The sequence below is a fragment of the Chryseobacterium sp. HNCC26DJ240 genome (genome assembly GCF_057180485.1).
Genome location: NZ_JBXUGK010000007.1, coordinates 287,485 through 345,155 on the forward strand (window position 1 = coordinate 287,485; position 57,671 = coordinate 345,155).

The 57,671-nt window shown below is 35.4% G+C and carries 55 protein-coding genes and 1 pseudogene (2 of these 56 only partly in view); 21 read left to right on the plus strand and 35 right to left on the minus strand.

The window, feature by feature from the left end; genetic code table 11:
* The 14 genes and pseudogenes from nhaA to AC2A1G_RS15705 all read right to left on the minus strand — a co-directional run.
* Window positions 1-298, minus strand: partial view of a Na+/H+ antiporter NhaA gene (nhaA, locus tag AC2A1G_RS15640; RefSeq protein ID WP_484047839.1) — the 5' end (the start) only. It extends 881 nt beyond the left edge of the window; the window shows 298 of its 1,179 coding nt (coding positions 1-298); it begins with the start codon at window positions 296-298; its stop codon lies off the left edge, out of view.
* A gap of 3 nt (window positions 299-301) precedes the next feature.
* A complete protein-coding gene (locus tag AC2A1G_RS15645; RefSeq protein WP_484047840.1) occupies window positions 302-2,506 on the minus strand; it encodes a RelA/SpoT family protein in 2,205 nt (734 codons plus the stop codon).
* Window positions 2,507-2,627: 121 nt separating this feature from the next.
* On the minus strand, window positions 2,628-2,993 hold the full coding sequence (locus AC2A1G_RS15650) for a hypothetical protein (RefSeq protein WP_484047841.1): 366 nt from the start codon (window positions 2,991-2,993) through the stop codon (window positions 2,628-2,630).
* A gap of 126 nt (window positions 2,994-3,119) precedes the next feature.
* The gene (locus AC2A1G_RS15655) at window positions 3,120-4,049 is read right to left on the minus strand and encodes a hypothetical protein (RefSeq protein ID WP_484047842.1); all 930 of its coding nucleotides are present in this window, start codon (window positions 4,047-4,049) and stop codon (window positions 3,120-3,122) included.
* Window positions 4,050-4,116: 67 nt separating this feature from the next.
* Window positions 4,117-6,024 (minus strand): acetate--CoA ligase, encoded by a 1,908-nt coding sequence (acs, locus tag AC2A1G_RS15660; protein WP_484047843.1) that lies wholly within the window; start codon window positions 6,022-6,024, stop codon window positions 4,117-4,119.
* Between the two features lie 146 nt (window positions 6,025-6,170).
* Window positions 6,171-6,548 (minus strand): annotated as a pseudogene (locus tag AC2A1G_RS15665) (GNAT family N-acetyltransferase); the annotation flags it as partial.
* Between the two features lie 89 nt (window positions 6,549-6,637).
* Window positions 6,638-8,527 (minus strand): AMP-binding protein, encoded by a 1,890-nt coding sequence (locus AC2A1G_RS15670; RefSeq protein ID WP_484047844.1) that lies wholly within the window; start codon window positions 8,525-8,527, stop codon window positions 6,638-6,640.
* 84 nt (window positions 8,528-8,611) lie between these two features.
* On the minus strand, window positions 8,612-8,977 hold the full coding sequence (locus AC2A1G_RS15675; protein WP_484047845.1) for a response regulator transcription factor: 366 nt from the start codon (window positions 8,975-8,977) through the stop codon (window positions 8,612-8,614).
* Window positions 8,978-8,989: 12 nt separating this feature from the next.
* Window positions 8,990-11,683: an ATP-binding protein gene (locus AC2A1G_RS15680; RefSeq protein WP_484047846.1), complete on the minus strand. Its 2,694-nt coding sequence runs from the start codon at window positions 11,681-11,683 to the stop codon at window positions 8,990-8,992.
* On the minus strand, window positions 11,676-11,870 hold the full coding sequence (locus AC2A1G_RS15685) for a hypothetical protein (RefSeq protein WP_056029475.1): 195 nt from the start codon (window positions 11,868-11,870) through the stop codon (window positions 11,676-11,678). The genes AC2A1G_RS15680 and AC2A1G_RS15685 overlap by 8 nt, the downstream gene beginning before the upstream one ends.
* 255 nt (window positions 11,871-12,125) lie before the next feature.
* Window positions 12,126-12,353, minus strand: a complete 228-nt coding sequence (locus AC2A1G_RS15690; protein WP_484047847.1) for a DUF6814 family protein — start codon at window positions 12,351-12,353, stop codon at window positions 12,126-12,128.
* A 44-nt stretch (window positions 12,354-12,397) separates the two neighbouring features.
* Entirely contained in the window at window positions 12,398-13,978 is a 1,581-nt protein-coding gene (locus AC2A1G_RS15695) for an MFS transporter (RefSeq protein WP_484047848.1), read from the minus strand.
* A gap of 42 nt (window positions 13,979-14,020) precedes the next feature.
* The gene (locus AC2A1G_RS15700; RefSeq protein ID WP_484047849.1) at window positions 14,021-15,400 is read right to left on the minus strand and encodes a porin; all 1,380 of its coding nucleotides are present in this window, start codon (window positions 15,398-15,400) and stop codon (window positions 14,021-14,023) included.
* Between the two features lie 247 nt (window positions 15,401-15,647).
* A complete protein-coding gene (locus tag AC2A1G_RS15705) occupies window positions 15,648-16,064 on the minus strand; it encodes a transposase-like zinc-binding domain-containing protein (protein ID WP_484047850.1) in 417 nt (138 codons plus the stop codon).
* Between the two features lie 158 nt (window positions 16,065-16,222).
* On the opposite strand from AC2A1G_RS15705, the gene AC2A1G_RS15710 reads away from it, so the two are divergent.
* From AC2A1G_RS15710 to argH, 8 genes are all read left to right on the plus strand, one after another.
* Complete coding sequence (locus tag AC2A1G_RS15710; RefSeq protein WP_484047851.1) at window positions 16,223-16,819, plus strand: GNAT family N-acetyltransferase; 597 nt, start codon at window positions 16,223-16,225, stop codon at window positions 16,817-16,819.
* Window positions 16,791-17,987 (plus strand): argininosuccinate synthase, encoded by a 1,197-nt coding sequence (gene argG, locus AC2A1G_RS15715; protein ID WP_484047852.1) that lies wholly within the window; start codon window positions 16,791-16,793, stop codon window positions 17,985-17,987. The genes AC2A1G_RS15710 and argG overlap by 29 nt, the downstream gene beginning before the upstream one ends.
* Window positions 17,988-18,112: 125 nt before the next feature.
* Complete coding sequence (gene argC, locus AC2A1G_RS15720) at window positions 18,113-19,093, plus strand: N-acetyl-gamma-glutamyl-phosphate reductase (RefSeq protein WP_484047853.1); 981 nt, start codon at window positions 18,113-18,115, stop codon at window positions 19,091-19,093.
* A 353-nt stretch (window positions 19,094-19,446) separates the two neighbouring features.
* A complete protein-coding gene (locus tag AC2A1G_RS15725) occupies window positions 19,447-20,586 on the plus strand; it encodes an aspartate aminotransferase family protein (RefSeq protein WP_484047854.1) in 1,140 nt (379 codons plus the stop codon).
* Window positions 20,587-20,823: 237 nt separating this feature from the next.
* Window positions 20,824-21,780, plus strand: coding sequence for a Rossmann-fold NAD(P)-binding domain-containing protein (locus AC2A1G_RS15730; RefSeq protein WP_484047855.1), 957 nt, complete (start codon window positions 20,824-20,826; stop codon window positions 21,778-21,780).
* Between the two features lie 191 nt (window positions 21,781-21,971).
* Window positions 21,972-22,766 (plus strand): acetylglutamate kinase, encoded by a 795-nt coding sequence (gene argB, locus AC2A1G_RS15735; RefSeq protein WP_484047856.1) that lies wholly within the window; start codon window positions 21,972-21,974, stop codon window positions 22,764-22,766.
* Window positions 22,741-23,823 carry a M20 family metallo-hydrolase gene (locus AC2A1G_RS15740; protein ID WP_484047857.1) on the plus strand — a complete coding sequence of 361 codons (1,083 nt, stop codon included), beginning with the start codon at window positions 22,741-22,743 and terminating at the stop codon, window positions 23,821-23,823. Before argB ends, AC2A1G_RS15740 begins: the two co-directional genes overlap by 26 nt.
* Before the next feature lie 301 nt (window positions 23,824-24,124).
* Entirely contained in the window at window positions 24,125-25,429 is a 1,305-nt protein-coding gene (gene argH, locus AC2A1G_RS15745; RefSeq protein ID WP_484047858.1) for an argininosuccinate lyase, read from the plus strand.
* Window positions 25,430-25,579: 150 nt separating this feature from the next.
* On the opposite strand, the gene AC2A1G_RS15750 is transcribed toward argH, so the two are convergent.
* The gene (locus AC2A1G_RS15750; protein ID WP_047442942.1) at window positions 25,580-26,041 is read right to left on the minus strand and encodes an Lrp/AsnC family transcriptional regulator; all 462 of its coding nucleotides are present in this window, start codon (window positions 26,039-26,041) and stop codon (window positions 25,580-25,582) included.
* Window positions 26,042-26,282: 241 nt separating this feature from the next.
* Between AC2A1G_RS15750 and AC2A1G_RS15755 the strand changes: the two genes are divergently transcribed.
* The 6 genes from AC2A1G_RS15755 to AC2A1G_RS15780 all read left to right on the plus strand — a co-directional run bounded on the left by AC2A1G_RS15755 (window position 26,283) and on the right by AC2A1G_RS15780 (window position 32,780).
* On the plus strand, window positions 26,283-27,173 hold the full coding sequence (locus AC2A1G_RS15755; protein ID WP_484047859.1) for an aspartate carbamoyltransferase catalytic subunit: 891 nt from the start codon (window positions 26,283-26,285) through the stop codon (window positions 27,171-27,173).
* A gap of 203 nt (window positions 27,174-27,376) precedes the next feature.
* Window positions 27,377-28,450 (plus strand): carbamoyl phosphate synthase small subunit, encoded by a 1,074-nt coding sequence (locus tag AC2A1G_RS15760; protein ID WP_484047860.1) that lies wholly within the window; start codon window positions 27,377-27,379, stop codon window positions 28,448-28,450.
* 23 nt (window positions 28,451-28,473) lie between these two features.
* Window positions 28,474-28,974, plus strand: a complete 501-nt coding sequence (locus AC2A1G_RS15765; protein WP_484047861.1) for a hypothetical protein — start codon at window positions 28,474-28,476, stop codon at window positions 28,972-28,974.
* Between the two features lie 53 nt (window positions 28,975-29,027).
* Window positions 29,028-32,210, plus strand: a complete 3,183-nt coding sequence (gene carB / locus AC2A1G_RS15770) for a carbamoyl-phosphate synthase large subunit (RefSeq protein WP_484047862.1) — start codon at window positions 29,028-29,030, stop codon at window positions 32,208-32,210.
* A gap of 91 nt (window positions 32,211-32,301) precedes the next feature.
* A complete protein-coding gene (locus AC2A1G_RS15775; RefSeq protein ID WP_484047863.1) occupies window positions 32,302-32,514 on the plus strand; it encodes a DUF2683 family protein in 213 nt (70 codons plus the stop codon).
* Window positions 32,499-32,780: a Txe/YoeB family addiction module toxin gene (locus AC2A1G_RS15780; protein ID WP_484047864.1), complete on the plus strand. Its 282-nt coding sequence runs from the start codon at window positions 32,499-32,501 to the stop codon at window positions 32,778-32,780. The genes AC2A1G_RS15775 and AC2A1G_RS15780 overlap by 16 nt, the downstream gene beginning before the upstream one ends.
* A 171-nt stretch (window positions 32,781-32,951) precedes the next feature.
* Here AC2A1G_RS15780 and AC2A1G_RS15785 read toward each other — a convergent pair whose 3' ends face one another.
* The 18 genes from AC2A1G_RS15785 to AC2A1G_RS15870 form a co-directional block, all read right to left on the minus strand.
* Complete coding sequence (locus AC2A1G_RS15785; RefSeq protein WP_484047865.1) at window positions 32,952-33,734, minus strand: L-fucose dehydrogenase; 783 nt, start codon at window positions 33,732-33,734, stop codon at window positions 32,952-32,954.
* Window positions 33,735-34,083: 349 nt separating this feature from the next.
* Complete coding sequence (locus AC2A1G_RS15790) at window positions 34,084-34,908, minus strand: amidohydrolase family protein (protein WP_484047866.1); 825 nt, start codon at window positions 34,906-34,908, stop codon at window positions 34,084-34,086.
* A gap of 28 nt (window positions 34,909-34,936) precedes the next feature.
* Window positions 34,937-35,266, minus strand: a complete 330-nt coding sequence (locus tag AC2A1G_RS15795) for an L-rhamnose mutarotase (RefSeq protein WP_484047867.1) — start codon at window positions 35,264-35,266, stop codon at window positions 34,937-34,939.
* Window positions 35,263-36,114 carry a fumarylacetoacetate hydrolase family protein gene (locus AC2A1G_RS15800; RefSeq protein ID WP_484047868.1) on the minus strand — a complete coding sequence of 284 codons (852 nt, stop codon included), beginning with the start codon at window positions 36,112-36,114 and terminating at the stop codon, window positions 35,263-35,265. Before AC2A1G_RS15800 ends, AC2A1G_RS15795 begins: the two co-directional genes overlap by 4 nt.
* A 214-nt stretch (window positions 36,115-36,328) precedes the next feature.
* Entirely contained in the window at window positions 36,329-37,093 is a 765-nt protein-coding gene (locus AC2A1G_RS15805; RefSeq protein ID WP_484047869.1) for an SDR family NAD(P)-dependent oxidoreductase, read from the minus strand.
* A 154-nt stretch (window positions 37,094-37,247) separates the two neighbouring features.
* Window positions 37,248-38,888 (minus strand): UxaA family hydrolase, encoded by a 1,641-nt coding sequence (locus AC2A1G_RS15810; RefSeq protein WP_484047870.1) that lies wholly within the window; start codon window positions 38,886-38,888, stop codon window positions 37,248-37,250.
* 108 nt (window positions 38,889-38,996) lie between these two features.
* Complete coding sequence (fucP, locus tag AC2A1G_RS15815) at window positions 38,997-40,277, minus strand: L-fucose:H+ symporter permease (RefSeq protein ID WP_484047871.1); 1,281 nt, start codon at window positions 40,275-40,277, stop codon at window positions 38,997-38,999.
* A gap of 778 nt (window positions 40,278-41,055) precedes the next feature.
* Window positions 41,056-41,415: a prevent-host-death protein gene (locus tag AC2A1G_RS15820; protein ID WP_484047872.1), complete on the minus strand. Its 360-nt coding sequence runs from the start codon at window positions 41,413-41,415 to the stop codon at window positions 41,056-41,058.
* A gap of 538 nt (window positions 41,416-41,953) precedes the next feature.
* Window positions 41,954-42,262 (minus strand): hypothetical protein, encoded by a 309-nt coding sequence (locus tag AC2A1G_RS15825; RefSeq protein WP_484047873.1) that lies wholly within the window; start codon window positions 42,260-42,262, stop codon window positions 41,954-41,956.
* Between the two features lie 110 nt (window positions 42,263-42,372).
* Window positions 42,373-44,856: a hypothetical protein gene (locus tag AC2A1G_RS15830; RefSeq protein ID WP_484047874.1), complete on the minus strand. Its 2,484-nt coding sequence runs from the start codon at window positions 44,854-44,856 to the stop codon at window positions 42,373-42,375.
* A gap of 313 nt (window positions 44,857-45,169) precedes the next feature.
* On the minus strand, window positions 45,170-45,541 hold the full coding sequence (locus tag AC2A1G_RS15835) for a response regulator transcription factor (RefSeq protein WP_484047875.1): 372 nt from the start codon (window positions 45,539-45,541) through the stop codon (window positions 45,170-45,172).
* Between the two features lie 175 nt (window positions 45,542-45,716).
* Complete coding sequence (locus AC2A1G_RS15840; protein ID WP_484047876.1) at window positions 45,717-45,992, minus strand: hypothetical protein; 276 nt, start codon at window positions 45,990-45,992, stop codon at window positions 45,717-45,719.
* 82 nt (window positions 45,993-46,074) lie between these two features.
* Window positions 46,075-47,856, minus strand: coding sequence for a hypothetical protein (locus tag AC2A1G_RS15845; RefSeq protein WP_484047877.1), 1,782 nt, complete (start codon window positions 47,854-47,856; stop codon window positions 46,075-46,077).
* Between the two features lie 319 nt (window positions 47,857-48,175).
* Window positions 48,176-48,649, minus strand: coding sequence for a hypothetical protein (locus AC2A1G_RS15850; protein ID WP_484047878.1), 474 nt, complete (start codon window positions 48,647-48,649; stop codon window positions 48,176-48,178).
* Window positions 48,650-48,851: 202 nt separating this feature from the next.
* Window positions 48,852-49,463 (minus strand): alpha-ketoglutarate-dependent dioxygenase AlkB family protein, encoded by a 612-nt coding sequence (locus AC2A1G_RS15855; protein WP_484047879.1) that lies wholly within the window; start codon window positions 49,461-49,463, stop codon window positions 48,852-48,854.
* Window positions 49,464-49,540: 77 nt separating this feature from the next.
* Window positions 49,541-50,302, minus strand: a complete 762-nt coding sequence (locus AC2A1G_RS15860) for an XRE family transcriptional regulator (protein WP_484047880.1) — start codon at window positions 50,300-50,302, stop codon at window positions 49,541-49,543.
* Between the two features lie 194 nt (window positions 50,303-50,496).
* Entirely contained in the window at window positions 50,497-50,901 is a 405-nt protein-coding gene (locus AC2A1G_RS15865) for a membrane lipoprotein lipid attachment site-containing protein (protein ID WP_484047881.1), read from the minus strand.
* Between the two features lie 156 nt (window positions 50,902-51,057).
* The gene (locus tag AC2A1G_RS15870) at window positions 51,058-51,249 is read right to left on the minus strand and encodes a DUF4142 domain-containing protein (RefSeq protein ID WP_484047882.1); all 192 of its coding nucleotides are present in this window, start codon (window positions 51,247-51,249) and stop codon (window positions 51,058-51,060) included.
* A 457-nt stretch (window positions 51,250-51,706) separates the two neighbouring features.
* Between AC2A1G_RS15870 and AC2A1G_RS15875 the strand changes: the two genes are divergently transcribed.
* Window positions 51,707-52,897 (plus strand): GAF domain-containing sensor histidine kinase, encoded by a 1,191-nt coding sequence (locus AC2A1G_RS15875; protein ID WP_484047883.1) that lies wholly within the window; start codon window positions 51,707-51,709, stop codon window positions 52,895-52,897.
* A gap of 7 nt (window positions 52,898-52,904) precedes the next feature.
* Here AC2A1G_RS15875 and AC2A1G_RS15880 read toward each other — a convergent pair whose 3' ends face one another.
* Entirely contained in the window at window positions 52,905-54,233 is a 1,329-nt protein-coding gene (locus AC2A1G_RS15880; protein WP_484047884.1) for an alpha-amylase family glycosyl hydrolase, read from the minus strand.
* Between the two features lie 288 nt (window positions 54,234-54,521).
* Here AC2A1G_RS15880 and AC2A1G_RS15885 point away from each other — a divergent pair, with 288 nt between their 5' ends.
* On the plus strand, window positions 54,522-55,295 hold the full coding sequence (locus AC2A1G_RS15885) for a glycosyltransferase family 32 protein (protein ID WP_484047885.1): 774 nt from the start codon (window positions 54,522-54,524) through the stop codon (window positions 55,293-55,295).
* A gap of 251 nt (window positions 55,296-55,546) precedes the next feature.
* Here the strand turns inward: AC2A1G_RS15885 and AC2A1G_RS15890 are convergent, their stop codons facing one another.
* The gene (locus tag AC2A1G_RS15890; protein ID WP_484047886.1) at window positions 55,547-55,999 is read right to left on the minus strand and encodes a ferritin-like domain-containing protein; all 453 of its coding nucleotides are present in this window, start codon (window positions 55,997-55,999) and stop codon (window positions 55,547-55,549) included.
* A 150-nt stretch (window positions 56,000-56,149) separates the two neighbouring features.
* Here AC2A1G_RS15890 and AC2A1G_RS15895 point away from each other — a divergent pair, with 150 nt between their 5' ends.
* The 5 genes from AC2A1G_RS15895 to AC2A1G_RS15915 all read left to right on the plus strand — a co-directional run.
* Window positions 56,150-56,320, plus strand: coding sequence for a lmo0937 family membrane protein (locus AC2A1G_RS15895; protein WP_484047887.1), 171 nt, complete (start codon window positions 56,150-56,152; stop codon window positions 56,318-56,320).
* Between the two features lie 29 nt (window positions 56,321-56,349).
* Window positions 56,350-56,814: a PA2169 family four-helix-bundle protein gene (locus AC2A1G_RS15900; protein WP_484047888.1), complete on the plus strand. Its 465-nt coding sequence runs from the start codon at window positions 56,350-56,352 to the stop codon at window positions 56,812-56,814.
* Window positions 56,815-56,824: 10 nt separating this feature from the next.
* Window positions 56,825-57,058, plus strand: a complete 234-nt coding sequence (locus AC2A1G_RS15905; RefSeq protein WP_484047889.1) for a hypothetical protein — start codon at window positions 56,825-56,827, stop codon at window positions 57,056-57,058.
* Window positions 57,059-57,081: 23 nt separating this feature from the next.
* The gene (locus tag AC2A1G_RS15910; RefSeq protein WP_484047890.1) at window positions 57,082-57,378 is read left to right on the plus strand and encodes an RNA polymerase sigma factor; all 297 of its coding nucleotides are present in this window, start codon (window positions 57,082-57,084) and stop codon (window positions 57,376-57,378) included.
* Between the two features lie 270 nt (window positions 57,379-57,648).
* Window positions 57,649-57,671, plus strand: partial view of a hypothetical protein gene (locus tag AC2A1G_RS15915; protein WP_484047891.1) — the 5' end (the start) only. It continues 163 nt past the right edge of the window; 23 of the gene's 186 nt are visible here — the first part of the coding sequence; it begins with the start codon at window positions 57,649-57,651; the stop codon falls past the right edge of the window.

The following is a 57,671-nucleotide window of genomic DNA, read 5'->3' on the forward strand; positions in this document are numbered from 1 at the left end:
CGAAAATAGGAAGTGAAGCTTTTTTAAATGAGGCAAGTTCGCCTTCCAGAATTTCTCTCTTAATTTCCAAGCCTACCAAAAGAAAGAAGATGGCCATTAAACCATCATTAATCCATGTGCTGACAGAGAATTTTAAATGTAAATTATCAGCTCCGAGTTTATAATCCAGAATATTATTGAAACTGTCGTTCATTGATGAATTGGCAATCAATAAAGCTGTTGCAACACAAAATATCAATAGAATTCCTGACGAACGGCTGCTTTTCAGGAATTTAATAAAGTAAACGCTAAGGTTCATATTTTACATTCTTCTCACTCTTGAAACTCCGTTGATGTCTTTCAGTTTTTTAAAGGTTTCTTCCAGCTGTCCCGTATGTTTTACCTCGAGGTTGATGTTTCCTGTAAAAATCCCATCGTTGGATTCAATAGACATACTTTTCATATCCATGCCCATCGCACCGCTGATTACGGTGGTAATGTCATTGATCATTCCCATTCTGTCAAGACCTTCAATCTCGATTTTCACTCTGTTTTTAAAGCTTTCTTCATTGACCCATTTTGCAGGAATTACACGGTAATCGTATTGTGCTCTTAGATTAATTGCATTCGGACAAGTGTCCAGATGAACTTTTATTCCTTCTGAAATGGTAATAAATCCAAAAATTTTGTCTCCCGGTATTACGGTACAGCATTTAGCATAAGAATAATTCAGTTTTTCTTCATCTTTTCCAAAAACAATCATATCGAGATTCTGCTCTTTCGGCTCTTCGTAATGAACGTTTTTGGTTGGCGATTTTCTGAATCTTGAAAGTAAATTATTAAATACATTTTTACTTTCAATGTATTTTCTTAAACTACTGACATCTAACTCGTTGCTTTGGAATTTTAAAAATAACTCTTGGGAAGTTTTAAGATTGAAGAACTTCTGAAGTTTGTTGATTTCTTCATCATTAAAATTGATTTTCGCGTGACGAAGTTTTCTTTGAAGAATTTCTTTTCCTTCATCAACCAAAGTGTTTTTCTGTGAATTCAGAAAACCTTTGATTTTAGATTTAGCTTTTGAAGTAACTACAAACTCCAGCCAGTCAGATTTTGGCTTTTGATTTTGAGAAGATAATATATCAATCTGATCTCCGTTTTGAAGTTTGTAGGAAATCGGAACGAGCTTACCGTTAATTTTTGCTCCCAAACATTTCATTCCTAAATCTGAATGCACAGAAAACGCAAAATCCAAAGCAGAAGCGTTGGTTGGAAGGATTTTAATTTCGCCTTTGGGAGTGAAAACAAAAACTTCTTTTGAGTAAAGATTGAGTTTAATATTATCTAAAAGCTCTGATGTACTAAGGTTTTGCTGCTGTTCAAGAACATCTCTGATTTCCGTAACCCATTTTTCAAAATTACGGTCTTCGGTGCTTTGTTTGTAGCCTTCTTTGTATTTATAATGGGCTGCGACGCCTTTCTCAGCAATATCATCCATTCTTTCAGAACGGATCTGAACTTCAATCCACTTTCTGTCTGGTCCCAAAACGGTTAAGTGCAGACTTTCGTATCCTGTAGAACGGGGTTGGGTAATCCAGTCCCTCATTCTGGATGGGTTTGAATGGTAAACATCCGTTACAATAGAATAGATTTTCCAGGCGAGAAATTTCTCGTTTTTAGCATCAGATTTATAGGTAATTCTAATGGCATAATTATCATAAACTTCTTCAAAAGAAACGCCCTGTTTCAGCATTTTTCTATAAATCGAAGAGATGGCTTTTGCCCTGCCTTTGATGCTGAAATTCAAGCCCTCGTCTTTTAACCTTGCGGTAACTTCATTTTTAAATTCTTCGATATATTTTTCACGAGATTCTTTGGCAAGTTCAAGTTTTGAAGTAATCTCATTGTAAATCTCCGGATTATTATATTTAAGCGAGAGGTCTTCAAGCTCAGATTTAATGTTATATAAACCTAAACGGTGCGCCATCGGAGCGTAGATGTAGACGGTTTCGGAAGCAATCTTTTTCTGTTTGTCGGGCGCCATACTTTCCAGCGTACGCATGTTGTGAAGACGGTCTGCAATTTTAATAAGAATCACCCTGAAATCTTCGGAAAGCGTGAGAAGAAGTTTTCTGTAATTTTCAGACTGAACCGAAATATTCTGATGGTTCATGATCGAAATTTTGGTAAGACCATTCACAATCTCCGCAATTTTTGACCCGAATATTTTCTGTAAATCTTCAAACGTATAATCAGAATCTTCAATTACATCATGCAGCAATGCACAGGCAATCGATGTAGCTCCCAGACCGATTTCTGTAGCCACAATTTTTGCTACAGCGATGGGATGATAAATGTAGGGTTCTCCGGATTTTCTTCTTTGGTCTTTGTGAGCATCCAAAGCAATATCAAAAGCCTTTCTTATCAGTTTGTTGTGTTCTTCATCTAAAGTACGGTAGGTATTAGAAATCAGATCTTTATATCTCGCGAGAATTTCTTTATTCTCCTGTTCCAAATCATAACTCATTTTTCAAGGCTTTGTATAGACGAAAATACGAAAAATAAACACAGTTATCAATTTAAAACCAACAAAAAATCCGCAGTTTTTTGGCTGCGGATTATGGTTATTAGTTTATGAATTAGTTTTTTCAAAATTTCACTTCAGAGTCCATGCCTTCGGTGGCACCTTTGAATCTAAAATCCGGACTTGCGTGAATTTCGGTTTTGTTTTTAGCATCTATGTACTTTTTTACGGTAGCATATGATGCCTGACTGATGCTCATGTTTTCAATGTGGTAAGTCTTTAGCACAGAATTCTCCGCAAAAACCTTCTTTACCTCTGTTGCCTGTTCAGGATTTGTAATCTGAACGCTTGTCATGTAAGGCGAATCGTGATGACTTTCTGTGATATATACAATGTAGTCTGCATTATCGAAACCAGCCATTTCAAGCTCGATTTCGAGTCTCTTATAGTCGCTGTGTCTTTGGAAAACACCGGTAATAATTGTAGACATAATATTTTGTTTTATATTGGTTGTTTAAAGATAAGAATAATTTGGATATAATTATTTAAAATTTAAATAAAATTGATATTTATTATTTTATCTATAAAAATTTATTATTATTTAAGATAATGTCTATTATTTTTCTTTCTTCCAATTTTCGGTTTCAACTATTCTTTTAACCATCTCATAAAAATTCATTAACCCTAAATTTCCCTTCCCGTTGTAGTCATGAATTTTTTTTGATTTTCCATTGTCGAAAAAGATTTCGGTTTCTGCTGAAGATTCATTACAGCATGGAAATAGAGATCTTTCCCTTAGTTTTAAAAAATTAATTTCATTTAAATGGTTTGCTAACTTTTGAAAACTCGAATGATTATTTCCGAAAAAATCTCCGTGCAAATTTTGATAGCTGTCAGAATTGAGAGTTACAGAATCTTTCGTTAATGTTAATTGATAAACTCTTAAAGGAGAATAACCTTCGCTTTGTGTGAAAATTATTTTGTGAATTTTGTGTTTTTGATTGTTAGAATTGTATTCAGTCAATATATTATTTTTAATCATCAAAGTATCGATATCAAATATATGATAAGAATCATCGAAGCCTTGATTATAAGAAATCAGTTTAATTAAGGGTTGGTTTTTTAATTTGATTGTTTTTGATGCAACAATTTCATAAACTTTACCTTTTCCCGGATTTAAAACTTTGTAACCATCATTATCACTTATTAGTAATGCAGAATTATAATTATGTTCGCTTGTGTGAGGCTTAACAACATTATTAATATCTGAAACTATTGGATAAGCAAGATTTACCAAATAGTCTTTTTTACCGTCATTGTTAAAATCAGCTTCATAGATTGGTTTAAAATTTTCTTCATTAAGGATTCTTCTAAAATCTTTTAATGAATCTACGAATTCGTTACCTGTTAAAAAAACCTTCTTGAGATTCATATTTTCATAACCTTCATTTGAATGTATAATTTCTAAAATTTCATCTTCATTAAGTTCTTTTTTCTCACATGATTGCAGTGACAGTAGTACAATTAAAAGGTATATCAGTTTCATTATTAAAGTTTTAAATTAAAAAAGCCTATCTAAAAAATTAAACAGGCTCTAAATTATTTAAATAAAATTAAATTCTCTCATTTTTAATCTCCTCCACAATTTCAGGATTTAATAGAGTAGAAGTGTCTCCAAAATTAGAGAAATCTCCTTCGGCAATTTTTCGTAAAATTCTGCGCATAATCTTTCCAGAACGGGTTTTCGGAAGCCCTGAAACGAACTGAATTTTATCCAGTTTAGCAATCGGCCCAATCTGATCTGAAATCAACTGATTAATTTCTTTAACCAAATTTTCCTGCTTTCTATCTGATCCTGAATCCTTTAAAATCACAAAACCGTACAAAGCACTTCCTTTGATATCGTGTGGGAAACCAACAATCGCAGATTCTGCCACCGCCGGATGTTCGTTGATGCTGTCTTCAATTGGTGCAGTTCCCAAATTGTGTCCGGAAACAATCACAACATCATCCACACGACCTGTAATTCTGTAATAACCGACTTCATCTCTCAGAGCACCATCACCAGTAAAATATTTCCCCGGAAATGCTGAGAAATACGTTTCTTTATATCTTTGATGATCACCCCAAATTGTTCTTGCAATTCCCGGCCACGGAAAACGGATGCAGAGATTTCCTGTCACCTGATTCCCTGTGATTTCATTACGTTTATCATCCATCAAAACTGGCTGAATTCCTGGCAAAGGAAGCGTTGCGTACGTAGGTTTTGTCGGTGTCACAAATGGGATAGGAGAAATCATAATTCCACCGGTTTCTGTTTGCCACCACGTATCAACAATTGGGCATTTTTTTCTTCCCACGTGATCGTTAAACCAATGCCATGCTTCATCGTTAATAGGTTCTCCAACAGATCCGATGACTCTCAATGAACTTAAATCGTGTTTGTCAACCCATTCAGCACTTTCTTTTGCTAAAGACCGAATTGCAGTTGGTGCAGTATAGAATTGAGTAACTTTATGTTTTTCAATAACTTCCCAAAACCTGTCCGGTTCAGGATAAGTGGGAACTCCTTCGAAAATAACGGTGGTTGCACCATTCAATAAAGGCCCGTAAAGAATGTAAGAGTGTCCGGTAATCCAGCCGATATCTGCGGTACACCAATAAATATCATTTTCCTGATAGTTGAACACATTTTTAAATGTGTAAGCCGAATACACCATATAACCGGCGGAAGTGTGAAGCATTCCCTTTGGTTTTCCTGTAGAACCTGAAGTGTACAGAATAAACAGTGGATCTTCAGCATCCATGATGATCGTCACAAAATCTGCAGAAGCTTTTTCATACAGATCAGCCATCCAGAAATCTCTGCCTTCTTTCATTTTCACCTCGTTGTTGGTTCTTTTGACCACCAGAGTTTTTTCAACAGTCGGACATTTTTCTAAAGCTTCGTCAATGATTGATTTTAAATCTAAAACCTTATTGCCTCTGTAACTTCCGTCTGAAGTAATCAGCATTTTTGCACCGCAGTCATTTACTCTCGAAACTACCGCAGAAGCCGAAAATCCTGCAAAAATAACAGAGTGAACTGCTCCGATTTTCGCACATGCCAACATCGTAACTGCCAGTTCAGGAATCATCGGAAGATAGATGCAGACTCTATCGCCTTTTTCGATGCCCATATCTTTCAGAACATTCGCAGTTTTGTTGACTCTTTCGTACAATTCGTTGTAGGAAATATGTTGAGCATCTTCTTTCGGGTCGTTGGGTTCCCAGATGATGGCAGTTTTTTCGCCACGCACCGAAAGATGTCGGTCGAGGCAGTTTTTGGTGATATTTAATTTAGCATCTTTAAACCAAGTGATTTTTGCCTCATTCATATCATATTTTACCACCTTGCTCCATCTTTGGTACCAGACAAAATTTTGGTCAGCCACTTTATCCCAGAATTTTTTCGGATTTTTTATAGATTTTTTGTACTCTTCAAAGTAGTGCGGTAAATCTTCTATCACGTAATTTCTCATACTTTTTCTTTTTAGAATTATTTATTATTTAAATTATTTTGTTGTGTTTTACTTTGAACAAGAAGGTCACAAAGCTTTTTAAAATTAATGCTGCTTTAAGTCTCACAGAGCCGTTTCACTTATATAATACAAACTTTTTAATTAAATTAATTATCAACAATTGTATTTATTTGAAGTTCCATGATTGGTAGAAATCTGTCTTTTATGGATGTTTCAACTTGTCCAATTTTTGTAAACCCGAAGCTTTCATAAAATTTTTCGGCATTTGGGTCGGCATCCAGAAGTATTCTTTTGGTTTTGCTTTGTTTTATTTTTGAAATGAAATCATTCATTAATAATTTACCATAACCTTTTCCAATTTCATCAGGTAAAACAAATAAATTATCAAGCTTTACGGTATTTTCATTGATACTGAAGTAAGAATAATAAGCAACCGTTGAGTTGTTGATCAATAATTTATAAACCTCATTATTTTTAATGTATTCCTCTTTTATGGTAAGCAAATCAGACCATTCTTCCATTTGCTCATTCGAATACCCCCAATATGCCTTTGACTTTTATGTAATCTCAGTCAAAATTTTATGGTCATGGATATTTGCTTTAATAATTTCCATTACTTACTTCTGTACTGTTGAATCTTTTCCTTCAATTCATCAATAATCTTCTCATCATCAATCGTCGATGGAATCTGAAATTCTTTACTATCAATAATCGTTCTGATCAATTTTCTTAAAATCTTTCCCGAACGTGTCTTTGGAAGTCTTTTTACCACCATCACAGATTTCAGGAAGGCAACTGCACCAATTTTTTCTCTGACTTTAAGAATGATTTCTTTTTCTACAGCTTCTTCTGAAATTTCAGCACCATTTTTTAAAACTACTGTTGCAAAAGGAACCTGTCCACGAAGATCATCATCAACTCCTACAACGGCACATTCGGCAACATCGTGGTGAGAGGAGACAATTTCTTCCATTTCTGAGGTGGAAAGACGGTGACCGGCAACATTGATGACATCATCAACCCGTCCTGTGATGAAAATATAACCATCTTCATCTTTTATGGCACCGTCTCCTGAAAAATAATAGCCTTTGTATTGTGATAAATAGCTTTTCTCAAAACGTTCGTAATCATTCCATATTCCCAGCATTGCGCCGGGCGGAAGGGGAAGCTTGATGACAAGATAGCCTTCTTTATGCTCATCGAGTTCAAAGCCATTTTCGTCAAAAATTTTAATATCGTAACCTGAAATGGGTTTTCCAGCGGAAGCTCTTTTTATTTTATAATCTTCATTAAAAGTCAGTAACCCCAGCATCGGCGAGCCCGATTCTGTCTGCCACCAATGATCGATTGCGGGAACTCCAATATGTTTTTCAAACCAATCCAAAGTTGCAACATCACAACGTTCACCTGCCAGAAACTGTTTTTTGAAATGGCTTAAATCGTATTTTTTAACCAGTTCTCCGTTCGGATCTTCTTTTTTAATAGCTCTGATTGCTGTTGGAGCTGTAAACATTGCCGAAACTTTGTATTCAGAGATAATTCTCCAAAACGTTCCTGCATCTGGAGTCATAATCGGTTTACCTTCGAAAATAATTGTTGTGTTTCGGTTAATTAATGGGCCATAAACGCTGTAACTGTGACCGACCGCCCAGCCAAAATCGGAAGCCGCCCAAAAAGTTTCGCCCTGCTCAATTCCATAAATATATTTCATGGAAAATTTCAAAGCCGTAGCATAACCACCTGTATCTCTTGTGATTCCTTTCGGTTTGCCCGTCGTACCTGAAGTGTATAAAAGATAGAGTGGATGATTGGATTCTACCGAAACACAATCTGCAGGCTCGGATTTTTCGACCAATTCTTCATAATCAATGATGCCTTCAAACATTTCATGTTGATTGTCGACTAATTTTCTATTAAAAACAATAATGTTATCGACTTTATCCTGAGCTAATTCGATCGCTTTCTCAACTAAAGGCAGATAAGGAATTCTTTTTGCAATTTCAATTCCTGCGGTGGCTGTAATTAAAGCTTTAGGTTTGCAATCATCGATTCTTACTACCAATTCGTGCGGCGCAAAACCTCCGAAAACAACATTGTGAATCACACCAATTCTCGCACAAGCTAGCATTGCAAAAAGAGTCTGCGGAATCATCGGCATGTAAATCACGACAGTGTCGCCTTTTTTTAAACCTAAAGAAACCAGTCCGCCTGCTAATTTTGAAATTTCTTCTTTAGCCTGATTGAAAGTGTATTTTATTTTCTGATTCGTAACGGGAGAATCGTAAACAATCGCAGTTTCTTCCCCGAAACCATCTTCAATATGCTTGTCGATGCAGAGATAAGACATATTCAGTTTTCCGTCTGCAAACCATTGGGTGTAGTTGTTTTCGTCTTTTGAAATAATGGTTTCGGGAAATTCAAACCACGAAATTTCCTTCGCCTGCTCTTTCCAGAACTGCTCTTTGTTTTCTATGCTTTGTTTAAATAGATTATCTGCGTTCATAATTATTTTGTGTTTCTGTCATTGCGAGGAATGAAGCAATCTCATCTTCAACAGATTGCTTCGTTCCTCGCAATGACACGGCGTTTAATTAGTCAGCAAATCCTCAATCTGCTGAATCAGTTTTTTGATCGAATACGGTTTTGTAACGTATGCATCTGCTCCCATTTCAAGACCTTTTTCAATGTCTTTAGGGTTGTTTTTGGCACTGAGAAACAAAACTTTTGTACTGTTTAAATTTTCATTCTTTTTTATTTCTTCCAACGTGCTGTAGCCATCGAGATTTGGCATCATAATGTCGAGCAAAATCACGTCAGGAACGATTGTTTTTAGAAATTCCAAAACCTCTGTTCCGTCTCTGGCGATGAAAACTTCGTAACCGATTTTCCTGAAACTGTATTCCAATGACATTAATATTTTGTGTTCGTCGTCGGCGATTAAGATCTTTTTCATTGTGTTTCTTCGTTAATGTTCAACTTCATTAATTTTAATATTTTTCATCGGCAGGGTGATGGTAAACGTCACACCCAATCCGCTGTTTTCTGCTTTAATATTTCCGTTGTGGGCTTCGACGATTCTTTTTGAAATTGCCAATCCAAGGCCACTTCCGATAGGTTTAATGATATTTTGGTTTTTAGACTGATAAAATTTATCGAAGATCATTTCCAAATCTTCTTCCGGAATATTTTTTCCGGTGTTAAAAATTTTAATAACTAAATCGTCATCTTTTTCTGAAAGCTTGGTCTGAATAATTCCCTGTTCATCGGTAAATTTAAGGGCATTTCCTAAGATATTCTGAAATAACTGAATAAATCTTGCTTCATCATATTCAAACAGATAATGATTCAATAAATCAACCTCGCTCACATGAATGAATTTCTGCTGAATTAAATGCAGAATTGGATTTAAAGCCTTTTTATAGGTTTCAATAATATTATTTTCCTGAATATTTAAAGCAATTTCGCCGTGTTGAAGTTTATCCAGATATAAAATGTCGTTGATGATTTCGCTTAATCGATCAGACTCTGTGATGATGTTATTTAAAAATTCTCTTTTAATATCTAAAGGAATATCGTCGTCATCCGCCAAAATTTCTCCTGCAGAACGAATTGCCGTAATCGGCGTTCTCAATTCATGCGCAACAGAATCCAGAAAATCATCTTTCTGACGGTCTTTTACAATCAGATTTTCATTAGCTGCACTCAGGTCGTTGGAAAGTTGTTTTAATTCTTCCGATTTTTCAGTTAATTTCTTATTTAAAGTGATATTTTCTTTTGATTCCTCCAAAATATTTAAGACTTCTTTTAATGAAATTTTATCTTCCTTGGTCACCCCCTCAATCAGAATTTTTGCCGAAGCCGTCCCGATTCTTCCTGCTAAAAGGTTTTCAGAAAACTTAATAAATCTTGAATCTGCAGTTTCAGTTTGCGAATCGATATTGTATTTAATATTGAAAATCCGCATTGCCTGTTCGGTTTTCTTTTTACCTAAAAAACGTTCCAGAATGTTTTGAATATCAGAAATATAAGCGGTTCCTCTCCAAATGAAAGCATTTTCGTGGTTTTGAATATATTTGTCGATATCAACATACAATTCGGCGAAATTTCTTTCACGGTAATTTCCTTTCATGCTTACGGAAAGTATGGTGAACAGGGCAGTATTTGTCAAAATAGACCAAAAGAAAATCTGAGGAATGTGTCCCAGAAAAGATATTTTGAAAAAGTCAAAAGCATCATACATTTCTCTTAAAACTCCTTTCAGCTCAGAATTGTATGAGAAATAATATTGCGGAATAATTAAACCGAAATAACAGATGATCAAACCTGCAATCAAGCCCGTTACAGCACCTTTGTAACTTCCGCGACGCCAGAAAATGGCTCCGAAAAATGATGGTGCAAGCTGTGCAATCATCACAAATGAAATCAATCCTACAGAATCGAGTGACGTTTTCAGAATAAAATATTTGTAAAAGGCAAAAGCTAAAATAACCAGTCCGAAAATCGAGAATTTACGGATGTTGGTAATGTTTCGGTTGTTTTGAACTTCATTTTCAGCTTTAAATTTTCCGAGTAATCCGTAAGGAATAATTAAATTGTTTGAAAGCATGATCGACAAAGTAATCGCCGAAATAATAATCATCGAAATGCACGAACTTAGACCTCCCAAAAAAACTAAAACTGTAATTAAAGTATTATCAAAATATTGAGGAATGAGGATAGAGTAGAACTCGGGATTGACATTTTGTCCGTCAAAAATTAATCTTCCGCCCCAAGCGATCGGAAAAATGAAAATGGTAAAAATTAAAAGATACAAAGGGAAAAACCAGATTGCTGTTTTGATGTGTTTTTCCTGTCTGTTTTCTACAATCGCAGTGTGAAACTGTCTTGGTAAAATACAGATTGCTGTTCCGGAAATCATGCAAAGCACCATCCAGTTCATGGCTCCTTCAATTCCGTTGAAAGTATTTTTAGCTTTAAAATCAGAAAATTTTGAAGCTTTCTGATAAATATCTCCGAAGCCGTCAAAAACATAGTAAATCACAAAAACTCCGAGAATAATAATGAAAAATAATTTAAGAAAACTCTCCAAAGCAATGGCTGAAATAATTCCTAAACGTTTTTCGGAGGCATCGACATATCTTGTTCCGTAATACGAGGCAAAAACTGCAATGAGAACAACCACGAAAGTCGCACTGTCCGTAAGAAGGTTTTTTGAAACCGCAGTTTCTGTTACCAAGTGAAAAGTTTCTGAAATTGCTTTGATCTGAAGACCGATGTAGGGAATAATTGCAAAAAGACACACCAAAGTAATAATTGCGCTGAAACTCCTGCTGTTCCCATATCTCAAAGAAATAAAATCTGCAATACTGCTTATTTTATTCACTCTTGAAATTCGGACAATCCTTGTGTTAATATAAATCCACGCCGGAATGACCATGATCGGACCGATGTAGATTGTCAGATAGTCGAGTCCGCTTTTGGCTGCAACACCAATGCTGCCATAATACGTCCATGCTGTACAATATACGGCAAGTGAGAGCGCATAAATGTAGGGGTTGTTGATCCACATTTTACTCTTCTTCTTCTCTGCGAGGTGCGCAGCTAAGAACAAAAGGGCGAGATAAATCAAAACAACAATAAATAATGCTACACTACTCATCGTATTTTTTTATGATTACGAAAGAAATAATAATAGAAATCATCCAGACTGTAAAAAGATAAACAAGAATCATTGGATAACCAAAAACTTCTCTTTCACTGTTGAAAAGCAACGAAATGGGAATACTGAAAGCGATAAGTAAACCTACGCTCAGAATAATCAGCTTTTGTTCGTGACGCTTTTTCATGATTGATGAATGATGATTGATAATTGATTGATTCGAATGTTTTAATATTATTTGATTTCAAATCAGTTTTCATTAAAAGTTTCTTTTCCCAACCCTAAAGGGAGGAAAACTTTTATTTAAAATTGACTAAAACTATTCCCATGTCATCCTGAGTTTGTCAAAGGATGTTTGGAAGAAATAATTTTATTCAATTTTTTGATAAAAGATAATTGATGAACGCAAATCATTCATCAATTATCAATCATCGTTTATAAATTACTGCTTGTTATCAGAATATTCTCCAGTTAGAGAATAATATCCGAAAATTGCCATTCCTCCTGAAACAATCGGTACCAATACAAAAAGTATGATGATTCCGAACACAAGATCTTCCTGTTTTCCTGAGGTTATTTTTGGGATTCCCATTACAGTGATGCCGAAGTATGCAACCACCAAGGCAACTAAAATCCAAACTATGCCTAATATTTTTTTTAATCCGTCCATTTTGTTAGATTTAAAATTAATAAATTTTTAAGTGATTTCGCTTATTAATCGTGGATATTATTGTTCTTGTTTTTAAGATAGAATAACCCGATGACCAAACAGACTGCTGCGACGCCGATTGGATACCAAAGTCCTTCCAGATACCATGTTGCATGCCCCGCATCTTTTCCCTGAGTTACGAGATAGGTTGCCACAGCCGGCAGTAATCCTCCAAAAACCCCATTACCAATATGATACGGCAACGACATCGAAGTATAACGGATTCTCACTGGGAACATTTCCACTAAAAATGCGGCAATCGGACCGTAAACCATCGTCACAAAAATCACCTGAATAAATACAAGGAAAACCAAATACCATCTCGTGTCATCATTCAGCGTAATTGAGGTTGATACTTTTGGCTCCTCCGCTTTTCCGTCTTTCATAACCGGACCGGCTGCTGACCAATGAACGATACTGTCTTTTTTAATTAAAGTTCCGTCTGTAAATGAAGTTTCTTTATGAAATGTAACCAAGCTGTCTGATGCAATAGTTTTGTGAATGGTTGCGACTCTCGTTTCTTTAATTCCGTTGTCTGCCACGGTTTTCGCTTCAATGTTCACGCTTTTGTACATAGCATCGTAAATGGGTCTGTAAGCTAAGATTGCGACCAGCATTCCCGTCATCATAATCGCTTTGCGACCAATTTTATCTGAAAGCCAACCGAAAAATACGAAGAAAGGTGTTCCCATCAATAAAGCCGTTGCCATCAGATAATCGACCTGCATCGAATTGATGTTCATTACTTTTTGTAAGAAACTCATGGCGTAAAACTGTCCTGTGTACCAGATGACCCCTTGTCCCATCGCAGCTCCGAATAATGCCAGTAAGACAAATTTGAAGTTGAATTTATTTCCAAAACTTTCTTTTAAAGGATTGGTTGATGTTTTTCCTTCTGCTTTCGCTTTTGCAAAAAGCGGAGATTCTTTCATGTTTTTTCTGATGAAATAAGAAACCCCAACCATCAAAATTGAAATCCAGAAAGGAACTCTCCATCCCCAGGAATCAAAATCTTCTGCAGAAAGTGTGTTTTTAGTAATCAAAATCACGATTAATGAAATGAAAAGTCCTGCGGTAGCGGTAGTTTGAATCCATGAAGTCCAGTAACCTCTTCTGTGTGGCTGTGAGTATTCTGCAACATAAGTTGCTGCCCCGCCGTATTCACCTCCTAAAGCCAATCCTTGTAAAAGTCTTAAGATTAAAACTAAAACCGGCGCCATAAATCCGATGGTTTCATATCCCGGAATACATCCAATCAGGAAAGTGGAGAATCCCATGATCAGTAAGGTAACTAAGAAAGTATATTTTCTTCCGATGATATCTCCCAATCTTCCGAAAAACAAAGCTCCGAAAGGTCTTACCACAAATCCTGCTGCAAAAGTGGCTAATGTAGATAAAAATGCTGCGGTAGGATTGTCTGCCGGAAAGAATTTGGTCGCCAAAACGACTGCGAGACTTCCGAAAATGTAGAAATCATACCATTCTATCAAAGTTCCGAGGGACGATGCGGTGATCACGCTCCAAATGGTGCGGTTTTTCTGCTTATCCGTCATATTCTCGTAAGCATCATGATGTTGTTCGCTCATATCAATAGATTTTTTTGTTAATTAAATTAAATGGAATTAGTTTTATAGGTAAATCTGAAGCTGTACAATAAATTCTCCTTTAGACTTAGGATTTTCTGTCGGACTTGTATAAACAGGTCTTGTAGAATATTGAGTCGTAATTTTTGCGTGATGACCGTCTAAAAACCAGTTGGCTCCCACATCAAACTGTGAAGAAGGCTTATCAAATGCTTCAAAATCTTTGTATGTGTAAGCCGCAAAAGGCTGAATTCTGATTTTCGGTTTTTCTGCCTGACTTGGTAGTAATAATCCTGCCTGAGCATAAACCACATTTCCAGTTCCAATCATCGGTTGAAGATTTCCGGGACCTGCTAAAGCTCTTTGTCCGACAAAATTCGGGTCATTCGCTGCGACATTCATGGTTCCTAAATTTCTAATGTAATTTGGACCAAAATTGTAGTTGAAATATCCTGCATAAGCCGATACAGCCATTTTATTTTTCGCTTCGCCCAAAGGAATATCGGCAAAAGCATCTACAGAAAGTAGGGTAATGTCGTGTTTTTCGATGTTGGAATTGAGAGAAGTTCGTGTTCCTTCGGCCTGATGGTAAAAACCTGCACCGACGTTGAAAACTCTTTTGGTTCCCAAATAGGAACCCACTTTGAAAGGAAGAAGATTAGATTCTGTATCGAGGAATTGGTACTCAAAATATCCCGCTTTAGACCAGTTCGGATTTCCATTATTGTCAACAGCGACTTCGTTTCCGGGAATTAAAGTATTGGCTGGAGTCAAATCTGTTGCGAATGGTTTATTTAAACTCATTCGGTATTCAAATTTTCCGTATTTACCTTTTGCGAAAACACCCATTTGTCTTGCGAATTGGTCTGAATTATCGATTAGAGGCCAACTGAAAACCGGAGAATCCAAAGTCAGAAAGTTCAGTGTGGAGGCCATTGTCATACGGGAAAGTCCCATGTAATAATGAAGTCCACCTCCTAAGGTCAAACTAAATTTACCTGCTTCACCCGGCATTATTACTGCATATTCGTTCCAGGCATCGTGAAAGAAAAGCTGTGGTTTTTTACCGTTTCCGTAACCTCCTGTTCCGGTTGTTCCTGTTGCGCCACCATTGATGAAAGTCTGATTATTGATCCCGAAATGCGTAAGAATCATGTAACGCTTCGTGATTTGCGCGTAGGCTAAAATACGTGCTCTACGATTTCCCAAGTTCCACGTATTGTCTGTTGGTTCGCCTCCAACCATACTTCCGGGGTTCATTTCGGTGTTCCTGATCCAGAACTGATCCCATAAAATAAATCTTACATACTTATCTCCCTCAGGATTTAAATTTATTTTTAAACCACCTCCGTAATCCGGAGATCCCTGGCCGTATACAGAACTGCTGATTAAAGCTAATCCAATAAAACTTAATATTTTCTTCATAAATTATTAATTTTTTGGCTGTTATTTTGTGAAAGCCAAATTGTAATTAATAATTTAGTTATGAAAATTTAATATATATTTATGATAAGAATATAGTTATTAGATTTAAGTTATGAATTATTAGTTTTAAAGTGGTTAAATTTTTAGACTGATTTATATATAATCTTTTATTAAACAGTTAATTATGTATTTTATTTATATAAAATAAAGTTATAACTCATAATTAATAACTCATAACTTCTAAAATCTATTTTTTAAACCGTTCCCATTTAATCAACATATATTTATCAGCAAACTGAGTGATAATTAAACCAGAATCTTTAATATTTTCTTCTTTCGATATGTATTCAATTAACTCATTCTGCTTTAAAACTTTATAAACAGGATGGAAATCGGAATGGGGTGGTCTTACGATATTGTATTTCTTAATCCACGAACTGATAGTCACATGTGAAACGCCAATAATCCTTTCTATTTCACGGAAACTTAAACCTTCAAGATATAATTGGAGTGCTTTGGTTACATAATAATCATCAATTTTTTTACCTAATTTTTTTACGGTAAAGTAATAATTACAATCCTTACAATGGAATCTTTGCTTCTCGTTAATGATTCCGCTTTTTACAATTTTTTCACTTTTGCATTTTGGACAAATATTTTCCATATATAGTATTTTAGCAAATATATAATAATTTAGCAACATTAAATTTTAATAATAAGATAATTATACCTGCTAATATTAATTAAACAATAAAATTATCTTTTTTATTTGGTTTTTAAAGATAATATGCTTTAAATTTGCCAAAAAATTCAGATAAATAAATGGAAATAAAAATTTCCTCATGCGAACATTTAATGTATGTGAGTGAAATACAGCAGGAAATGTATGATTCTGCACAGCGACGCGGAACGGGAATCGCTAAACGTTCTATAGAATATTTAAGTAAAAAGATTTTAGAAGGCAATGCTGTTGTTGCTACTGAAAACGGCGAATGGGTAGGTTTCTGTTATATTGAAACATGGTCGCATGGTCAGTTTGTAGCCAACTCAGGGTTAATCGTTTCTCCAAAATTCAGGGAGCGAGGAGCTGCAACTTTAATTAAGGATAAAGTTTTCCAACTATCCAGAGATAAATATCCGAGTGCAAAAATTTTCGGATTGACGACAGGTTTGGCGGTCATGAAGATCAACAGCGATTTAGGGTACAAACCAGTTATTTATTCTGAATTAACACAGGATGAAGAATTCTGGAGCGGTTGTAAAAGCTGTGTGAATTATGATATTTTAATAAAAAAAGAACGTAAAAACTGTCTTTGCACGGCAATGCTTTTCGTTCCTGATAATAAAGTAGATGGAGTTGAGAATAATCAACCCGAAAATCAATATAAAAATGAGCAAGAAAGTAATCTTAGCGTTTAGTGGAGGTTTAGATACCTCTTACTGTGCCAAATATTTGAGTGAAATACTTGGATATGAGGTGTATGCAGTCACTGTAAATACAGGAGGTTTTTCTAAAGAAGAGGAAAAAGAACTGGAGAAAAAAGCCCTGAATCTTGGGGTAAAAGAATACAGGTGTGTTGATGCTCAGGAGGATTATTATAATTCTTGCGTAAAGTATTTAATCTTTGGGAATGTCTTGAAAAACAATACGTATCCATTATCTGTAAGTGCTGAACGTACGATTCAGGCGCAGGAGATTGCAAAATATGCCATTGAAATCGGCGCTGATGCCATTGCTCACGGAAGTACGGGGGCTGGAAATGATCAGGTTCGTTTTGATTTGATTTTCCAAGTAATGTGTCCGAATGTAGAAATTATTACGCCAATTCGCGATTTGTCTTTATCACGTGATGAAGAAATCGAATTTTTGAAAAGTCACGGTTATGAAATGGAATTCCAGAAAGCACAATATTCTGTCAATAAAGGACTTTGGGGAACTTCAGTCGGCGGAAAAGAAACTTTGACATCAAGAAATTACCTGCCTGAAGAAGCTTTCCCTTCGCAAATTAAAGAAACTCAGCCTTCAGAACTGGAAATTGAGTTTAAAAATGGGGAAATTGTAGCGGTGAATGGAGAGAATTTTGAACACTCGGTCGATGCGATTCAAAAGATTGAAGAATTAGCTTCTGCTTACGGAATTGGTCGTGACATCCACGTTGGAGATACCATTGTCGGAATTAAAGGAAGAGTCGGTTTTGAAGCTGCAGCAGCGTCTGTGATCATCAAAGCGCATCATTTATTGGAAAAACATACGCTTTCAAAATATCAACAAATGATGAAATCTCAACTGTCAGATTGGTACGGAAACTGGCTTCACGAAGCACTTTTTTTAGATCCTGTGATGAGAAATATCGAGTCTTTCTTAAACGATTCTCAAAAAACAGTGAGTGGAAAAGTGTTTGTAACGCTTCATCCATACCGGTTTATTTTAAATGGAATTGAATCTGAACACGACTTAATGTCTGATAAATTCGGAAGTTATGGTGAAGCAAACAAAGCATGGACAGGCGAAGATGTGAAAGGCTACACGAAAATTGTAAGCAATTCCTTAAATATATATCATCAGATTAATCAAAATATAAATTGATTTAAAGAAATGGATTGAGGTTGTCATTCTGAACGAAACGAAGTGGAGTGAAGAATCTCTAAAGATAAAACTGAGATTCTTCCTTCGTCAGAATGACAAAGCATCAATTTTTAGAAATAATGAAAATGATTAATCAAAAAGAAATAAAAACAGCAGGAATCATCGGCGCCAACGGTTACACAGGAAGCGAATTGGTTCGTTTGTTGGCTTTTCATCCCAATGTGTCTTTGAGTTTTTTATATAGCCGATCAAATTCGGGGACAAGAATTTCAGATTTGTACCCGGATCTGGCGACGGTTTGTGAAATGGTTTTAACAGATCAGCCTGAAGAAGTAGATATTTTATTTTTATGTCTTCCACACAAAGAAAGTCAGCATTGGCTGGCTCAAAATGGGGTAAAAGATGAAACGTTAGTAATCGATTTAGGAAATGATTTTCGTTTAGATGGAAATTTCGCAAACAGAAATTTTATCTACGGTCTGCCTGAAATCAACAAAAAACAACTTTTAGGAGCGAAAAGTATTGCAAATCCGGGATGTTTTGCAACGGCGATTCAACTGGCTTTGCTTCCACTGGCTCAAAAAGGATTGTTGAATGAAGTGTACACAACGGGAATTACAGGTTCTACAGGAGCGGGTCAGTCTATGCAGGCAACGACTCATTTTACCTGGAGAAATGATAATATTTCAGCCTATAAAACTTTGACACATCAGCATGTGGATGAGATTTTACAGCAGTTAGTTTCTTTTAATACAAATGAAATCAGTCTGAATTTTGTTCCATGGAGAGGAGATTTTGCGAGAGGAATTTTTACGAGTTCCACGGTGAAAACAGATTTAGAACTTTCAGATATTCATCAATTGTTTAAGGATTTTTATGCAGATGAACCTTTTGTAAAGGTAAGCGAAAAAGCAATTGATTTAAAGCAGGTTGTCAATACCAATCGCTGTGTGATTCATATAGAAAAGAGTGGAAATGTTGCGGTCATTCACTCAGCGATTGACAATTTGTTAAAAGGAGCTTCCGGGCAGGCTGTTCAAAACATGAATCTTGCAATGGGTTGGGAAGAAAATTCAGGACTGAATTTAAAACCAATTGCGTTTTAGATATGAATTAAAATGTGAATTGTCAATAAGTCAATAGTGAATTTTAAAAGCTTGCATCAAAACCGACCTAGGAAAATGGAGCGTTAAGAAAATTAAAAATTAAGCCGTTAAGAAATTTCCACTGTTTGAAGCGCGAGACAAATGCTGAAAGTAAAACAAATATTGAATTCGCGCAAGTTTTGGAAATTTTAGGATTAAATTTTAATTTTTAGGGGAAGTTTCCAAGTCTTGTACCGAAGCTTCGGGATTGTTTCTTTTGTTTGACTACGTCGAATCTTCGATTTCAAGACAAAAGAAAAATATAAGAAAGATGAAATCATTCATCAAACATCAATTATCATTTATAAAAAGACATGAATTTATTCAACGTATATCCATTATTCAATATAAATCCTGTAAAAGCTCAGGGATCATTTCTTTGGGATGATAAAGGAGAAAAATACCTTGATTTTTACGGAGGTCACGCGGTAATTTCTATCGGGCACAACCATCCGCATTATCAAACTCAATTAAAAAACCAGTTAGATAAAATATCTTTCTATTCAAATTCGGTTCAGAATGAATTGCAAACTGAATTGGCTGAAAAATTAGGAAAACTTTCAGGTTTGGAAGATTACAATTTATTTTTGTGCAATTCAGGAGCTGAAGCGAACGAAAATGCTTTAAAACTGGCTTCTTTCCATAACGGAAAAAGTAAAGTGCTGTATTTTTCTGGCTCGTTTCATGGAAGAACTTCAGCCGCGGTTTCTGTCACTGATAATCCTAAAATCGTAGCTCCGGTAAACTATGACGAAAGATTTATTAAATCTGAATGGAATAATATAGAACAGCTTGAAACCATTTTTAAAAATCAGGGAAGTGAAATTTCATCTGTAATTATTGAAGGAATTCAGGGAGTTGGAGGAATTATGATTCCAACGGTTGAATTTTTAACGAAAATCAAAGAACTGTGCGAAAAATATGATGCGGTTTTGATTTTAGATGAAGTTCAGTCCGGTTATGGAAGAAGCGGATATTTCTTTGCTCATCAGGAATTTGGAGTTGAAGCAGATATTATTACAACGGCAAAAGGAATGGGGAATGGTTTCCCGATTGGTGGCGTTTTGATTCATCCGAAATTTCAGGCAAGCAATGGTTTATTGGGCACAACTTTTGGCGGGAATCACTTGGCTTGTGTTGCTGCAATTGCGGTTTTAGATGTGATGAAAGATGAAAATCTCATCGAGAATGCTCAGGAAATGGGCAAATATATTGAAAACGAAATTAAAGATTTTCCACATATTAAAACGATCCGAAGGAAAGGCTTGATGATTGGAATTGAACTCGACAGGGATTGCTCGGAAGTGAGGAACAGCCTATTGTACAATCATCATATTTTCACCGGAAACTCTAATGATAAAGCTGTGTTGAGGATTCTTCCTGCACTTAACATTCAAAAAGAAGAAACAGATCTGTTTATCGGTGCTTTGAAAGAAGTATTGGAGCAAATCTAATCTGTGAAAGTTACACGGTCTGTCATTCTGACGAAGGAAGAATCTATTAATATTATGAACAAGGGATTCTTCACTACACTTTGTTTCGTTCAGAATGACAAACATGACTTTCAATTGCTGAGTGAAACGTCCTTGCGAACGAAAAATATTTTCAAGTTTAATTAAAAAAACTTCGCGACCCTAGCGTTAATAACTCAGATAATATGTAAGATAAAAAATCTTTAAAATCAATTCAAAATGAAAAAATTCACCTCTGTAAGTGATGTTAAAAACTTACAGGAAATCATACAAAAAGCTTTACAAATTAAAGAAAACCCTCTTTCGGAAACCGAAAAGGGAAAAGGAAAAACAATAGGACTTGTATTTTTAAATTCAAGTTTGAGAACCCGTTTAAGCAGTCAGATTGCGGCACAAAATTTAGGCTTAAATGTATTAACGTTAAACGCAGCTCAGGAAGCATGGAATTTAGAATTTGCAGATAGAGCGGTAATGAACGGCGATACGGTAGAACATATCAAAGATGCCATCGAAGTATTAAATCAATATTGCGATATCATCGCAGTTCGTTGTTTTGCAGGAATGAAAAGCAAGGAAGACGATGTTAATGAAAGCATTCAAAGTCAATTCGAGCAACATGCGAAAGTCCCTGTTATTTCTCTGGAATCTGCAACGCGTCACCCTTTGCAGAGTTTGGCGGATTGCATCACAATTATCGAAAACTGGAAAGAAGAACGCAAACCAAAAGTAGTGTTGACTTGGGCTCCTCACATCAAACCTATTGCTCATGCGGTAGGAAATTCATTTGCAGAATGGATGCAGGAAATGGATGTCGAGTTGGTAATTGCGAATCCAGAAGGCTATGATTTGGATAAAAAATTTACAAAAGATGTGAAAGTAATCCATAATCAGGATGAAGCGTTGAAGGATGCAGATTTTATTTATGTTAAAAACTGGTCATCTTTTGATGATTACGCAGCAATGCCTGAAGTGAAAGAAAATTGGATGTTAACAAACGAAAAATTGGAAAACACCAATCAGGCAAAAGTAATGCACTGTCTTCCGGTTCGCCGTAATGTGGAATTGAGTGATGAGGTAATGGATGGTGAAAATTCTATTATTTATCAACAGGCAAAAAACCGAATTTTCTCGGCTCAGGCGGTTTTTTCTGAAATTTTAGATGAATTGAATTCTTAATAATAACTAAACCTCATAGGTTTTTAAAACCTATGAGGTTTACATGAGTTTAATTTACAATAAAATCAAACCTAACGGGTTTTTAAAACCCGTTAGGTTTAAATTCATCTCAGTGAATTGAGATCAATCGGAGTCCCGAAGGGACGACTTAATCCAGAATAGGATGCAATCCTATGTAAATGAATTAAATAATGAAAGAAAAACTATACATTATAAAAATCGGCGGTGCTTTAATTGATGATGAGGAATTATTGAACGAATTTCTGGAGCAGTTTTCTGAAATTAAAGAGCATAAAATTTTGGTTCATGGAGGTGGAAAATTAGCAACCACGTTGGCGTATAAACTGGGCGTTGAACAAAAAATGATTAACGGACGAAGAATCACAGATAAAGATACCTTGGATATTGTGGCGATGGTGTATGCAGGAGGAATCAACAAAAATATCGTGGCAAAACTTCAGCAGAAAAAATGCAAAGCAATGGGTTTTTCTGGTGCTGATGCCAATTTAATTAAAGCCAAAAAAAGAGAACATGCAGAAATAGATTTTGGATTTGTGGGAGATATTGAGAAGAAAAGCGTGAACAGGAAATTAATCTCAAAATTAATTAAACTTAAACTTGTTCCCGTATTTTCAGCAATTACACATGATAAGAAAGGAAATCTTTTTAATACCAATGCAGACACGATTGCTTCGGTGATTGCTCAAGCGTTATCAGCAAAATATGATGTTGAATTATTGTATTGTTTTGATAAAAAAGGGGTTTTGGGAGATATTGAGAATCCGGAATCTGTTATAAAAAATATTTCTGAAGTAGAATTTTCTAATTTAAAAAATGAAGGAAAACTGCATAAAGGAATTTTACCCAAGTTGGAAAACGCTCTTGGAGCCGTAAAAAATAAAGTCAATAAGGTATTTTTAATTAAAGAAACCGAACTGAAAAACCATATAGAAAACCATCATGCAGGAACTGAAATCTGTTTATAGTAAGGAAGAATTACTGAATAACGCAGTTGAATTGTTGAAAAAACTGATTGAAATTCCATCATTCAGTAAAGATGAATTTAATACGTCTGTGGAGATTGAAAATTTTTTCAAAAACCATCAGATTCCTACAAAACGCTTTAAAAATAACATCTGGTCGGTGAATAAAAATTTTGATGTTTTCAAACCATCAATTTTACTGAATACGCATCACGACACGGTAAAACCAAATAAAGCATACACGTTAGATCCTTTTTTAGCGATTGAAAAAGACGGGAAATTATTCGGATTGGGAAGTAACGATGCAGGAGCTTCTCTGGTTTCGATGGCGCAGGTTTTTTTACATTTTTTCGATAAAGAAGATTTAAAATATAATTTAGTTATTGCTTTGACGGCAGAGGAGGAGATTTCAGGTTTTGACGGGATCGAAACTTTATTTCCGCAGCTTCCGAATGTGGAGCTCGCTATTGTAGGTGAACCAACGCAGATGAATCTGGCGATTGCGGAAAAAGGACTTTTGGTTATTGACGGGGAAATGAAAGGTACTCCTTCTCACGCCGCTCATCCGAATGATGATAACTCGATTGTGAAATGTATGGAAGATGTACAGCAAATTTTAAATTTCAAGTTTCCAAAAGTTTCGGATTATTTGGGTGAAGTTAAAGTGACGTTGTCTGGAATTCATGCCGGAGTTCAGCATAATGTTGTTCCTGAATCATGTCAATTTACCTTAGATGTAAGAGTTACGGATGAATATTCAAACAAAGAAGCATTGGAAATCATTCAATCAAAAATGAAATCAACTTTGACAGCAAGATCTTTCAGGTTAAATTCTTCAAAAATCGAAATAGATCATCCGTTTGTACAGGCAGGTCTGAAAATCGGGAGGACAACTTATGGTTCGCCCACTTCATCCGATCAGGCGATTATTCCGTGTACATCAGTTAAAATAGGTCCTGGCGACAGCAGGCGCTCGCATACGGCAGATGAATTTATTTATATCAATGAAATAAAAGAAGGAATTGAGATTTATATCGAAATTCTAGAGAAAGTTTTATAGGCTGGAAGCGGGATGATGGAAGTCAATAAAGTCTGTAAAAAACGACTTAGGAAACGGAGTCGTTAAGAAAATTGAAATTTAATCCGTTAAAAAATTCCCACTGTTTGAAGCGCGACATTAATTTTGAATTGAAGAACAAATGTTGAATTCGCGCAAGTTTTGGGGGTTTTAGAATTCAATTTTAATTTTTAGCCGGAATTTCCAGTCTTGTCCCGAAGCTTCGGGATTGTTTCTTTTGTTTGACTTCGTCGAATCTTCGATTTCAAGACAAAAGAAAATTTAAAATAAAAAAAGAAATTTTATGAAAAAAATATGGCAAAAAGACGATACTGCCACCAATATATTAGTCAACAAATTCACTGTAGGGAAAGATCTTGACTTTGATGAGCGTTTAGCAAAATACGATGTTAAAGGTTCCGTGGCGCACTGTAAAATGTTGGCCGAAGTTGGAATTATTTCCAATGAAGAATCAGAGCAGATGTTATCTGTTTTGGAAGAAATTTTGAAAGATATCGAAAACGGAACTTTTGAAATTGATAAAACTGCGGAAGATATTCACTCGCAGGTAGAATCTATTTTAATTGAAAAATTAGGCGATACAGGAAAGAAAATTCATACAGCTCGTTCTAGAAATGATCAGGTTTTATTGGATATCAAACTATATTTAGTTGATGAAATTCGTGAAATTACGGCACTGACAGATGAATTCTTTCAAATATTAATCAAACTGGCAGATCAGCACAAAAATGTTCTGCTTCCTGGGTATACGCATTTACAGATTGCAATGCCTTCGTCTTTTGGATTGTGGTTTGGAGCGTATGCTGAAGCATTGTTAGATGATGTTGAAATGTTGTTCTCGGTTAAAAATATCATTAATAAAAATCCATTGGGTTCTGCTGCGGGCTATGGTTCATCTTTTCCGATTGACCGCGAAAGTACAACCTATAATTTAGGTTTTCAATCGATGAATTATAACTCAGTTTATGCTCAAATGACGCGAGGAAAATCAGAGAAAATATTGTCGATGGCAATGGCCACTTTAGCAGGAACGTTGGGTAAATTTGCTTATGATGTCTGCTTATATTTAAGTCAAAACTTTGATTTTATAAGCTTTCCAAAGGAGTTTACGACAGGAAGCAGTATTATGCCTCACAAGAAAAATCCGGATATTTTTGAATTGGTTCGTGCACGTTGTAACAGAATTCAATCGTTGCCGAATGAGTTTATTTTGCTGACGAATAATCTTCCTTCAGGCTATCATCGAGATATGCAACTGACGAAGGAAATTCTTTTCCCGGCTATTGATTCTTTGAAAGAATGTCTGGAAATTTTAAATTATACCTTACCGAATATTCAGGTAAAAGATAGAATTCTGGAAGACGAAAAGTATAAATATCTTTTCAGCGTAGAGAAAATTAATGAAGAGGTGAAAAACGGAAGTTCATTCCGTGATGCGTATGTAAAAGTAGGGCAGGAGATTGAAAATAATGAGTTTGATTTTGAAGTAGGAAACCTAAACCATACCCATCAGGGAAGTATAGGGAATCTTTGTTTAGATAAAATAGAATATCAGTTTAATAAATTGAAAAATAAATTATTGGGTTGATAGTTTGAGTTAAACCATTAAGGTAATTTAAGGGATTAAGAATAGTTAAGATTCGCAAGCGAATAATGAAGCAATGCTTAAAAAATTGTTAGATTTTCTTAATTAAACTTAACTCCTTAAATAAAATCTTAATGGTTCAATTTTAAATATTTAGCCTAAATCAATTTTAAACTTAGTAGACTTTTTCACCTCATGAAGCACAATAGAACTGTGATATTGCCCAATACTCGGAATATTTGAAATGACATTCACGGTAAAATCATTATAAGAATTGATGTCTTTAGCGATAATTTTCAGCATATAATCGTATTCTCCGGAAAGACTGATGATCTCCTGAACTTCATCGTGCTGCATGATGTTTTTCTCGAAAGTTTCCAAAACTTTTTTGGATTGCTCCTTCAGACGGACGTTGCAATAAACAACAATATTTAAACCCAGCTTCTCACGGTTGAGAAGTCCAACATATTTCTCTATAATTCCCTGTTTTTCCAGCTGTTTGATGCGTTCATACGTTGGGGTAAAGGTCAAGCCAATTTTCTCTGAAATTTCTTTCACTGAGAAAGTAGAGTCTTCCTGAATTATGCTGAGAATCATCCTGTCTTTTGCGTCCATAAACTGTATTTGAATTCTAACAAAAATATTAAGAATAAATGAGAATAACCAGTGATTGAAGTTTTTTAATTTTTATACAGTTTCACTTTGTCATGTTGCCCAAATGTTATATCTTTGCACCTAATGAATAACACAGTATTTATATCATTAGAATTACCGGGCGTAGACGCCCTTTACGATATTTATTTATTTTAAGCGAAGATATTTTCTTCGCTTTTTTTATGTTCAAAATTAAGATATTATGTTTACGATTACCGAACTAAGTACAGAGAAAATCAATAAGATACTGACAGAAGCTTTAGCTTTTGCCAACGGAAAAACTGCTAAAATTGAAGGCGAAGTGTTCTGTTCAAATCTGTTTTTTGAAGACAGCACAAGAACTAAAACAAGCTTCGATGTTGCCGAAAGAAAACTGGGTTTGCAGGTCGTTCCGTTTGATGCATCCAACAGTTCTGTGAATAAAGGTGAAAGTTTATATGATACCGTAAAGACGATTGAGAGCATCGGTGTAAATCTTGTCGTGATCAGAGATAAAAAAGACCGTTATTTTGATGATTTGAAAAACATCAACATTCCGGTTATCAACGGAGGCGACGGAACAGGAAATCATCCTTCACAATGTATGCTCGATTTGCTGACGATCTATCAGGAATTCGGAACATTTGAAGGTTTAAAAATAGGAATCGTGGGAGATGTAAAACACAGCCGCGTTGCGAACTCCAATGCTGAAGCTCTAAGAAGACTAGGTGCGAAAGTTTACTTTTCAGGACCTGAACAGTGGTTCGATGAAGGAGCTTTAATTAACGGTACGTATCTTTCTGTAGATGAGATGATTCACGATGTCGATGTTTTGATGTTATTGAGAATCCAACATGAAAGACATGATTCAAAAACGAGTTTCTCTGCTTCGGAATATCACAGAAAATATGGTTTGACGAAAGCAAGGGAAATGACCATGAAAAAAGTAGCCATCATCATGCACCCGGCACCGATCAACAGAGGCGTGGAAATCGATACCGACCTGGTGGAATGTGAACGCTCAAGAATTTTCAAGCAAATGCAGAACGGAGTTTTCGCAAGAATGGCAATTCTGAAAAATGCTTTGGAAGAGAAAGGGTTTTCATTTAAGTAAAAAGGTAAAAGTAGAAAGAGCCATGTTGAGAGTTATTCATATTTCAATTAACAGGGCTTAAGTTATATAAAGCACGCACAAAATTCCCCTCCTTTGGAGGGGTGGCAAAAATTCAAAGAATTTTTGACGGGGTGGTTTAAAAAAGGTCATCAGAAGAAGATGATTTAAAAAAAAGTAAAATAGAAATAAAGATAAAAGTTAAAATGAAGAAAAAATTAATACTGGAGTCCGGTGAAGTATTTCATGGAGAAGGTTTCGGAGCAGATTTGGAAACAGCAGGAGAGGTGGTTTTCAATACCGGAATGACGGGATATCAGGAATTGATTTCTGACCCATCGTACTGCGGTCAGATTGTTTGCATGACGTATCCGCTGATCGGAAATTACGGAATCAACCGTGATGACTACGAAAGCATCGAACCTGCAATCAAAGGTCTTATTGTAAAAGAAATTTGCGATTTACCTTCCAATTTCAGAACACAGATTACTTTACAGGAACTGTTTAAAAAGAAAAATCTTTCAGGAATTTCAGGAATTGATACCAGAAGACTTACAAGAATTCTTCGTAATTCTGGTGTGGTAAAAGGAAAAATCGTGAATGCTGATGCAGAAGAAAATACAACAGTTGAAGAATTAAAATCTACAACGTTCCCAACCAATCAGGTGGAGCAGGTTTCTACAAAAACTTCTTACGCCAATCCAGGAAGAGGACTTAAAGTAGTACTTGTTGATTTTGGGTCTAAACTAGGAATAATCAGAGAATTATCTCAAAGAAATTGTGACATCATTGTCGTTTCACATGATACTACAGCTGAAGAAATTTTGCTGATGGATCCGGATGGAATTATGTTATCCAACGGCCCTGGAGATCCAGAAGACAACCAAAACGCTTTAAACATGATCCGCGGATTGTTAGGAAAAGTTCCAATCTTCGGGATTTGCCTTGGGCATCAGTTGATTGGCTTGGCTTGCGGAGCAAAAACCTTCAAATTAAAATTCGGTCACAGAGGAGGTAATCACCCTGTTTTGGATTTGGAAAAGAACAAAGTTGCGATTACTTCTCAAAATCATGGTTACGCAGTTGATCAGGAGAGTCTTAAAGGAACAGATTTAATAGAAACCCATATCGCATTGAATGACAGAACAAATGAAGGTTTGAAACACAAGATTCATCCTTGCTTCTCAGTTCAGTATCACCCTGAAGCGAGCCCGGGACCTGAAGATGCGAATTATTTGTTTGATGATTTCATCACGTTGATGGAGGATTTTAAGAAATAGATATAATTAATTTAAGCATTTCTATGAAATTTCCAATTGATACGAAGTCTCAAAATTTAAAAATAATCGGAATACAGAAATTATTTCTAAATAACCAAAATGCTACTGGAGATTATTGGGAATACGGAGGTTACCAAACCCTTATTAGTAATTTATCATTATTTAATAGTGATGATTTAGAAGAATTAAAGAAGGATTTTTATTATTGGAATTCTTACAATCTTTGGCTAATTGCTGAAATGTTTGCTTTTATTGAAGAATACGATATTTCAAAAAAATTGAAAAATATTGATGCACCTGAATGGTATTGTGAAATATTTGTATTAATAAATGAATCCGAGGCAAACGATTTATTGGTTAATTTACCATATGTCTTGAGTAAATCAGACCATATGAAAAATAATCTTCTAATTGATATTGAATTTAAATTGATAAATCTTAAAAATTCCAAAACAAGAAATCAGCCAATTAGTTCTTTTGATGAAGCTGTAAAATTAATACACGATATAAAAAACATAATCTAAAAATAATGCTAAAAGTCTAAAATCCAACTTCTAGCATCTCAATTTAAAAAAAAATGGCAAAACGTACAGATATAAAAACAATTTTAGTAATCGGTTCCGGCCCAATTATCATCGGTCAGGCGGCGGAATTTGATTACGCAGGAACGCAGGCTTGTCTTTCCCTGAGAGAAGAAGGCTACAAGGTGATTTTGATCAATTCAAACCCTGCAACGATTATGACGGATGTTGAAATCGCTGATAAAGTTTACATAGAGCCGATTTCACTTCAGTTTGTAAGTCACATCATCAGAAAAGAGCGTCCGGATGCACTTTTACCAACACTTGGTGGACAAACAGGTTTGAACATGGCTGTTGAACTTGAGAAATCAGGGATTCTTGAAGAGTGCAAGGTGGAAGTTTTGGGAACTACACTTTCAGCGATCAACAGAGCGGAAGACAGAGATCTGTTCCGTGAACTGATGAGAGAATTGAACGAACCTGTTCCTGAATCAGATATCGTAACAACGGTTGAAGGAGCGCTTCGTTTTGCTGAAGAAATCGGTTATCCGGTAATTGTTCGTCCTGCTTTTACAATGGGAGGAACAGGTGGCGGAATCGCTGCCAACGAAGCTGAACTAAAGGAAATCGCAGAATTAGGTCTGAAATACAGCCCGGTAACACAATGCTTGATCGAGAGATCAATTGCAGGTTTCAAGGAAATTGAATACGAAGTAATGCGTGATGCAAACGACAACGCGATTGTGGTTTGTAACATGGAAAATATAGATCCGGTGGGAGTTCACACAGGTGACTCAATCGTTGTGGCGCCTTCTCAGACGCTTTCAGACAGAGAGTATCAGTTGCTGAGAAACGCTTCACTGAAAATCATCAGAGCCTTAGGAATCGAAGGTGGATGTAACGTGCAGTTGGCTTTAGACCCGCATTCATTCGATTATTATATCATTGAGGTAAATCCAAGAGTTTCCCGTTCATCGGCTTTGGCATCAAAAGCAACAGGTTATCCTATTGCTAAAATCGCTGCTAAAATCGCTGTTGGATTGACTTTAGATGAAATCATGAATCCGGTTACAGGAAAAACTTACGCTTGCTTCGAGCCGGCTTTGGACTATGTGGTAACCAAATTCCCAAGATTTCCTTTCGACAAATTCGAAACGGCAGACAGAAGATTATCAACTCAAATGAAAGCGACCGGAGAAGTAATGGCGATCGGAAGAAATTTTGAAGAGTCTTTACAGAAAGCAGTTCGTTCTCTGGAAACTGGTTTGAGACATTTAGGTTTAAAAACAAAACAGGCTGCAGCTTTAACGGACGAAGATATCGAAAGAAGAATCAGAGTTTGTGATGACGAGAGACTGTTTATCATTTGCGACGCTTTAAGAAGAGGTTACGACTGGGAACAGATTGTAGAATGGAGTAAAATAGACAAGTTCTTCATCTGGAAATTAAAGAAATTAGTTGATTTCGAAAAGACAATTGCAGCTAGCAGATTCGACAAAGAAATTTTAATTCAGTCTAAAAAATTAGGTTTCTCAGATCAGAATATCGCTCATTTATGGGAATCTACCCAGAGAGAGGTTTACAATTTCAGAAAAGAAAACGGAATTGTGCCGGTTTACAAAATGGTAGACACCTGTGCTGCTGAATTTGAATCTGAAACCCCATATTTCTACGGAACTTACGAAGAGGAAAACGAATCTGTAGTTACAGACAAAGAAAAAATCATCGTTTTAGGTTCAGGTCCGATTAGAATCGGGCAGGGAGTTGAGTTCGATTACGCAACGGTTCATTCGGTTTGGGCAATCAAAGAAATGGGTTACGAAGCGATTATCATCAACAATAATCCTGAAACGGTTTCTACAGACTTCTCGATTTCAGATAAATTATACTTCGAGCCTTTAACGGAAGAAGATGTGATGAGCATCATCGACCTGGAGAAACCAAAAGGAGTTGTTGTACAGTTTGGTGGACAGACAGCCATCAATTTAGCAGATAAATTAGCAGCTTACGGCGTTCAGATCTTAGGAACTTCACTGGAAGATTTGGATAGAGCTGAAAACAGAGATAAATTCGAAAAAGCCCTTCAGGAACTGGGAATTCCACAGCCTTTAGGAAAAACTTCAACTTCAAAAGAAGAAGCGATTGTGATTGCAAACGAGATCGGATATCCTGTTTTGGTTCGTCCGAGCTACGTGTTGGGAGGTAGAGCGATGGAAATTGTGTACACTGAAGCAGAATTGGCGCACTACATGGAATTTGCGGTAGATGCAAGTCCGGATCAGCCGGTTTTAGTTGACCGTTACATTACGGGAAGAGAAGTTGAAGTCGATGCAATCTGCGACGGCGAAACGGTAATCATTCCTGGAATTATGGAGCACATCGAGAGAGCAGGAGTTCACTCCGGTGACTCGATTGCAGTTTATCCGCCACAAAATGTTTCTCAGGCAGAAATCGATACTTTGGTAGATTATACTCAAAGATTGGCTAAAGGATTGAATGTGATTGGTTTAATGAACATCCAATACGTTCTTTTTGAAGGAAATGTGTATGTGATTGAAGTGAATCCGCGTTCATCGCGAACAGTTCCTTTCTTATCTAAAATTACCGATGTTCCGATGGCAAATCTTGCTACGAAAGCGATTTTAGGTCAGAAACTGAAAGATTTAGGCTACAAAAACGGATTGGTTCCGAATAAAGAAGGTGTTTTCGTAAAAGTTCCTGTGTTCTCATTCTCAAAATTGACGAAAGTTGATATCTCTTTAGGCCCAGAAATGAAGTCTACAGGAGAAGTGATGGGGAAAGACACGACTTTGGAAAAAGCGCTTTACAAAGGATTGGTTGCAGCCGGAAGAAAAGTTCCGATGCACGGTTCAATCCTGTTCACTGTAGCTGATAAACACAAACAGGAAGCTGCTGATTTGGCATCAAGATTCCATGAAGTTGGTTTCAGAATCTGGGCAACGGAAGGAACTGCAAAATTCTTCGAAGAAAAAGGTATTCCGTGCAAAATCGGATACAAAATCGGCGAAGAAGATGTCAACCTGATCGATTTAATTCAAAAAGGAAAAGTTCAGTACGTAGTCAATACGATGACCAAAGGAAAACAGTCTGAAAGAGATGGTTTCCAGATCAGAAGAATGAGTGTTGAAAACGGCGTTCCTTGTTTAACATCGATGGATACAGTTGAAGCGATCCTGAAAGTGATTGAGAGTATGAGTTTTAAGATGGAGACGATGTAGTTTTAGCACGTTTCTACTTTCATAAATTAAACCTAACAGCTTTTTAAACTGTTAGGTTTTTTTATTAAATTTGTAATGTAAATCTTTCAATATGACAACAATAACGATTAAAATTAACGAACGTACCAAAGCAGGTAAGACTTTGAGAAATTTGATTGACATTTTTTCTAAAGAAAAGAATGGAGTTGAAATAATTTCTGAGAAAGATAATTATAGCGAAGAGTTTGTTGAAAAGATTTTAAATTCTCATAAAAATGATAAGCGTGTAATCATTGAAACTGATAAGCTGTGGGAAAGTATCTGATAAAATATACTGAAACAGCAATTAAAGATTTACAGAAACACAAAAAATCAGGAGATAAAGCTACACTGAACAGAATTTCAAAAATTATATCGGAATTGGAAGAGCATCCGTACATTGGAATTGGCCAACCTGAACAATTGAAATATAAGCTTTCAGGTTTTTGGTCCCGAAGAATTAATCAAAAAGACAGAATGATCTACACTGTCGAGGAAAATACTGTAATAGTTGAAATTATTTCTGCAATGGGACATTACGAAGATAAATGATTTTAATTCATTGATGGAAAATAGAACCATACTTATAGTTATTGGAGCAGTAGCTTTATGTTAATGACGATGTAGTTCTAGAATAAAATAAAAGAAAGCAGGAGAAAAATATTCCGCTTTTTTTATCAATATTTTTCAGGATTTTGTGAGGTATGAAAATTTCTGAAAATTTTAGCCCAAACTCCTATCCAAATGCACATACCCGCCATCTACATGAATCAGCTGCCCTGTCGTATGCGAAGACTTTTCCGATAAAAGAAACGCCGCCATATTCGCAATTTCTTCAGAAGTAGTCATGCGTTTTTCCAAAGGAATTTTTGAAGTGATGCTTTTCAGCTTTTCATCCGGATTTTCAAAAGTAGAAATCCACGATTCGTAAAGTGGAGTCCACGCTTCTGCAACAATGATCGCATTCACACGGATGCTGTAAGGCAAAAGTTCAACCGCCCATTCTCTCGTCAAAGCATTTCTCGCCCCGTTTGCTGCGGCATATCCGGAAGTTCCGCCCTGTCCGGTTTCTGCGGTTTTGCTCCCAATATTTAAAATCGAACCTTTACTTTCCTTCAGATAGGGAAGTGCGTGATGCACCAAAAGATAATAATGCACCACATTTTTATGATACGAGGAAATGAAACCTTCATACGAACCGTTTTCCAGTCCAACACCATCGTTGACACCGGCATTATTCACAATTCCATCGATTTTGCCATACTTTTTGACAACTTCATCAATCGCTTTTCTGCATTCTTCAGGCTGCGAAAGTTCAGCAGTCACAAAATCAGATTTGCCACCATTTTCTAGGATTTCCTGAACGGCATTTCTGTTATCGTTTTCATTTCTTCCGATAATTATTGGCAACGCATTTTCTTCAGCTAAAACTTTAGCAATCGCATTTCCAATTCCCTTTGCACCGCCACTTACGATGATTATTTTTTGGTCTAAATTTAAATTCATGTTGTTTTTTTAACGCAATGAGCGCAAAGATTTTTTTGATATTTTTATCTTTATTTTTCGTTCACAAAACGAAGTTTCGCTGATTCAAATAAAATTAATTATATAATTGAGGCAAAGGCGTTTGACTACGTCGAATTTTCGATTTCACTTAGCCAAAAATAAATCTTTAATTTGTCACATTCCCGAACAAAAATCTTTGATTTTTAAGCTTATGTGCTCTAAATACTCTCAAACCATCAAACTTAAATCTAATGTGACTCATGTGTCAAAATCTTTTGTAACTTTTGACTTCGTCAAAATAATATTCATCGACTGAAAGGAGATAATCTTCGATTTGTGGTTAGAAAAATCACAGTTTGTAAAATTCGACGGCATTTCCAGAGAAAAATAATTGCTGCTCAGTTTCAGTGAACTGACTCAAATATTTTGAAATCAATTCCATCCACAAAGCATAACTTCCTCCCAAAAGCATCACAGGCCAGTCGCTTCCAAAAACCAATCGTTGCATTCCAAATTTTGCAAAAACAAAATCTAAGACTTCAAAAATTGATTTCTCATCAATCATATTCCAGTTTCCCTGCGTCAAAAGTCCCGAAATTTTACAGTAAACATTTGGGTTTTGAGCCAGTTCTGTAATATTTTGTTTCCAGTCTTTTAAATCATTCGTTTGTAAATCCGGTTTTCCACAATGATCCAGAATAAAAGGTTGATTGGGTAATTTTTCAGAAAGTTTAACAGCATCAGCAAGCTGATTCTGTCTCAACAAAATATCAAATGTATAATCAAACTGATGAAGCTTAGAAATTCCATTGAGAACATTTTCTCTTAATAAAAAACCAAAATTTTCTCCTTCTGCAACGTGCCTGAATCCTTTAATCAATCTTTCAGACTGATAATTTTCAAGCAATTCCTCAATACTATCAGAAGTCAAATCAATCCAGCCAACAACACCTTTAATAAAAGGATTTTCCTTCGCTAAATTCACCATAAAAGCGGTCTCCTCATCACTTTGACTCGCCTGAACAGCAATGCAGCCAGCAACCTGATTTTCATTTAAATAAAACGAAAAATCTTCCGGCAAAAAATCTTTTTGGATAGCACTCATTTCATCCGTAATCCAAGCATCCCGAACAGGATCAAACTTCCAAAAATGAACGTGAGAATCAATAATCATATCTAATTATTTTTTTCTAAAATGTAATTTATAAAGAAAATATTTTATCCATCAACCGCCACTTTTCTCCAGCTTTCGAATTGGGCAACTGTTGCTGAAATTTCCACATCAATTCTTCCCATTCCTGAACTTTCGGATTGTTTTTATCGGCTTCATTTTTAGCTTCAAAACTAAAGTATTCGTCAGCCTCAACAATCATCATCAATCTGTTTTGAACCCGATAAATTTCCATATTTACAATCCCCGAATCCAAAATACTTTGCCTGACTTCAGGCCAGATATTTTGATGATAATTTTCGTATTCCGCAATCAATTCAGGATCATCAATTAAGTCAAGAGCGAGACAGATTTTTTTCATTCGTCGTACGCTTTTACTTTTTGGATGCTGCTTCCCAGACCATCAATTCCCAGCTCCACAACATCGCCTGATTTCAGATACCAGGGCTCCGGTTTTTGTCCCAAACCAACTCCGGCAGGCGTTCCTGTGCTGATAATATCACCCGGAAGCAAAGTCATAAACTGACTGATGTAGCTCACAATAAATGGCACATTAAAAATAAGATTTGAAGTATTTCCATCCTGCAGAATTTCGCCGTTTACCTTCAGCCACAAACGCAGATTTTGAACATCTTCAATCTCGTCAGGCGTCGCAATAAACGGTCCGATCGGCGCAAAAGTATCACAGCTTTTTCCCTTGACCCACTGTCCGTTTCTTTCCAGCTGAAAGGCTCTTTCGCTGTAATCGTTGTGCAAAACATACCCTGCAATATGCTCAAGAGCATTTTCCTCAGAAACATAGCTCGCTTTTTTTCCAATCACAATGGCCAACTCAACTTCCCAATCGGTTTTGGTGCTCGTTTTTGGAATGATTAAATCATCATTCGGACCCACAATCGCAGAAGTTGCCTTGAAAAACAAAATCGGCTCCTGCGGAATCGGCGCATTGGTTTCAGCGGCATGGTCTTTATAATTCAGTCCCACGCAGATAATTTTTGACGGTCTTGCCAAAGGTGCTCCCAGTCTTTCTTCAGCAGAAATTTCAGGTAAATTATGGGTGTGTATTTCAGATTTTAAATTTTCAATCGCCTCACCAGAAAAGAAATTTTCATCATAATCTCTCACCAGATGAGAAACATCATATCTTTTGTCACTAATGATGACGCCCGGTTTTTCCTGCCCCGGCTGTCCGAATTTTATTAATTTCATATTTGATTATTGTTAAATATTTGATTGTAGAATTTAGTCCACTTGATCTTTTTTAGGAGCTGTTTCCCGCTATCCACTATATCTTTTTTGTCATTGCGATCAACATGATCAAATGTTGTACTTTTTCGCAGCCGCAATGACAAAAAAGGATGCCGTTCCTATCGGGGCTAGGGTAGTTTTGCTCTTTTTCAACTCTTTAGTTAATTTACAAATTTTAATTGTTCAAAGTCGTAAAACCGCCGTCAATAGGATAGTCCACACCGGTAATAAATGAAGCTTCATCACTGCACAGATAAAGCGCTAGCGAGGCCACTTCTTCAGGCTGAGCCATCCTTCCGATAGGCTGTGTTTTCGATAATTTGGCAAACATTTCTTCAATATTATCAGGATAATTATTCTTTAAAAATCCATCCACAAAAGGCGTATGCACCCGCGCCGGAGAAATAGAATTACAACGGATATTTTCACTGATATAATCCTTCGCAACACTCATCGTCATTGCCTTCACCGCACCTTTTGCCGTACTGTAAGCAAACCGATCTGGAATTCCCACCAAAGCAGCAATTGAAGCCATATTAATGATCACACCGCCACCAGATTTTCTAATCTGGGGAATCGCTGCAAACAAACAATTATAAACACCCTTGATGTTGACATTATAAATTCTGTCAAAATCCTCTTCCGAAGTTGTATCTGCTTTTCCGATGTGTGCAATTCCTGCATTATTAACCAAAATATTGATCGCTCCAATCTGCCCGTAAACTTCCACAACATCCTTCTGCTTGGAAACATCACAGGCATAAACTTTCGCAGTTCCACCTGCAGATTGTATTTTTTCAAGTGTTCCCCGTCCGTTCTGCTCTGTTACTTCAAGAATATGAACTTCCGCGCCATTAGCTGCCAACTGAACCGCAATAGCCTGCCCAATCCCGCTTCCTCCGCCTGTCACAACGGCTTTTTTATTTTTTAATGAAAACATTTTTATATTTTTATGTACAATTTTACTAATAACATTTAGCTTTGATGATATTGTTTGTATAAACCACCCCGTCAAAAAATCGAAGATTTTTCGTCACCCCTCCAAAGGAGGGGAATTTTTAAATTGGTTCTTTTTACTTTTAACCTGGCTCTTCCTATAAACTTACCCCTCTTTTCCAGGGAATAAAATCATCCTGATTCAAAGCCACCGCCTTGGGAATAATATTTCCGCTTGCCACTTCAATGCAGAAATCCAAAATATCTTCGCCCATCTGCTGAATCGTTTTTTCGCCACGAACAATTGCTCCTGTATCAATATCAATAATATCCGACATTCTTTCAGCCAAAACAGTATTCGTCGCTACTTTGATCACCGGACAAACCGGATTTCCAGTCGGCGTTCCAAGTCCTGTGGTAAACAAGATCAGGGTAGCTCCAGATGCTGCTTTTCCTGTGGTTGCTTCTACATCATTTCCCGGTGTACAAACCAGACTTAATCCTGGTTTTGTTGCAGGTTCGGTATAATCTAAAACATCTACTACAGGAGAGGATCCACCTTTTTTTGCTGCTCCTGCCGATTTGATAGCATCAGTAATTAATCCATCCTTGATATTTCCTGGTGATGGATTCATGTAAAATCCTGAACCGACTGCATGTGCCAGTTCATCATATTCCGTCATCAGTCGAATGAATTTTTCTGCAGTTTCCTGATTTACGGCTCGGTCAATTAATTCCTGTTCTGCTCCACATAATTCAGGGAATTCTGCCAATAAAACTTTAGCTCCCAAAACCGAAAGAATATCGGCCAAATGTCCCACAGCAGGATTCGCCGAAATACCGCTGAAGCCATCGCTTCCGCCACATTTCACGCCAACACAAAGTTTGCTGAGCGGCGCATCTTCACGTTCAATTTTATTGATTTCCTGAATACCTTTCAATGTTTCAAAAATAGAATTTTTAATCATTGTTTCTTCACTGACCGCTTTCTGCTGTTCAAAAACGAGTAAAGGTTTATCAAAATCAGGATTTCGATTGTATAAATCCTTTTTAAAATTATCGATTTGAAGATGCTGGCAGCCCAGACTCAACAAAGTAACTCCAGCCACGTTGGGATGGTCGGCATAAGCAGCCAAAAGTTTACTCAAAGAATCCGAATCCTGTCGTGTGCCACCACAACCGCCGGTGTGATTAAGAAATTTGATGCCGTCAACATTTTTGAAAACTCTGTCTTTCGTGGGAATATTTGATGGTGAAAAATCAATTTCATCCAAATTTTCTCCCTTAGAAATGGCTTCCACTAATTGATGCGTGTAATCTTTATATTTCGCATCGACCGCATATCCCAAACTGTCGTAGAGGGATTCTTTAATAATATCCAAATTTCGGTTTTCACAAAAAACGGTAGGGATAAAAAGCCAGTAATTGGCCGTTCCCACATCGCCGTTTGAACGATGATAACCTTTAAAAGTTTTATGCAGAAATTTAGAAACATCAGGTTTTGTCCATCGATACTCAACATAACGATAATAGTAAGGATCGGCGGCATGTTTGGTATTATCTGTAGTCATTCTCGTTCCAGCAGGCAAATCGTATTGAACTTTTCCAACCAAAACTCCGTACATGAAAATTTCTTCTCCCTGTTTCATGTCATTCATAAAGAATTTATGTTTTGCAGGAATGGTTTCTAAAGTTGTGTAGGTAACTCCTTCGAAAATAATTTCGGTTTCTGCCGGAATATCCTGCAAAGCGACCAAAACATTATCTTTTTGATTTATTTTTAAAATTAAATTGCTCATTTTAATATCATTTAAACGCAAAGAGCGCAAAGATTTTCTTTAATATTGTTCTGCATATTTTTCGTTTGCAAAGGCGCTCTGCTCAGCAAAGACCATTCTTTTACTCAATTATTGTAGGGAACTTTTATTTCTGAACCTCAATGAAAATAAAAAAACGATGATAAAACAAAGTACAGGCACAATGTAAGATAAGTGAATATTCCCCGAAATATCTGTGATTTTACTTGCTATCGGCGGAATGATTGCACCGCCAACAATAGACATAATTAATAAACTTGAGGCTGGTTTGGTTTCTGAACCTGCGCCTTCAATTCCCAAAGCAAAAATCGTTGGAAACATGATGGACATAAAAAATGTCAATCCAACAAGTGCGTATAAAGTTGAAATTCCTGTTCCTGCAACCACATAAATGCTGAGAATTATGCTGATGACACTGTAAATTCTCAATAATTTTTGAGGCGAGACATATCTCATGAAAAATGTTCCGGCAAAACGTCCAATCATAAATAAAAATCCTGCAACTCCTGCATAATATTTTGCTTCCTGTCCAGCCATATCAAGAGCATCTTCTGCAAAAACCAAAAGAAAGCTAAAGACATAAATCTGTGCTCCGATGTAAAAAAACTGAGCTAAAACACCCCAACCGACATTTTTTACGCCTAAAACCTGCAGATAATTTTTAGTTGATTTTTCTTCATTTTCTGTCACTTCAGGCAATTTAATAAAGAAAAATAGGATAAGAACCAATAAAAGAATTAATCCTAAAATCATATAAGGTCCTTTTACCAATGCTGTTTCAGCTTGAATGTATGCTAATTTTACAGCTTCAGAAAGTGTAGAAAGTTCTTCCTGAGATTTTGGTTCTTCACCCAAAATAAAAATTCCACCAACGATGGGAGCAACGGAGGCCGCTAAACCATTGAAGGACTGAGCGAAATTCAATCTGTGTGCTGCTTTTTTGGGTTCGCCCAAAATGGTTATGTAAGGATTTGCTGCGGTTTCCAAGATTGCCAAACCGCATGATAAGATGAAGAGCGCTCCCAAGAAAAATGGATAGCTTATTGTGTTGGCAGCCGGAATAAATAGAAAACATCCTGCTGCAAAGAAGAATAATCCCACCAAAATTCCTGTTTTATAGCCGTATTTCTGAATAATGATTCCTGCGGGAATAGCGAGTAAAAAGTAAGCCGCAAAAACAGCAGAATCTACCAAGGATGCCTGGAAATGACTCAGCTGAAAGGCACTTCGTAAATGCTTAATCAAAATAGGATCAAGGTTGTGAATAAATCCCCAAAAGAAAAACAAACTCGTAATGAGAATGAGTGGCAGACCGTATTTTTTCTTCTTAGAAGTTTCAGAAACCGGTTTTCCGGACGAAATAGTATTCATTGATCAGATAGATTAAAATTTTAGCAAATCAGAAATAAATATCAATTCCAGATTCAGATTTTATTAAAAAATCAGGTTTTAAGGTTTCAATATCTCAGCTTTTTCTTCTTTTTTAAAAGTATAAAATTAATTTCAAAACGAAATTTTTAATATTAAATAGGGCAGGATAGTACAAGATGGTTTGAAACCATCGCTTTTTTTGATGAGTAGTTTTTATGATAAGTATCTGCCTGATTTGAAAATTTAAAAATGTTTCTATGACAATGTTCAATTTAAAGAAATTGTGGATAATTCAAACATTATTTTTAAGATCATGCTTGAAAATTAGATAAAAAAATTCTAATAATTTATAAATGAAAGAAGGTTAGGATATGAAAAGTTGTGATGTATTCATATTCAAAAAGAAATTTATAATCGTTTTTAGATAAAGGCAATGATTCAAACATTATTAATGTTTACCAATGCACAATTAAACTGCGTAAAAAGATTGTTCAGATTATAGAGATGGACAGGTTTGGCAAAATCTCTCTGAAGATATAAATAATCTAACAAAAGTGTGAATTATAGTGAAATGAAGGTGTAGGAATACTGAAATAATTTTGATTATTTCTAAGTAATGTTAGCTGAATCTGAATTAAGCAAAGTACCGTTAGCGAAAAAAAACTAATTTAATTTAATTTCCACACTCTATTTTCAGTTATCTAATTTATAATTGATAATAGAGTGAGAAAAAGCAATTATTTATAAGTTTTTTGCTGTAAAATTACTCTTAAAGTAATTAATTAATCTGGTAATTGTCGATGTAGATACGTATTACAAAATGTACATAATCTTCATCTGCTTCTTTCTGTCGGATCAATTTATTTTTGTATTTGTAGGAATTAAGAATTTCCATAAGATTCTTGTACTTTTCCAGATCTTCGCCTTTTAGTTTTACCCGGCTGTTTCCCTCGCGAGTTTTTATTAGCTGATCATCTAAGGTACGCACTTTTAAAATAGAATCACATAAAATGGGATTTCTGCTCATAATTCCTTTATATCTATCAATAATATTTATTTTGAATGTATCAAAAGTGATTGTATTATAATAAATATTTGACGTTTCAGACTTTGTATTGAGTACTAATTTATAATTCATGGCAATAATACTAAAATTCCCTCCTAATATGAAACTAAGGGGATTTTTTTGAATAATATATTTTTAATAATGGTGTATATTTTAAATACTTTGATTTTGAATAACAATTTTTGTGCCTAACATTTTAATTTTATCGAAAGCTTATTTTATTTCTTTCATTTATAAGTGGAAAGAATTTCTTAATTTGAGTGTTTTCATTCATGATTACTAATTTTTAATGATGCTCGGTTATTTATTTTGTAAAAGTAGTTAATTCAACTGATATATTCGATATAATCTTGATGCTGACTGACGCTAATTTTAACTTTTGCAGAACTGTGATTTTCAAAAAATTTGATAATTATCCAGGTTTGAAATCTGGTAAGATGCTAATTATCATTCAAGTAAATATAAACTCCGGAGTATATGAACTCCGGAGTGTTTTTAGGTAAAGCCTAAGCTTTTGTTTTTAGTTGTTCAAAAATAAAAATTGCGACAAACTTATAACTATGACTCTAATCACAAAAAAATAAATTTTTATAAAATTTCAGATTTAAATTTACCTTGGATAAACTTCCGAGATGACACCATTGCCAATTATCCCAGAATTATCAGAAATTTCGAAATCCATACCGGTGTATAATTTATTTAGAAATAATTCAGCATTTACTAAAGTAACATCCACAATCACAGAATCCCCCGGAAAAATGAGCTCAGGCTCTTCAAAGTTTTGACTTCCAAAGTAAGTTTGCAGTTCAAATGGAAATAAAAAAGAGGCTCGGAATCCCGTAGATAAAGGGTTTACAATGCCTCCGTTTTCGGTAGAATTATAATTGATGAGTGCTGTGAAGTGTGACTTTTTTTTCATGTTTACAGATTAAAACTGCTTTCTCTACACAAAACTAAGAAAAGAATTTAGGATAAAGATAATTTGCCAAATGAATAATATTATTCAATTCCAGTCTAAAATTGAAATATTTAAATCACATATTTTTTTAAACCCTCCATAATTCCCTGCCACAGCATACTGAAGAAACTGCGCTCCGGTTCACGCTTTTTTTCGATAACAACATGATCTGGTTCGCCCGATGACTCATTTTTTACAAACCAGTTGGCAACGGTGGTTAAAAGCTTTCGCTCTTTACCTTTTTTGTTGAGCAAGTTTACGTACATGTCGCTGTATTTAAAATAGAACCTGCCCGCAATTCCTTTAGAATCCCCATAGTAATCAAACTTGAGGTAATCAATATTTCCATCAAGGGTTACATTGAGGTAAGGACGTACAAATAGATTTACATTTTCAGCTGACAGCTTTTGAATATTCCCTTTGATGGTAAATTTATCGGCTTTATCCAAAACATCAAATTTCCAGTTGACATTGGTGTGGGCATTATCATAAAAATCAAATTCAGCGTCTGTGTTGATTACTGTTGGTCGGCCTTTAATTTTACCATTGTTTACGTTCGCAATATTTGCATTGAACTTGCTGAAAATAATTTTCCCGGGAATATTGCTGTTGTCTGCATCTTCTTCGTAAACCAATTCCGAATTTTTCAGAGCCACATTTTTTACAAAAAGCGGCATCTTCATATCCCTCAGTTTTTTACTGAAAAGATATCTAACAGCAATATCGTCCGGCGGGGCAAGGTCGTGGTAAATGTTGCAGTATAAACCATCAATAGAAACTTTATCAATATCTATCACGCCATTTTTACCGAACGAAGTATTATGATCTAAAACCGAGATTTTCTTTGCTTTAAGTGTATAAAGATCCGTTTCTATTGCAATCACTTTACTGAATGCCTGTCTTGAATACTTTGGTAAATATTGAATCTCAGTAATATCTGTCTTTTTTCCGGAATTTACAATTTCAGCAACTTTCAAATTGTAATATTTTCCAGCATCCAGGTTGATTTTTTCAGCTTTTACATAATGCGTTGCGGAAGTAAAAGGCAAAGAACCTTTCAAAGTGTTGGGATCTGCTTTGACTGTGTTTAATTTTATATCAAATTTCCCCACAGACAATTTCTCTTTTGACTGTGAAGACTGTTTAATTTTACCATTAATTATATTGATGTATCCAATTTGAGCCAAAAATTCAGGAATGGTATTTTTATTAGTTTTTGAATTGACTTTTTTCGCAGCTGAAATAATCTCAATCTCTGGTTGAGTAATTTCAATTCCTGCAAAATTTAAGTTGAGCTTCTGACCGTGGAATTTGCTTGTGTTTTTTAAAATTTTAAGCTGTTTTGTAGATACAGAAAATACATCTTTCACAGCACTTTTTCCCAGTGCAATCATTTTGAAATCATCAACAATAATGTCAGAATTTTTTGAAGTGATTTTTGAAACTTTTACGGCCTGCAGAGGATCTGTCTTAAAATAAATATTCTCAGCCTCAAAGTCGTGATTGGTAAAGCGGAACGGAATTTTTTCTTTTACCGTATTTTTATCAAAAACAATATCACTGATGGTAAAATTAAAATTATCTATAGAAGCAGTTTTCTCTTTATTGGCTTGGGTAACTGCAATTTTTCCATTTTTAAAGTTGATGTTTTTCATTCCGATTTTCATTTCAATTTCTTTCGGATTTTTATTTTCATCAACAATATTTTTGCCTGTAGACATCACTTTTAAGTCTGGTTTTATGAAAGAAACCTGCGAAACAATCAAAGAATCCTGACTTACATTAAAATCTTTTGCCACAAGCTGTTCCGCCGCAAAATCGAACACATTTTTTGCATTGTATTTTGAAGGATCCTGCAATGGTTTTAGGCGGAAAGCATTTAAAGTTAAAACTTTATTATCTGTACTGATTTGCTCGGCATCAATTTCGTAAAACTCATTTACTCCAATCTTCACATCAGATGCATCGATATGGATTTTCGAAAAAGCAATCGGAATTTTCGATGAACTCTCACTCTGCTTAATATCCTGAATATCTATCTGAATATTTTTTCCAGTAAAAACAGGTTTGCCTTGAGAATCCGTAACATTTGCTGTTACATTCTTTATTTCTAGAGCATTGATGTTTAAATCTAAAGGTTTTCTCTCTTTTGGTTTTTCTTTCTTAGGAGATGCAATCTGCATTGTAATATTTGAGTTGGTAAGAAGAATTTTATCTGCTTTATAAGACTTTTTAAATGCAGCAGCAAAAATGCCAAGGTTAGTAATTTCTATTTTTTCAGCATTGCCTTTAATTTGAGTAATGGCTTTGTCTGATGGATTTTTTGTAGAAATATCAACTTTCAGTATCGAGATATTGCCTTTAAACAAATTCAGTTTAAAATCTGCCAACTTTACGGTGTAAGGAGTTTTACTGCTGATGAGAGAAGGTAGTTTTTTTTCCAGATAATATTCTAAAGCGAACGGGAAAAGTAGAGCAAGAGCCAAAATTATAGTGACAATAGAAAAAAGCCACTTGCGTCGGCGACTTAAAGAGGGTAGGGTTTTGTTTTTCATCGGTGAGAATCTAATTATCACCTAAACAAAACGTATTCCAATTATAGACAAAGTACGTTTCGCCTGAAAATTAAGAGATATTTTAGAGAAAAATATTTCTACGAAAGTAAATTAAACCCGTTGTGGATTTTAATCTTTATAACTCGAAAATAAGTAAAACACCTTTGTATCATTATATTTTCTAATCCATATTACTGAGCGTAATTATAGGCTAATAATGATTTAAAATTGTCTTTAAATGATGAAGAATCATAAAAGTAAAAAACGATTACAGATTTTACCTCTGAATTTTATTAAAAAAAAGCCTGATGAATTAATGATTTTCTTTTGCACCAATAATCTCCTGAATTTGCACTAAAAGATGATCAATATCGAAAGGTTTTGAGATGAATCCATCTGGCTGACAATCGTCTGCGAAATGTTTGAGCTGCGCATGAGCACTCATGATAAGAACAGGGATTTCTGCGTTTTCGCTGCTCTTTTTTATCTCACTGCAAAGGTCTATACCCGATCCGTCTGGTAGCATCACATCAAAAAGATAAAGGTCTGGCTTTTCTTCTTTGTTGCGCCCGTCAAATTCTTTCACATTTTCAAACGATTGCACAGCATAATCTTCCGAAGTCAGAAATATCTCTAAGATTTCTCTTATTGAATCATCATCTTCAACAATGTAAATTTTTCTCATATTTTGATATTGCAATTATAGCACCAACCAAGTAAATCAGTTTCAGTTTTTGAATGTGAATAGCATATAATTGCTTTTCGAAAAGTATTTTTTTCCTCTAAACATCAGCTTTACAAGGAATGTCTTATGTTTAGAATAAAATTACTTTATAAATATTCTATTCCAATTTTAAAGCTTAGATGATTTCTTCATTCATACCACTTTTTGCACTGTTAAAAATGCGTTCAGCTTCATCAAAAAATATATTGATGGAAATCTCAAAACCATTCGCCATAAAAAACGTGACCCTACCTTCATTATTATAGCTTAAAAAACCGATATGATTAACATTAATAATCACCGGTTTTCCCAATGCTTTGGCTCCTTCGAGGGCATTGGGTCTTTTTAGATTTTCTATTGATGAAGATTTAATGTAGATTAAACCGTCTGAGGTAGATCGTATTCTTGGCATAGTTTGCAAAACTAAAAAAAATTATCAGAATTCAATATGATTTCACTTCTATTGCAGTAATATCAAAATGCTTTACATAAAATTAGCTTGATAATTGAGACTTATATCTATCAAGCTCATTCAGAGTATTTATCCTGTCGGTTTGAAAATAATTGGTATTATGAAATAAGTTTTTGTAATACTCAATTCCGTTAAGAAGATTTTGTCTGAAAATTTTCCACTTTTTTTGTGCGGAATCATTTAATGAGTAAGGTTCTGAACTGTATTTTTTCAAATATTCAACATACATTTTAAGTTCATTAACGAATAAATTTGAACGGTAAGATTCTGACAAAATATTTTCGTTTCCATAAATGTGCTTTACCATTTGAGATAGGCTGACCTCCTTGTCAAAATAAGCAAGATTGGGTCCCGGGCAAATCACAACACCCTGTCTTTCACCTTTAACTTCTAAGCCATGTTCAAGATAAGCTGCATTCACCAAACCTACACAAAGACAGGCTTTTTCGGTGATTTCATTCTTTCTTTTTTCAAAAAGTTGTGGTGTAATAATCTCTTTTTCAGAATTCAATTCTTCCAGTTTCAAATCCTGATATTTCTTTGATGCCGTACAAATTCCTTCCGGTAAATATTCTTTGCTCAAAGCCAGCAATTTTTTCGGACACGAGCTGCCATGGCGATTTCTGTTCAAATTTGCTCTTCTGATGTTTTCATTTGAACTTCCTTTCACAGTGTTGAAAAGCACACCCAATGGGGATAAATTGCTCAGATAGAAATCATCTTCTCTAGCGTTTGCAAGCAGGTTTCTTGTTTCAGAATCTACTGCTGTAGCTTCGGGAACAAGCAGGAATGGCGAGCCCCAACCCACGCTGTCGATATTATAATTTTCAAGCATAAACTGATGTTCTTCCGAAGTTCCAACACCGCCCTGAACGGTTATTTTCATTTCTAAAGGCTCTGTAGGTACAAATCTCTGTTTAATTTCCAGTGCTGTTGACATCAAAGCATGAGCAGATTCACATAATTCATGTTTTCTGGTTTTAAATTCGTCCAAAATAGGTCCAAGAAGCAAACCGTCTGTTGCAAATGCATGTCCACCACAGTTTAAACCGGATTCAATCCTGTATTCGGAAACCCACAATCCTTTTTTTGCAAGGAAATTCCCCTGAATCATAGCAGAACGGAAATCGCTCACCTTCAGAATGATTTTCTTTGTCAACTGATTATTTTTATCTGGATAAAAATCTTCAAAATGTTCAATGTAGCTGTACAATCTCGGATTCATACCTGCAGAAAGTACCATCGATGCATTGAGCTTGCTGTTGGCAAATCCGCGAAGTGAGGCGTGGGCATCGTTGTAAATCACGGGAAGTTGCTCTTTATTTACAAAATTGTCTTTATCAACTTTTGTCATAATATTGACATCGATGTTTCCAGCTGACAGATGCTCATCAATAAAACTTTTAAAAGCGGAAGTCAAAACATTTTTTTGAAACACAAAATTTTGCAACTCTTCCTTAATTTTTGAAGTATTCGGAAGAATATCAATGAAATTTTTGAGTGTGTTTTTTTTGTGAATCAGATCTTCTTTGAATGATTTAAACTGAGCATTCACCAAATCATCAACCATATTCAGATAAGCGGTAATTCTTTCGGAACGGTAATCGTCCATTTTTTTTGAAATAGGAGAGAAGTCTAAACTAAATTTTTTACTGTAAAAATTTCTCATTCTCTCTGTGATTTCGTCATCAATAATAGAAATCACAGATGAAATCCCGAGGTGCGCCACACGAATGGGAGTGTCAATGGTGTAAGCAAGTCCCATTACGGGAATGTGAAAATTATGTAAAGAAGTTTTGGTCATTTTTTAGTGCTTAAATTCTTTGTGAAAGTGAATTTCACGAACAATAAAATTTTTAAAATATGAATCATTCAGACCTTGAAATGATCTGAAAATGATGATATTATTTTAAAATTCTCTTGATGTGAAGATGGGCAAAGATATCTGTAACCGCCCGTCAATACTAATAGATTTGCTACTAAATTATACTGAAAACTTCTAAAAGCTTTTTAAATTAAGCCACAAAAAATCCAAAACCACAATTTAGGCTTTGGATTTTTTTAATTTTAAATTGATTCTGATTTAATCAATTCTTATTCCTCTCTCAAAAGAGATTTTAAAATTATTTCTTAGGTTTTAAAGAGAAATTATCTACGTAAACCGCCTGATGAATACCATTTAGCATCACTTTCAGACCTACATTGGCATCTTTTGTCAAAGCAATATCAAACGTTTTTTTATTACCGTCAATTTTTACTGCTTTGGCAACGGAGACATAAGAACCATTGTTTACAGAGTAGATTTCAAGTGTAGTTTCGCCACCGTTGTCTGAAACATCCAGAGTAAGTGTGTATTTTCCCGCCTTGATTTTAGGAGTTATCAAAAACATTTTTTCTCTGGGATTTGTCATTGAGTAAAACACCACTTTTTTGTCTTTGGTGTAAACCATTGCCTTTCCCTGCTGAGCTGTCCAGCATTTATCGATATCTTTCCAGCCGTCAAAATTTTCTGAAATTGTGGCTACCGTTTTGCATTGCGCATTAGACATTACAAGTCCTCCAAAAGCGGCTATTCCTGCAAATACAATTTTTCTCATAGTTTACTAAATATAATGAGGTAAAATTACTCAAAATAGGTGGTATTCAAAAGTAATTTAGAATTAAAATAAATTAATTCTGCTTCACCAATTAAAGAGTAATATTTGTTTAAATGTAAACTGAACCAATATCGCATGACTATAAAACTTTTATCTAATTGAAATCAAAGTTTTACTAAAAATTATAGGTTTAAAATTTAAACTAAATCTCACGCATCAATCTGAATGTCAGGTTAATTCTTTCTTTCATCGGTTGTGTTGATTTGGCAATTCTGTGCTGCCAGTTTTCCTGCAAATCTCCTTTCATAATCAGCAATGAGCCATGTGGTAGAGGTAAACTGTATCTCCTGCTGTAATCATCTATCTTTCTGAAGTCGAACTTTCGGGTTTCTCCCAAACTGATAGACGCAATCACAGGACGCTCGCCATATCTTTTCTCTTTGTCGCGGTGCCACGCTACAGAATCGTTATTATCACGATATAAATTAAGCAAAACAGAATTAAATTCATATCCAAATTTTCCTTCTATTTTCTCTTTGAGAGATAGAAGTTCGGGAGTCCAGCTGTTGACTTCAAACTCACTTCCTCCCAATTTATACGCTTTTTCGCTGTCACCATACCATGCCGTGAGGCGCGGAGTAAGAACAGTTTTTTCATACATTTTTTGAGTCCTCTGTTTCCAGGGACTGTTTGTAAGAAGCATAGCCTGCAAAAGATTGGCTTCCTCCGGTGTAAGAAAATTTTCCCTGAATTCCAGAAGATCAAGCGGAAAGTTGTAGAATTCTCCTGTATCAAATAAACTGAGCTGTCTCATTATTTTTTAACCTTTTTAGTTCAAACAGTTTTTATAATTTTTTATTTGTGTGCAGACTGAAATCAATATTCTTTAAGCTAAGTTGTTTTTTTCAATGTTTTTATTTCAGATCTCAACTCTTCAAACATGCTTCTTATTTCTTTATATTCCAGATTTTCAATTCTCAATTCCTGAGTATTGATACTGCACGCAAACTCCCAAACTTCGTAAACCTCATCCCATTTGATTTCGTAGGATTCATAGAACGCATTATCCGAGCTTACAAAACTTCCTGAATTATCCTGATGAGAATATCTTTTGTAAACAATCCCATCTTTTGTAATAAAAACGTAGGTTTTACCTTTTTTTAAATCTTTTCTGTCTTCCACATATTTTCCAACGATAAAAGTTCCGTCGTTGTAAGGTGGCATAGAATCACCATTTGCAGGAAAAGCTCTGAATTTCCCATTCCTTAAAAACGGAAGCGAGAGATGTTGGAGGCTGTCAACAAATTCCGGATCGTTGTAACCGCTCAGATATCCCATGCTTGCTTTTTGGGGTACAATTTCAATTTTATTTTCTCCCGTTTCATCTACTTTAATCGGTAACAAAGTTCGGTTGTTCGGTAAATTAACAAGATCTTCTACAGCATATTTTTTTAAATCAACAGTAATCAAAAGATCAATATTGACTTTAAAATATTTAGAAAGTTTAATTAAAAGCTCAATTGGCGGTTCCGATCTTCCTTCCTCATACGTAGAATATCTGCCACGGGTAATGGAAATTTCACCAGCAACCTTTTGTTGTGAGGCTTTTATTTTGTCTCTTAAAAATCTTATATTCTCTGATAAAACCGACATTGCTATAAATTATAGCAACAAATATATTAATTATTGCAATAAAAAATATCAATTTTTTGAAATTATTTTAAACAAAAAAATTCCTCCAGTTGTCTGAAGGAAATTTTTAATCTGTTTTTATTTGTTAAGACTTTCTATATTTAAGAAAACGCTGTATTTTTTATAAGTGAACTGATTTAAATAAAACATAAATGTCATTTAAGTATAATTTTATAGTATCCATTCTCATCTTTTACATCAATGGCAATTCCGGTGAAGGTTAATTTATTGATTTGAAAACCATCGCAACCTCCTTTGAATTCAGATGATTCGATAGAAAAATTGAATGTTCTGACGGGAGAATTAAAAGTATAATTTTTGGTTCCGTTATAAAGTCCTACATTCTCAAGAACAATTCTGTCATCATCGGTTTTGGTGACCTGCACTCCGGTTTGATTTTTATCCTGAATCGAGAAGGGGTTGAGTTTGCCGTTTGTAATGAGATTTTCACCATTATCATCTACAAATTCAAAAACAATTGGCAAAGGAGCATTATAGCACTCTTCACCACAGGCAGTCAACATGAATGTGACCAAAAGAAAAAATATTATTTTTTTCATATTGTAAAATTTAATTCGGTTAAGTAAAATTAAACATAATTTTCAAATTTAATTTTATTAAAAATCAACTTGTTTTTTTCAAGCTAAACATAGAGTCTTAATTGTTTTACCATAAAGTTCTTTTTCAACCAGAGTAGTTTATAAATTTAAATACAATTAATATCCAACTGATTTTTTCAATAAAATCAGAATTCGAGTATGATATTTTAAGGAAGCCTTCACTGTTTCCGACTCCATCAGATGGTGTTCAAGTGTTGGAAGCGTTTTGCTTGTAAATCCTTTCAGAGAAGTATCCATACCGGATGATCCTTGCTTTTTAAACTCTGCAATATCCTTTTTGTGATTCATTACCATTGCATCAGCATACATTTTGTCAAAATCAGCTCCTTTTTTTAGCCTTCAGGTCATCGATCATTTTCTGTTTTTCAGCATCTAAACCAGTGGGCAATGTGTAGCCTGCGGTCGATGCCCATGATTTCAGTTCAACTTACATCCAATAACTGCATAAGTGTGGTACATCTTATGACCCGATAAAATACTTTGAGTTTAAAATGTAGACGAAACTAGAGTTTAGATTGAATTTAAATCACACCAGGGATTCTCTGACAATACAGAATTTTATCTTTTTTAATCAAATCAAATCGAAATGGTATTTAATCACAGTGATCATTCATATTTTAAAATCAAAAAAGCTAAAAGCTCATTTTCAGAAAGAAATTAAATCTCAAATTTGCAGTATAATTTCGTACCTTTCTCACATATTCAAATGATAATAAACATTGCTATCATCGACAACAATTTATAAATGAAAGACGCTCAAGCAGACATCGAATTTCAAAAAGATATTCAGCATATCAATCAGATTCCGGCTGTTGCGAAAATACTGGAAGTTATCTGTACCACAACAGGTATGGGCTTTGCAACGGTGGCAAGAGTAACGAAAGACCGTTGGATCGCATGTGCTGTTGATGACAGAATAAATTTCGGACTGGGTGTGGGTGGCGAACTGAAAGTTGAAACCACATTATGCCATCAGGTAATGAATTTTCGGGAAACTGTAGCCATTGATCATGTTGATAAAGACGCCAAATATTTCGATCATCATACGCCAAAGACTTATGGTCTGCAGAGCTACATTTCTATTCCTCTGATGCTTACAAACGGTGATTTTTTTGGTACGCTCTGCGCTATTGATCCTAATCCGGCATCGGTGAACAATGAAAAGACGATCAATATGTTTAAGCTTTTTGCTGAACTTATTGCTTTCCATTTAGAAACGTTACAAAACCTCAGCGATACTGAAGAAAAATTGGTGGAGGAGAAAAATATTGGCGAAACCAGAGAACAGTTTATTGCGATCTTGGGTCATGATCTGCGAAATCCTGTGGGAGCCATCTCAACTGCATCACAACTCCTGAACCGTTTTTCAACAGAAGACCGCCATATTAAACTGGTAAAAATTATTCAGGATTCTACAATCAGGGTCAGAGGTTTGATCGACAATATGCTGGATTTTGCCAGCGGACGTTTGGGTGGAGGTATCGTGCTTGATCACGAAAATTCTGATACTATTTTGAATACTTTGCAGCAGGTTATTTCTGAACTTCAGACGAGTCATCCTAATCGTGAAATTGTGGCAGATTTAAATTTGAAAAATGAGGTTAAAGGTGATTACAAACGTATTGCACAACTTTTTTCAAATCTTTTAGGCAATGCAATTTCCCATGGAGATAAAAATGCTCCTATCATACTGAAAGCACAAAGTGATAATGACAGATTTGAAATATGCGTGATCAACAAAGGAAAAGAAATCCCTTTGGAAACACAGAAACAGTTATTTAAACCATTTTCAAGAGGCAAAGTGAATCAGGTGGAAAAAGGTCTGGGACTTGGACTTTACATTGCACAGGAAATTGCATTGGCACATCAGGGAAAAATTACGGTAACCTCAACAGACGAGGAAACCTGTTTTACATTTTCTTTCCCACTGAGCTAATTTAAAGCTATGAGTTTGTATGATGCAGGATTAGGTATTCCCAAGGCTGCATATCCAAAATCAAAGTTCCGGTGATACTCTGCAGTTTACCTGTAAAAAGATTGGTGTAAACACTGATGTCAAAAGAAGTATCGAACTGTACGAGTACATGCTCTTTACTTAGATTGATAAAAACCAAAACTTTATCACCGTTTTTCTCCCGAACAAAAGAAATTACCTGCTCCATCCGGTCGTTCATAATCCTTACCATTTCACCACCGTGATCACCATTCCAAAGTGCCTGATTTTGATGTTTCAGGGTAAATAAAGTAGTGTACAAATCTTCGTTTTCATGGGATTTCCATTCGATCGGATCTTTCTCAAAGAATTCCAAAGACCTATTGAGTCCGGCTTCCTGCCCACTGTAAACTAAAGGAATACCATCCATCATCACCGAAAAAACAGTCGCTGCATTCAAAGCATCTCCAAAATTGCTGTACTGATTTCCTTCCCATGAATTTTTATCATGATTATCAATAAAATTCATGCGAATCCCCTCTTTCGGAAAGATTGAAACATGTTCTGCGAGATAGGCCTCCGCTAAAGTTTTCACATTGGTCTCCTCAAGAGCAATCTGGTGTAAAATATTCCATAGAGTCCAGTTGTACGTAGAATCGAATGCACGTTTATGAAGATCTTTGTCTTCTGCTTCGGCAAGCATAAAAACAGGTTTGATTTCATCAAGCTCAGCTCTTACATTTTCCCAGAAATCAATCGGGACAAAGCTCGCAATGTCACAACGGTAACCATCGATATCAAATTCTTTAACCCAATATTTCAGGGCATCAGTCATGTATTTTCGAAGCGCTTCATTTCGGTAATCAAACTCGATAATATCGTCGTAGTCTCTCCATCTTGTGGACTGAAAAGTGTTTTTGCGGGATTTTCTGTACCAATCAGGATGCTGATCAACCAGTTGATTATCCCAACTTGTATGGTTGGCAACCCAATCCAGTATCACGTACATTCCTTGACCGTGAATGGCTGTAATTAAGCTTTTAAAATCTTCTTCAGTTCCAAATTCAGGATTGATTCCGTAGTAATCTTTCACCGAGTAATAACTGCCCAAACTGCCTTTTCTGTTGACTACACCGATTGGATGAACGGGCATCAGCCAAATGATATCAATACCCATTTTTTTGAGGCGTCCCAATTGTTTTTCAATTTCCTTAAAAGTTCCCTGCACAGAAAACTGACGGATATTGAGTTCGTAAAGTGTAGCATTTTTCACCCAATCCGGTGTGGTAATTTCTACATAATTTTTTGGTTTGTAGGATGGGTGATTTGGCTTTGTCATAGGATTTGGCGAAAATTTATATAAATCAATTCAGAAAAAATTTTGATCTGTTTTTTCAACAGAAATAACCGTACCATTTAATTTTCAACTTCGTTTATGAATCTGATTTTCAATCCTTTTAAATTTAATTCATTTCTCAATCTACTTCAAAGCTGTTTTAAAATAAGTTTCATATTAAAAAAGTGGTACTTTATTTAATTGAAAATTCCAGTAAAGGTTTATTTTTTGCAGGCTTTACCAAAAGGGCAGGGTCGCTGCTCACTGATCAATCACATCAAATATCAAATTATGATTCCAAAAAAAATACATTACTGCTGGTTTGGAGGCGGAAAAAAAGATGAACTTGCCGAGCATTGTCTCGAAACATGGAGAAAAATTCATCCCGATTTTGAAATTATCGAATGGAATGAAGCCAACGCTCCGCTTGAAGACAATAAGTATGTAAAAGAAGCCTTTGCGCAGAAAAAATGGGCTTTTGTATCTGATTACGTACGGTCTAAAGTGATGTATGATAACGGTGGAATTTACATGGACACCGACATGGAACTTAAACTTTCTCTGGACGAATTTTTAAATGAAAAAGCCGTCTGCGGATTTGAAGTGAAAGGAGTTCCGTACTCAGCATTCTGGATGGCAGAACCTCATCATCAGTTGGCAAAAGATTTCACAGAATATTACAATAGACAGGAAGGTTTTGTGGAAAGAATCAATACCGATATTTTTTCAGAAATGCTTGAAAAAGAATATGGCGCAGACCGTTACAGTGATACCATTCAACACCTGAAACATGATGTTACGCTATATCCATCCGTTTATTTTTCACAGGATCTACCGAAAAATTACGTAAGTCATCACTTCAACGGTTCATGGTTTGGAGGTGACGAAGAAAACACGCACAAAAAAATGGTCAATGTTTATGGGCTTTTGGAAAGACTAGTTAACGAGCCAGCTGCCGCTAAAGCTGTAAAAAGCATCATTACAGAACATAAAATTATTGATATCAACAAGATTTTAGATCTTATTCCGAGAGAAAATATTGAGAAATATCTTCATAAGAAGTAGATGATTTTTAAAACTTAATAAGTAAAATGACTATTTCCCGGAATGGTCATTTTTTTTAATAAAATTTAAAGGTAATTAAGCTGTTCAGCAAATCAGAATGATTATGAAACCGAGGAAGGAAAATTAATTTCCTTTTTAATTTAATTCAAATAAACCTCAGCCTCATGGTTTCTTACAAATTAAATAATTTAAAAAAAAATGATTCAATCCATAAAAAAATCCGCTTCCTGTATGGGAAGCGGATTTGATTTTTAATTTTTCAGATCCTCAAGATTTTCAAATTTATCATGTGAAGCTTTCAGATGATGAAGCTGGTCGAGTACCACTCTTGAACTTTCAGGGCAAAGGTCTCCGCTGTCTAGTGCACTTTGATACGCATCGATAGCTGCCTGCTCGCCATAAACAACATTTCCAAGGCTTGCCTCTGCATTGTCTCCGGCAAAAGCATTTTTTACGTCAATCCACGCTCTGTGAATAGATCCAGCTGCAGAACCAGTCTGATCCGGCTCTCCTCCACGCTCTGTAATAAGACTTGAAAGTTCGCTTTTCATTGTAGCAGACTGAGCAACCATGTCGTCATAGTCGGCACGCAAATGAGGGTAACCTTCCCACACTTTGTCTTCTACTTTAGAAAATCCCTGAATCCTGTCGTTGGTAATCGTCAGTAAATCGTTTAATACTGAAACTGTTTTGGTGTTGTCCATACTATTATATTTTATTTGGTACTCATCAGTTTACAATAATGGTGCCCCAAAAACCCTTTGTTAGAAGGTGTGGTATCTAAAGTTTTTATTCTTTAAGAGAAAGGCAGACTAATTGTATCTGTGACTGTACACACACTAAAATTAAATTTTATGAGAAGTATTCTTTGGCTGGTAGCCGCAATCTGCATCGTCGTTTGGATATTAGGAATGTTGGGAATTGTACCGGGATTAGATACAGGAAGCCTTGTTCACATATTATTGGTAATTGCCATCATTGTTGTAATCATTAATCTTTTTACAGGCAGAAGATCTTTGGATTAATCTTAAACAACCACCACAAAATTTATATTATGGAAACAAATGAAACTCAGGCTATCCTGAAAGACCTCGTTCAGATTACCAACGACAGGATTTCTGCCTTCTCAAAAGTGGAAGGACAGATTTGGGAAAGCTATCCCGATATTAAATCTGAATACGATAAAATGATCTCACACACCAATGTCATGAAGAACGAACTCATTAATATCCTTCGGGAAAATGATTCTGAAACAAATGATGATTCTTCTTCGGTCCGCGGTAATATCCACAGCACGTGGATTGATATTAAAAGTGCCTTCAATATTGATTCTGTAAATTCTACATTAAACAGCATTATTTCCGAAGAGGAGGCAGCCTGTACTGCATACGAAAAAGCTTTGGAAGAAGACGCTTTTTCCGCAGAAACCAGATCCGTATTGGAAGATCATCTGTATCATCTGAAACAATCGCACAAACAGTTTACCGAAATTCTGGAATACAGAAAAAACAAAGATTAAAATAAACAGTATGACATTTGATGAGGCTTTAAAACAAAAAAAAGTGTCGGTGAAAAATGCAGATGAGTCTGTGTTGAATTTATATCATGTCCTGATTTCGCCCGAAGACACCAAAGAAAGCGTAGATTACATTGATCATTATCTGAAAAACCCGGATAGCTGCAACGACGAATCCTGCAAAGAATTTTCATCATCAGACAATTATCAGATAGTAAGCATCAGAAAAGACGACCAGGAAAAATAAATTTACATAAACACCAAAATCAGTTGCTGCGCACTGCTCAAAAAAAAAATCGGGAGACTTTCGATTTTCTGTATGCAGAATTTAACAGACAGTTTTATGGCATTGCTTTACAGTGTCTCGGCGACAAAATTCTTGCAGATGAAATGATGATTCTCACTTTTACGAATATCTGGAAAAATTTAGAAAAATTCGATGGAGATAATTCTCAGCTAAAATCATGGTGTACATCAATTCTCATGCGTTCATTGCGGAATTTTAATATCTCAGAAAACCCCGAAACAAAATTGAAAGTATTTCAATTTAAGACAAAATCTAATTAAACTTTTCTCAAATTTTATTCAGGAAATTTTATTCAAAATAAAATTTAATATGTTCAATACCACTATAAAAAAAATGATTTCCTTCGTTTCTTTATAGGAAATGCCAACGGCAAGCGCCGAACTCATCTCCGTCTCAGAAAGGAAGTTCTAAGAGCTTAAAATACTCAAACGAATTCAGAAGATTACTGCAAACACTTAATTCCTTTCCCATTCTTCCTATTTTGTATAAAACGGAATGACTTTTGAAAACTACAACTAAAATAAACTCTTATGAACGTTAAAAGAACATTTGG

What these genes read in the sequence shown, in the direction of transcription:
- AC2A1G_RS15645 (WP_484047840.1), bottom strand. Translation starts at nt 2,506, where the DNA reads ATGAGTTATGATTTGGAACAGGAGAATAAAGAAATTCTCGCGAGATAT.
- AC2A1G_RS15650 (WP_484047841.1), bottom strand. Translation starts at nt 2,993, where the DNA reads ATGTCTACAATTATTACCGGTGTTTTCCAAAGACACAGCGACTATAAG.
- AC2A1G_RS15655 (WP_484047842.1), bottom strand. Translation starts at nt 4,049, where the DNA reads ATGAAACTGATATACCTTTTAATTGTACTACTGTCACTGCAATCATGT.
- acs (WP_484047843.1), bottom strand. Translation starts at nt 6,024, where the DNA reads ATGAGAAATTACGTGATAGAAGATTTACCGCACTACTTTGAAGAGTAC.
- AC2A1G_RS15670 (WP_484047844.1), bottom strand. Translation starts at nt 8,527, where the DNA reads ATGAACGCAGATAATCTATTTAAACAAAGCATAGAAAACAAAGAGCAG.
- AC2A1G_RS15675 (WP_484047845.1), bottom strand. Translation starts at nt 8,977, where the DNA reads ATGAAAAAGATCTTAATCGCCGACGACGAACACAAAATATTAATGTCA.
- AC2A1G_RS15680 (WP_484047846.1), bottom strand. Translation starts at nt 11,683, where the DNA reads ATGAGTAGTGTAGCATTATTTATTGTTGTTTTGATTTATCTCGCCCTT.
- AC2A1G_RS15685 (WP_056029475.1), bottom strand. Translation starts at nt 11,870, where the DNA reads ATGAAAAAGCGTCACGAACAAAAGCTGATTATTCTGAGCGTAGGTTTA.
- AC2A1G_RS15690 (WP_484047847.1), bottom strand. Translation starts at nt 12,353, where the DNA reads ATGGACGGATTAAAAAAAATATTAGGCATAGTTTGGATTTTAGTTGCC.
- AC2A1G_RS15695 (WP_484047848.1), bottom strand. Translation starts at nt 13,978, where the DNA reads ATGAGCGAACAACATCATGATGCTTACGAGAATATGACGGATAAGCAG.
- AC2A1G_RS15700 (WP_484047849.1), bottom strand. Translation starts at nt 15,400, where the DNA reads ATGAAGAAAATATTAAGTTTTATTGGATTAGCTTTAATCAGCAGTTCT.
- AC2A1G_RS15705 (WP_484047850.1), bottom strand. Translation starts at nt 16,064, where the DNA reads ATGGAAAATATTTGTCCAAAATGCAAAAGTGAAAAAATTGTAAAAAGC.
- AC2A1G_RS15710 (WP_484047851.1), top strand. Translation starts at nt 16,223, where the DNA reads ATGGAAATAAAAATTTCCTCATGCGAACATTTAATGTATGTGAGTGAA.
- argG (WP_484047852.1), top strand. Translation starts at nt 16,791, where the DNA reads ATGAGCAAGAAAGTAATCTTAGCGTTTAGTGGAGGTTTAGATACCTCT.
- argC (WP_484047853.1), top strand. Translation starts at nt 18,113, where the DNA reads ATGATTAATCAAAAAGAAATAAAAACAGCAGGAATCATCGGCGCCAAC.
- AC2A1G_RS15725 (WP_484047854.1), top strand. Translation starts at nt 19,447, where the DNA reads ATGAATTTATTCAACGTATATCCATTATTCAATATAAATCCTGTAAAA.
- AC2A1G_RS15730 (WP_484047855.1), top strand. Translation starts at nt 20,824, where the DNA reads ATGAAAAAATTCACCTCTGTAAGTGATGTTAAAAACTTACAGGAAATC.
- argB (WP_484047856.1), top strand. Translation starts at nt 21,972, where the DNA reads ATGAAAGAAAAACTATACATTATAAAAATCGGCGGTGCTTTAATTGAT.
- AC2A1G_RS15740 (WP_484047857.1), top strand. Translation starts at nt 22,741, where the DNA reads ATGCAGGAACTGAAATCTGTTTATAGTAAGGAAGAATTACTGAATAAC.
- argH (WP_484047858.1), top strand. Translation starts at nt 24,125, where the DNA reads ATGAAAAAAATATGGCAAAAAGACGATACTGCCACCAATATATTAGTC.
- AC2A1G_RS15750 (WP_047442942.1), bottom strand. Translation starts at nt 26,041, where the DNA reads ATGGACGCAAAAGACAGGATGATTCTCAGCATAATTCAGGAAGACTCT.
- AC2A1G_RS15755 (WP_484047859.1), top strand. Translation starts at nt 26,283, where the DNA reads ATGTTTACGATTACCGAACTAAGTACAGAGAAAATCAATAAGATACTG.
- AC2A1G_RS15760 (WP_484047860.1), top strand. Translation starts at nt 27,377, where the DNA reads ATGAAGAAAAAATTAATACTGGAGTCCGGTGAAGTATTTCATGGAGAA.
- AC2A1G_RS15765 (WP_484047861.1), top strand. Translation starts at nt 28,474, where the DNA reads ATGAAATTTCCAATTGATACGAAGTCTCAAAATTTAAAAATAATCGGA.
- carB (WP_484047862.1), top strand. Translation starts at nt 29,028, where the DNA reads ATGGCAAAACGTACAGATATAAAAACAATTTTAGTAATCGGTTCCGGC.
- AC2A1G_RS15775 (WP_484047863.1), top strand. Translation starts at nt 32,302, where the DNA reads ATGACAACAATAACGATTAAAATTAACGAACGTACCAAAGCAGGTAAG.
- AC2A1G_RS15785 (WP_484047865.1), bottom strand. Translation starts at nt 33,734, where the DNA reads ATGAATTTAAATTTAGACCAAAAAATAATCATCGTAAGTGGCGGTGCA.
- AC2A1G_RS15790 (WP_484047866.1), bottom strand. Translation starts at nt 34,908, where the DNA reads ATGATTATTGATTCTCACGTTCATTTTTGGAAGTTTGATCCTGTTCGG.
- AC2A1G_RS15795 (WP_484047867.1), bottom strand. Translation starts at nt 35,266, where the DNA reads ATGAAAAAAATCTGTCTCGCTCTTGACTTAATTGATGATCCTGAATTG.
- AC2A1G_RS15800 (WP_484047868.1), bottom strand. Translation starts at nt 36,114, where the DNA reads ATGAAATTAATAAAATTCGGACAGCCGGGGCAGGAAAAACCGGGCGTC.
- AC2A1G_RS15805 (WP_484047869.1), bottom strand. Translation starts at nt 37,093, where the DNA reads ATGTTTTCATTAAAAAATAAAAAAGCCGTTGTGACAGGCGGAGGAAGC.
- AC2A1G_RS15810 (WP_484047870.1), bottom strand. Translation starts at nt 38,888, where the DNA reads ATGAGCAATTTAATTTTAAAAATAAATCAAAAAGATAATGTTTTGGTC.
- fucP (WP_484047871.1), bottom strand. Translation starts at nt 40,277, where the DNA reads ATGAATACTATTTCGTCCGGAAAACCGGTTTCTGAAACTTCTAAGAAG.
- AC2A1G_RS15820 (WP_484047872.1), bottom strand. Translation starts at nt 41,415, where the DNA reads ATGAATTATAAATTAGTACTCAATACAAAGTCTGAAACGTCAAATATT.
- AC2A1G_RS15825 (WP_484047873.1), bottom strand. Translation starts at nt 42,262, where the DNA reads ATGAAAAAAAAGTCACACTTCACAGCACTCATCAATTATAATTCTACC.
- AC2A1G_RS15830 (WP_484047874.1), bottom strand. Translation starts at nt 44,856, where the DNA reads ATGAAAAACAAAACCCTACCCTCTTTAAGTCGCCGACGCAAGTGGCTT.
- AC2A1G_RS15835 (WP_484047875.1), bottom strand. Translation starts at nt 45,541, where the DNA reads ATGAGAAAAATTTACATTGTTGAAGATGATGATTCAATAAGAGAAATC.
- AC2A1G_RS15840 (WP_484047876.1), bottom strand. Translation starts at nt 45,992, where the DNA reads ATGCCAAGAATACGATCTACCTCAGACGGTTTAATCTACATTAAATCT.
- AC2A1G_RS15845 (WP_484047877.1), bottom strand. Translation starts at nt 47,856, where the DNA reads ATGACCAAAACTTCTTTACATAATTTTCACATTCCCGTAATGGGACTT.
- AC2A1G_RS15850 (WP_484047878.1), bottom strand. Translation starts at nt 48,649, where the DNA reads ATGAGAAAAATTGTATTTGCAGGAATAGCCGCTTTTGGAGGACTTGTA.
- AC2A1G_RS15855 (WP_484047879.1), bottom strand. Translation starts at nt 49,463, where the DNA reads ATGAGACAGCTCAGTTTATTTGATACAGGAGAATTCTACAACTTTCCG.
- AC2A1G_RS15860 (WP_484047880.1), bottom strand. Translation starts at nt 50,302, where the DNA reads ATGTCGGTTTTATCAGAGAATATAAGATTTTTAAGAGACAAAATAAAA.
- AC2A1G_RS15865 (WP_484047881.1), bottom strand. Translation starts at nt 50,901, where the DNA reads ATGAAAAAAATAATATTTTTTCTTTTGGTCACATTCATGTTGACTGCC.
- AC2A1G_RS15870 (WP_484047882.1), bottom strand. Translation starts at nt 51,249, where the DNA reads ATGAATCACAAAAAGGATATTGCAGAGTTTAAAAAGCAAGGATCATCC.
- AC2A1G_RS15875 (WP_484047883.1), top strand. Translation starts at nt 51,707, where the DNA reads ATGAAAGACGCTCAAGCAGACATCGAATTTCAAAAAGATATTCAGCAT.
- AC2A1G_RS15880 (WP_484047884.1), bottom strand. Translation starts at nt 54,233, where the DNA reads ATGACAAAGCCAAATCACCCATCCTACAAACCAAAAAATTATGTAGAA.
- AC2A1G_RS15885 (WP_484047885.1), top strand. Translation starts at nt 54,522, where the DNA reads ATGATTCCAAAAAAAATACATTACTGCTGGTTTGGAGGCGGAAAAAAA.
- AC2A1G_RS15890 (WP_484047886.1), bottom strand. Translation starts at nt 55,999, where the DNA reads ATGGACAACACCAAAACAGTTTCAGTATTAAACGATTTACTGACGATT.
- AC2A1G_RS15895 (WP_484047887.1), top strand. Translation starts at nt 56,150, where the DNA reads ATGAGAAGTATTCTTTGGCTGGTAGCCGCAATCTGCATCGTCGTTTGG.
- AC2A1G_RS15900 (WP_484047888.1), top strand. Translation starts at nt 56,350, where the DNA reads ATGGAAACAAATGAAACTCAGGCTATCCTGAAAGACCTCGTTCAGATT.
- AC2A1G_RS15905 (WP_484047889.1), top strand. Translation starts at nt 56,825, where the DNA reads ATGACATTTGATGAGGCTTTAAAACAAAAAAAAGTGTCGGTGAAAAAT.